The sequence below is a fragment of the Bradyrhizobium sp. WSM2793 genome, assembly GCF_000379585.1.
GTDB lineage: Bacteria > Pseudomonadota > Alphaproteobacteria > Rhizobiales > Xanthobacteraceae > Bradyrhizobium.
Genome location: NZ_KB902777.1, coordinates 1 through 55,192, shown reverse-complemented (window position 1 = coordinate 55,192; position 55,192 = coordinate 1). Strand labels below are relative to the sequence as shown.

General features: G+C 65.1%; 55 protein-coding genes (1 of these 55 cut by a window edge). 21 read left to right on the top strand and 34 right to left on the bottom strand.

The features are described from left to right. From A3AS_RS0112450 to A3AS_RS0112425, 6 genes are all read left to right on the top strand, one after another. On the top strand, window positions 1-83 hold the 3' portion of the coding sequence (locus tag A3AS_RS0112450) for an outer membrane protein (RefSeq protein ID WP_018317912.1). Its footprint begins 667 nt before the window's first position; the window shows 83 of its 750 coding nt (coding positions 668-750); the start codon falls outside the window, past its left edge; the stop codon is at window positions 81-83. 235 nt (window positions 84-318) lie between these two features. Next, entirely contained in the window at window positions 319-993 is a 675-nt protein-coding gene (locus A3AS_RS0112445) for an outer membrane protein (protein WP_018317911.1), read from the top strand. A 222-nt stretch (window positions 994-1,215) separates the two neighbouring features. Next, complete coding sequence (locus A3AS_RS0112440) at window positions 1,216-1,962, top strand: outer membrane protein (RefSeq protein ID WP_026201934.1); 747 nt, start codon at window positions 1,216-1,218, stop codon at window positions 1,960-1,962. Between the two features lie 286 nt (window positions 1,963-2,248). Continuing rightward, a complete protein-coding gene (gene uvrA / locus A3AS_RS0112435) occupies window positions 2,249-5,224 on the top strand; it encodes an excinuclease ABC subunit UvrA (protein ID WP_018317909.1) in 2,976 nt (991 codons plus the stop codon). A gap of 80 nt (window positions 5,225-5,304) precedes the next feature. Then, window positions 5,305-5,868: a DinB family protein gene (locus A3AS_RS0112430; RefSeq protein ID WP_018317908.1), complete on the top strand. Its 564-nt coding sequence runs from the start codon at window positions 5,305-5,307 to the stop codon at window positions 5,866-5,868. Window positions 5,869-5,913: 45 nt separating this feature from the next. After that, window positions 5,914-6,552 carry an HAD family hydrolase gene (locus A3AS_RS0112425; protein WP_049814867.1) on the top strand — a complete coding sequence of 213 codons (639 nt, stop codon included), beginning with the start codon at window positions 5,914-5,916 and terminating at the stop codon, window positions 6,550-6,552. Between the two features lie 72 nt (window positions 6,553-6,624). Here the strand turns inward: A3AS_RS0112425 and A3AS_RS0112420 are convergent, their stop codons facing one another. The 6 genes from A3AS_RS0112420 to A3AS_RS0112395 all read right to left on the bottom strand — a co-directional run bounded on the left by A3AS_RS0112420 (window position 6,625) and on the right by A3AS_RS0112395 (window position 12,866). Continuing rightward, on the bottom strand, window positions 6,625-7,578 hold the full coding sequence (locus A3AS_RS0112420; protein ID WP_018317906.1) for a cytochrome D1 domain-containing protein: 954 nt from the start codon (window positions 7,576-7,578) through the stop codon (window positions 6,625-6,627). 2 nt (window positions 7,579-7,580) lie between these two features. Then, a complete protein-coding gene (locus A3AS_RS0112415) occupies window positions 7,581-8,162 on the bottom strand; it encodes an SRPBCC family protein (protein WP_026201933.1) in 582 nt (193 codons plus the stop codon). 749 nt (window positions 8,163-8,911) lie between these two features. Further along, a complete protein-coding gene (locus A3AS_RS0112410) occupies window positions 8,912-9,679 on the bottom strand; it encodes an AAA family ATPase (protein WP_018317904.1) in 768 nt (255 codons plus the stop codon). A 106-nt stretch (window positions 9,680-9,785) separates the two neighbouring features. Next, window positions 9,786-10,646 carry a PCC domain-containing protein gene (locus A3AS_RS0112405; protein ID WP_018317903.1) on the bottom strand — a complete coding sequence of 287 codons (861 nt, stop codon included), beginning with the start codon at window positions 10,644-10,646 and terminating at the stop codon, window positions 9,786-9,788. A gap of 9 nt (window positions 10,647-10,655) precedes the next feature. Then, on the bottom strand, window positions 10,656-12,263 hold the full coding sequence (locus tag A3AS_RS0112400; protein WP_018317902.1) for an acyl-CoA synthetase: 1,608 nt from the start codon (window positions 12,261-12,263) through the stop codon (window positions 10,656-10,658). Between the two features lie 105 nt (window positions 12,264-12,368). Beyond that, window positions 12,369-12,866 carry a hypothetical protein gene (locus tag A3AS_RS0112395; protein ID WP_026201932.1) on the bottom strand — a complete coding sequence of 166 codons (498 nt, stop codon included), beginning with the start codon at window positions 12,864-12,866 and terminating at the stop codon, window positions 12,369-12,371. Window positions 12,867-12,960: 94 nt separating this feature from the next. Between A3AS_RS0112395 and A3AS_RS0112390 the strand changes: the two genes are divergently transcribed. Further along, window positions 12,961-13,320: a hypothetical protein gene (locus A3AS_RS0112390; protein WP_018317901.1), complete on the top strand. Its 360-nt coding sequence runs from the start codon at window positions 12,961-12,963 to the stop codon at window positions 13,318-13,320. Between the two features lie 85 nt (window positions 13,321-13,405). Next, window positions 13,406-13,681: a GNAT family N-acetyltransferase gene (locus tag A3AS_RS0112385; RefSeq protein ID WP_018317900.1), complete on the top strand. Its 276-nt coding sequence runs from the start codon at window positions 13,406-13,408 to the stop codon at window positions 13,679-13,681. A 49-nt stretch (window positions 13,682-13,730) separates the two neighbouring features. Here A3AS_RS0112385 and A3AS_RS0112380 read toward each other — a convergent pair whose 3' ends face one another. Then, window positions 13,731-14,072, bottom strand: coding sequence for an SPW repeat protein (locus A3AS_RS0112380; protein WP_312013773.1), 342 nt, complete (start codon window positions 14,070-14,072; stop codon window positions 13,731-13,733). Window positions 14,073-14,443: 371 nt separating this feature from the next. Between A3AS_RS0112380 and A3AS_RS0112375 the strand changes: the two genes are divergently transcribed. Further along, complete coding sequence (locus A3AS_RS0112375; protein ID WP_018317899.1) at window positions 14,444-14,719, top strand: GNAT family N-acetyltransferase; 276 nt, start codon at window positions 14,444-14,446, stop codon at window positions 14,717-14,719. A 66-nt stretch (window positions 14,720-14,785) separates the two neighbouring features. On the opposite strand, the gene A3AS_RS0112370 is transcribed toward A3AS_RS0112375, so the two are convergent. Further along, window positions 14,786-15,187, bottom strand: coding sequence for a DUF3597 domain-containing protein (locus tag A3AS_RS0112370; RefSeq protein ID WP_026201930.1), 402 nt, complete (start codon window positions 15,185-15,187; stop codon window positions 14,786-14,788). 335 nt (window positions 15,188-15,522) lie between these two features. On the opposite strand from A3AS_RS0112370, the gene A3AS_RS0112360 reads away from it, so the two are divergent. Beyond that, complete coding sequence (locus tag A3AS_RS0112360; protein ID WP_018317896.1) at window positions 15,523-16,431, top strand: DUF2189 domain-containing protein; 909 nt, start codon at window positions 15,523-15,525, stop codon at window positions 16,429-16,431. Between the two features lie 130 nt (window positions 16,432-16,561). After that, window positions 16,562-17,386, top strand: coding sequence for a lytic murein transglycosylase (locus A3AS_RS0112355; protein ID WP_018317895.1), 825 nt, complete (start codon window positions 16,562-16,564; stop codon window positions 17,384-17,386). Window positions 17,387-17,453: 67 nt separating this feature from the next. On the opposite strand, the gene A3AS_RS49000 is transcribed toward A3AS_RS0112355, so the two are convergent. Further along, the gene (locus tag A3AS_RS49000) at window positions 17,454-17,861 is read right to left on the bottom strand and encodes a hypothetical protein (protein WP_245283194.1); all 408 of its coding nucleotides are present in this window, start codon (window positions 17,859-17,861) and stop codon (window positions 17,454-17,456) included. Between the two features lie 516 nt (window positions 17,862-18,377). Here A3AS_RS49000 and A3AS_RS44980 point away from each other — a divergent pair. The 4 genes from A3AS_RS44980 (at window position 18,378) to A3AS_RS0112330 (ending at window position 21,855) form a co-directional block, all read left to right on the top strand. Then, window positions 18,378-18,530, top strand: a complete 153-nt coding sequence (locus A3AS_RS44980) for a DUF1127 domain-containing protein (protein WP_007590701.1) — start codon at window positions 18,378-18,380, stop codon at window positions 18,528-18,530. A gap of 129 nt (window positions 18,531-18,659) precedes the next feature. Beyond that, a complete protein-coding gene (gene trmFO / locus A3AS_RS0112340) occupies window positions 18,660-20,087 on the top strand; it encodes a methylenetetrahydrofolate--tRNA-(uracil(54)-C(5))-methyltransferase (FADH(2)-oxidizing) TrmFO (protein ID WP_018317894.1) in 1,428 nt (475 codons plus the stop codon). Window positions 20,088-20,094: 7 nt separating this feature from the next. Then, window positions 20,095-21,189, top strand: a complete 1,095-nt coding sequence (locus tag A3AS_RS0112335; RefSeq protein ID WP_026201928.1) for a serine/threonine protein kinase — start codon at window positions 20,095-20,097, stop codon at window positions 21,187-21,189. A 93-nt stretch (window positions 21,190-21,282) separates the two neighbouring features. Then, window positions 21,283-21,855, top strand: a complete 573-nt coding sequence (locus A3AS_RS0112330) for a CAP domain-containing protein (RefSeq protein ID WP_049814866.1) — start codon at window positions 21,283-21,285, stop codon at window positions 21,853-21,855. A 12-nt stretch (window positions 21,856-21,867) separates the two neighbouring features. Here the strand turns inward: A3AS_RS0112330 and A3AS_RS0112325 are convergent, their stop codons facing one another. Next, the gene (locus tag A3AS_RS0112325; protein ID WP_018317891.1) at window positions 21,868-22,341 is read right to left on the bottom strand and encodes a VOC family protein; all 474 of its coding nucleotides are present in this window, start codon (window positions 22,339-22,341) and stop codon (window positions 21,868-21,870) included. Window positions 22,342-22,461: 120 nt separating this feature from the next. Between A3AS_RS0112325 and A3AS_RS0112320 the strand changes: the two genes are divergently transcribed. Then, window positions 22,462-23,658, top strand: coding sequence for an aminotransferase class V-fold PLP-dependent enzyme (locus tag A3AS_RS0112320; protein ID WP_018317890.1), 1,197 nt, complete (start codon window positions 22,462-22,464; stop codon window positions 23,656-23,658). A 49-nt stretch (window positions 23,659-23,707) separates the two neighbouring features. On the opposite strand, the gene A3AS_RS0112315 is transcribed toward A3AS_RS0112320, so the two are convergent. Beyond that, a complete protein-coding gene (locus tag A3AS_RS0112315; protein ID WP_026201926.1) occupies window positions 23,708-24,169 on the bottom strand; it encodes a cupin domain-containing protein in 462 nt (153 codons plus the stop codon). 127 nt (window positions 24,170-24,296) lie between these two features. Here A3AS_RS0112315 and A3AS_RS0112310 point away from each other — a divergent pair, with 127 nt between their 5' ends. Continuing rightward, on the top strand, window positions 24,297-25,850 hold the full coding sequence (locus A3AS_RS0112310) for a winged helix-turn-helix domain-containing protein (protein ID WP_026201925.1): 1,554 nt from the start codon (window positions 24,297-24,299) through the stop codon (window positions 25,848-25,850). A gap of 31 nt (window positions 25,851-25,881) precedes the next feature. Here the strand turns inward: A3AS_RS0112310 and A3AS_RS0112305 are convergent, their stop codons facing one another. Genes A3AS_RS0112305 through yajC form a run of 6 tightly spaced genes read right to left on the bottom strand, consistent with a single transcriptional unit; the run spans window position 25,882 to window position 31,543 of the window. After that, window positions 25,882-27,126 (bottom strand): threonine ammonia-lyase, encoded by a 1,245-nt coding sequence (locus A3AS_RS0112305; protein ID WP_018317887.1) that lies wholly within the window; start codon window positions 27,124-27,126, stop codon window positions 25,882-25,884. A 45-nt stretch (window positions 27,127-27,171) separates the two neighbouring features. Then, window positions 27,172-28,035 carry a phytoene/squalene synthase family protein gene (locus A3AS_RS0112300; protein ID WP_018317886.1) on the bottom strand — a complete coding sequence of 288 codons (864 nt, stop codon included), beginning with the start codon at window positions 28,033-28,035 and terminating at the stop codon, window positions 27,172-27,174. 7 nt (window positions 28,036-28,042) lie between these two features. Further along, window positions 28,043-28,426, bottom strand: coding sequence for an Mth938-like domain-containing protein (locus tag A3AS_RS0112295; RefSeq protein ID WP_018317885.1), 384 nt, complete (start codon window positions 28,424-28,426; stop codon window positions 28,043-28,045). A 60-nt stretch (window positions 28,427-28,486) separates the two neighbouring features. Next, window positions 28,487-29,506, bottom strand: a complete 1,020-nt coding sequence (gene secF, locus A3AS_RS0112290) for a protein translocase subunit SecF (protein WP_018317884.1) — start codon at window positions 29,504-29,506, stop codon at window positions 28,487-28,489. Between the two features lie 10 nt (window positions 29,507-29,516). Further along, window positions 29,517-31,121 (bottom strand): protein translocase subunit SecD, encoded by a 1,605-nt coding sequence (gene secD / locus A3AS_RS0112285; protein WP_018317883.1) that lies wholly within the window; start codon window positions 31,119-31,121, stop codon window positions 29,517-29,519. 47 nt (window positions 31,122-31,168) lie between these two features. Beyond that, the gene (gene yajC, locus A3AS_RS0112280) at window positions 31,169-31,543 is read right to left on the bottom strand and encodes a preprotein translocase subunit YajC (protein ID WP_014495068.1); all 375 of its coding nucleotides are present in this window, start codon (window positions 31,541-31,543) and stop codon (window positions 31,169-31,171) included. A 182-nt stretch (window positions 31,544-31,725) separates the two neighbouring features. On the opposite strand from yajC, the gene A3AS_RS0112275 reads away from it, so the two are divergent. Then, window positions 31,726-32,718, top strand: a complete 993-nt coding sequence (locus A3AS_RS0112275; protein WP_018317882.1) for an ATP-binding protein — start codon at window positions 31,726-31,728, stop codon at window positions 32,716-32,718. Between the two features lie 177 nt (window positions 32,719-32,895). Here the strand turns inward: A3AS_RS0112275 and A3AS_RS0112270 are convergent, their stop codons facing one another. Both A3AS_RS0112270 and A3AS_RS0112265 read right to left on the bottom strand, forming a co-directional pair. Then, window positions 32,896-34,296: a LysM peptidoglycan-binding domain-containing M23 family metallopeptidase gene (locus A3AS_RS0112270; protein ID WP_018317881.1), complete on the bottom strand. Its 1,401-nt coding sequence runs from the start codon at window positions 34,294-34,296 to the stop codon at window positions 32,896-32,898. A gap of 109 nt (window positions 34,297-34,405) precedes the next feature. Then, complete coding sequence (locus tag A3AS_RS0112265) at window positions 34,406-35,056, bottom strand: protein-L-isoaspartate(D-aspartate) O-methyltransferase (protein ID WP_018317880.1); 651 nt, start codon at window positions 35,054-35,056, stop codon at window positions 34,406-34,408. A gap of 228 nt (window positions 35,057-35,284) precedes the next feature. Between A3AS_RS0112265 and A3AS_RS0112260 the strand changes: the two genes are divergently transcribed. Then, complete coding sequence (locus A3AS_RS0112260; protein WP_008547195.1) at window positions 35,285-35,656, top strand: response regulator; 372 nt, start codon at window positions 35,285-35,287, stop codon at window positions 35,654-35,656. A 3-nt stretch (window positions 35,657-35,659) separates the two neighbouring features. Here A3AS_RS0112260 and surE read toward each other — a convergent pair whose 3' ends face one another. From surE to A3AS_RS0112200, 12 genes are all read right to left on the bottom strand, one after another. After that, the gene (surE, locus tag A3AS_RS0112255) at window positions 35,660-36,427 is read right to left on the bottom strand and encodes a 5'/3'-nucleotidase SurE (protein ID WP_018317879.1); all 768 of its coding nucleotides are present in this window, start codon (window positions 36,425-36,427) and stop codon (window positions 35,660-35,662) included. A 94-nt stretch (window positions 36,428-36,521) separates the two neighbouring features. Next, window positions 36,522-36,884, bottom strand: coding sequence for a hypothetical protein (locus tag A3AS_RS0112250; RefSeq protein WP_018317878.1), 363 nt, complete (start codon window positions 36,882-36,884; stop codon window positions 36,522-36,524). 149 nt (window positions 36,885-37,033) lie between these two features. After that, on the bottom strand, window positions 37,034-38,365 hold the full coding sequence (gene serS / locus A3AS_RS0112245) for a serine--tRNA ligase (protein ID WP_018317877.1): 1,332 nt from the start codon (window positions 38,363-38,365) through the stop codon (window positions 37,034-37,036). 213 nt (window positions 38,366-38,578) lie between these two features. Further along, on the bottom strand, window positions 38,579-39,397 hold the full coding sequence (gene tatC / locus A3AS_RS0112240) for a twin-arginine translocase subunit TatC (protein WP_018317876.1): 819 nt from the start codon (window positions 39,395-39,397) through the stop codon (window positions 38,579-38,581). After that, entirely contained in the window at window positions 39,394-39,888 is a 495-nt protein-coding gene (gene tatB / locus A3AS_RS0112235) for a Sec-independent protein translocase protein TatB (RefSeq protein WP_018317875.1), read from the bottom strand. The genes tatC and tatB overlap by 4 nt, the downstream gene beginning before the upstream one ends. Window positions 39,889-39,978: 90 nt before the next feature. After that, entirely contained in the window at window positions 39,979-40,212 is a 234-nt protein-coding gene (locus tag A3AS_RS0112230) for a twin-arginine translocase TatA/TatE family subunit (RefSeq protein ID WP_018317874.1), read from the bottom strand. A 167-nt stretch (window positions 40,213-40,379) separates the two neighbouring features. Further along, window positions 40,380-41,144: an SMC-Scp complex subunit ScpB gene (gene scpB / locus A3AS_RS0112225; RefSeq protein ID WP_026201924.1), complete on the bottom strand. Its 765-nt coding sequence runs from the start codon at window positions 41,142-41,144 to the stop codon at window positions 40,380-40,382. Between the two features lie 21 nt (window positions 41,145-41,165). After that, entirely contained in the window at window positions 41,166-42,005 is an 840-nt protein-coding gene (locus A3AS_RS0112220; protein WP_018317872.1) for a ScpA family protein, read from the bottom strand. Next, window positions 42,002-43,030 carry a beta-N-acetylhexosaminidase gene (nagZ, locus tag A3AS_RS0112215; RefSeq protein WP_018317871.1) on the bottom strand — a complete coding sequence of 343 codons (1,029 nt, stop codon included), beginning with the start codon at window positions 43,028-43,030 and terminating at the stop codon, window positions 42,002-42,004. Before nagZ ends, A3AS_RS0112220 begins: the two co-directional genes overlap by 4 nt. A 46-nt stretch (window positions 43,031-43,076) precedes the next feature. Then, window positions 43,077-44,657 (bottom strand): SPOR domain-containing protein, encoded by a 1,581-nt coding sequence (locus tag A3AS_RS0112210; RefSeq protein WP_026201923.1) that lies wholly within the window; start codon window positions 44,655-44,657, stop codon window positions 43,077-43,079. Window positions 44,658-44,798: 141 nt separating this feature from the next. Continuing rightward, a complete protein-coding gene (gene argS / locus A3AS_RS0112205; protein ID WP_018317869.1) occupies window positions 44,799-46,589 on the bottom strand; it encodes an arginine--tRNA ligase in 1,791 nt (596 codons plus the stop codon). Window positions 46,590-46,598: 9 nt separating this feature from the next. Continuing rightward, a complete protein-coding gene (locus A3AS_RS0112200) occupies window positions 46,599-47,795 on the bottom strand; it encodes a deoxyguanosinetriphosphate triphosphohydrolase (protein WP_049814859.1) in 1,197 nt (398 codons plus the stop codon). Between the two features lie 135 nt (window positions 47,796-47,930). Between A3AS_RS0112200 and erpA the strand changes: the two genes are divergently transcribed. Continuing rightward, a complete protein-coding gene (erpA, locus tag A3AS_RS0112195) occupies window positions 47,931-48,260 on the top strand; it encodes an iron-sulfur cluster insertion protein ErpA (RefSeq protein ID WP_018317867.1) in 330 nt (109 codons plus the stop codon). A gap of 4 nt (window positions 48,261-48,264) precedes the next feature. On the opposite strand, the gene A3AS_RS0112190 is transcribed toward erpA, so the two are convergent. Continuing rightward, window positions 48,265-50,595: an ATP-binding protein gene (locus A3AS_RS0112190; protein ID WP_018317866.1), complete on the bottom strand. Its 2,331-nt coding sequence runs from the start codon at window positions 50,593-50,595 to the stop codon at window positions 48,265-48,267. 134 nt (window positions 50,596-50,729) lie between these two features. On the opposite strand from A3AS_RS0112190, the gene xth reads away from it, so the two are divergent. Beyond that, window positions 50,730-51,527 carry an exodeoxyribonuclease III gene (gene xth, locus A3AS_RS0112185; RefSeq protein ID WP_018317865.1) on the top strand — a complete coding sequence of 266 codons (798 nt, stop codon included), beginning with the start codon at window positions 50,730-50,732 and terminating at the stop codon, window positions 51,525-51,527. 61 nt (window positions 51,528-51,588) lie between these two features. Here the strand turns inward: xth and A3AS_RS0112180 are convergent, their stop codons facing one another. Both A3AS_RS0112180 and ilvD read right to left on the bottom strand, forming a co-directional pair. Then, a complete protein-coding gene (locus A3AS_RS0112180; protein ID WP_026201921.1) occupies window positions 51,589-52,419 on the bottom strand; it encodes a tetratricopeptide repeat protein in 831 nt (276 codons plus the stop codon). Then, on the bottom strand, window positions 52,406-54,127 hold the full coding sequence (gene ilvD / locus A3AS_RS0112175) for a dihydroxy-acid dehydratase (RefSeq protein WP_018317863.1): 1,722 nt from the start codon (window positions 54,125-54,127) through the stop codon (window positions 52,406-52,408). Before ilvD ends, A3AS_RS0112180 begins: the two co-directional genes overlap by 14 nt. Window positions 54,128-55,192 lie beyond the last annotated feature (1,065 nt).

Sequence of the window (55,192 nt, the reverse complement as noted above, 5' to 3'; positions counted from 1 at the left end):
AGTGGACCGATACCGTCCACACGGTCAAGGCAGGCGTGAATTATCACTTCAACTGGGGTGCGCAGGGCGTCGCGCGGTACTGATATTCCTCTGACATCATTGACGTCTAAGGCCGGCCTCGCGCCGGCCTTTTTCGTTTGGCGAGACATGAACGGGGGGCAATAAGTCAGTAACCATCACCTTTTCGACTGCTGTGGCTTTTCGGAGACACAACTTGCGGCTTTAGTGGTGTAAGCACGGCGTTAGTTGGGCCGTTGAGTCCGCTGCCCTTCCGGTCAGGAAGGCAACAACAGAAACTGGGACTGGGATTAGTTGAAAATGAAGAAGGTTTTGTTGGCTTCGGCCTGTTTGTTCGCTCTCGCTGCGCCCGCTTCGGCGGCCGACCTCGCAGCCCGCCCCTACACCAAGGCTCCGATCGCTCCGGCGGCTGCCGTCTACAACTGGACCGGCTTCTATCTCGGTATCGTCGGTGGCGGCGCCTGGGAAAACGCTTCCGGCGACCCGAAGATGAAGGGTGGCTTCGTCGGCGGCACCGCCGGCTACAACTGGCAGGCCGGCAACGTCGTGTTCGGCATCGAGGCCGATGGTTCCTGGGCTGACGTCAGCGCCTCGGCGACTGCTCTCGGCATCACCGTGTCGTCCAAGACCGACGCGCTCGGCACCGTCCGCGGCCGCATCGGCTGGGCCGTCAACAACGTGCTGTTCTACGGCACCGGTGGTTACGCCTGGATCGACAACAAGGTCAGCGTCAGCGCGCTCGGCGTGACTGTCTCCGACAGCAAGTTCCACTCGGGCTGGACCGTCGGCGCCGGCGTCGAGGCGTTCTTCGCTCCGCAGTGGTCGGTCAAGGGCGAGTACCTCTATCGCAGCCTCGGCGGCGAGACCTACTTCTCCGGTCTCGGCGCTCCGGTCACCACCGGCACGCTCAACTTCCACACCGTGCAGGTCGGCGTGAACTATCACTTCGGCGCCCCCGTGGTCGCCAAGTACTAAGCTACACTTCAACGCCTCGCGTTACGAAAGGCCGGCCTCGCGCCGGCCTTTTTGTTTTTTGCGCGCCAACCGGCCCGCTCGCGTTTTCGCAGAGATGTGGCCCCCGGGTGACACAACCTTTGGCTTTAATGGTGTAAAGCAATGACATTAGTCGGGTCATAGGTCCGCTGGCTCTTCCGCTTTTCGGAAGTCCAGAAAGAGAAACGGAACTGGGGAATGGATATGAAGAAGCTTTTGCTGGCTTCGGCCAGCTTGTTCGCACTTAGCGCGTTGGCACCCGCCTCGGCGGCCGATTTGGCGGCCCGCCCCTACACCAAGGCTCCGGTCGCGCCGATCGCGATGTACAATTGGAGCGGTTTCTACATCGGTATCAACGGCGGCGGCGCCTCGAGCCGCAACTGCTGGGACGTCAACAATATCTTCGGCATTGCCGGTCCGGACACGGCTGAAGGCTGTCACAATGCGACCGGCGGCGTCGTCGGCGGCCAGGTCGGTTATCGCTGGCAGTCGGCCAATTGGGTGTTCGGCCTCGAAGCTCAGGGCGACTGGGCCAACCTGAAGGGCTCGAATACGAGCTTGGTGCTTGGCCCGCTGGTCAACCAGACCAAGATCGACGCAATTGGCCTGTTCACCGGCCAGGTCGGCTATGCCTGGAACAACGTGCTCTGGTACGTGAAGGGTGGCGCGGCCGTCACGCACGCCAAATATAACGGTCTGCTGGGTGGCGTCGTCCTCGACAGCGCGAGCGAGACCCGCTGGGGTGGCGCGGTCGGCACCGGCATCGAATTCGGCTTCGCACCGAACTGGTCCGTGGCGATCGAATACGACCATCTGTTCATGGGCAAGCGCAACAACTCGTTCACGATCCTCGGCGTCAACGACCGCATCGACCGGATCAAGCAGGACGTCGACATGGGCACCGTCCGCCTCAACTACACCTTCGGCGGCCCCGTGGTCGCCCGGTATTGATCTGAAGTCCTGATCGCTACCGACGTGCCATCGTCACGAAAGGCCGGCCTTGCGCCGGCCTTTTTGTTTTCGCGGCACCTTGCCGCGCAGTTCCGAAAAGCTCCTGCTGCCAGATGCCGCCAGCGCGCCAACATTCCGTTGACGATTCGCAAGTCCCACTGGAAATCCGTCTCCGTTCTTCCTACGTTCGCTGACAACCCCATCGGCGCCGATCCCGGTTCCGGGCGAGCGCGCCTTTTTTATTGGCGCGGTCGCGCACCCATGGGATTCCTTGAGGGCAACTCGGATGGATGAAGTGATCAAGGCGAAGCGCCAACAACAGAACGCGGGCTCCAGCCTGCGCGCAATTACGATCCGTGGCGCGCGCGAGCACAACCTCAAGAACATCGACGTCGAGATTCCCCGCGACAAGCTGGTGGTGTTCACCGGCCTCTCCGGCTCCGGCAAATCCTCGCTCGCCTTCGACACCATCTACGCCGAGGGCCAGCGCCGCTACGTCGAATCGCTGTCGGCCTATGCGCGCCAGTTCCTCGAGATGATGCAGAAGCCTGATGTCGACCAGATCGACGGCCTGTCGCCGGCGATCTCGATCGAGCAGAAGACGACGTCGAAGAACCCGCGCTCCACCGTCGGCACCGTGACCGAGATCTACGACTACATGCGCCTGCTCTGGGCGCGCGTCGGCGTGCCCTATTCGCCGGCCACCGGCCTGCCGATCGAGAGCCAGACCGTGTCGCAAATGGTCGACCGCGTGCTGGCGCTGCCCGAGGGCACCCGCCTCTATCTGCTCGCGCCGGTCGTGCGCGGCCGCAAGGGCGAGTACCGCAAGGAGCTCGCCGAATGGCTCAAGAAGGGCTTTCAGCGCGTCAAGATCGACGGCACTTTCCATGAGCTCGCCGAAGCGCCTGTTCTCGACAAGAAATTCCCGCACGACATCGACGTCGTGGTCGACCGCATCGTGGTGCGCGCCGACATCGGCCAGCGCCTCGCAGAGAGCTTTGAGACCGCGCTGAAGCTTGCCGAGGGCCTTGCCGTCGTCGAGTTCGCCGACGCACCCGCGGCCGCGCCCGCGGAAGAGAAAAAGAAGACCGCCAAGATCCACGACAAGAGCGGACCCGAGCGCATCCTGTTCTCGGAAAAGTTCGCCTGCCCGGTCTCCGGCTTCACCATTCCCGAGGTCGAGCCGCGCCTGTTCTCGTTCAACAACCCCTACGGCGCCTGTCCAGCCTGCGGCGGCCTCGGCGTCGAGCAGCATGTCGACGAGGATCTCGTCATCCCCGACAAGGAGCTCGCCATCGGCAAGGGCGCGATTGCGCCCTGGGCCAAATCGTCCTCGCCCTATTACGTGCAGACGCTGACCGCGCTCGGCAAGCACTACAAGTTCACGCTGACCACCAAGTGGAAGGACCTGGCCAAGAAGACTCAGAACGCCATCCTCCACGGCTCCGGCGAGGACGAGATCAAGTTCTCCTACGAGGACGGGGTGCGCTCCTACGACACCAAGAAGCCGTTCGAGGGCGTCATCACCAACATCAACCGCCGCTACCGCGAGACCGAGAGCGAGTGGGCGCGTGAGGAGCTGGCGAAGTATTTCCACGACGTGCCCTGCGAGGGCTGCAAGGGCTTTCGGCTCAAGCCCGAGGCGCTCTGCGTCAAGATCGGCGGCAAGCATATCGGCGAGATTTCCGAGCTGTCCGTGAAGGGCGCCGGTGCATGGTTCGAGACCGTGCCTGACGCGCTGAACGCGCAGCAGAACGAGATCGCCGGCCGCATCCTGAAGGAAATCCGCGAGCGCCTCACCTTCCTGCTCGACGTCGGCCTCAACTACCTCACGCTGTCGCGCTCCTCCGGCACGTTGTCCGGCGGCGAGAGCCAGCGCATCCGCCTGGCCTCGCAGATCGGCTCGGGCCTGACGGGCGTGCTCTACGTGCTGGACGAGCCCTCGATCGGCCTGCACCAGCGCGACAACGCCCGCCTGCTCGACACCCTCAAGCGACTGCGCGACCTCGGCAACACCGTGATCGTGGTCGAGCATGACGAGGACGCCATCCTGCTCGCCGACCACGTCCTCGACATCGGCCCCGGCGCCGGCATGCATGGCGGCAACATCATTGCCGAAGGCACGCCCGCCGAGATCATGCGCAACCCGAAATCGCTGACCGGCAAGTACCTGACCGGCGAGCTCGAGGTCGAGGTGCCGGAGCGGCGCCCGCCGAACCACCGCCGCACCATCAAGGTGGTCAACGCGCGCGGCAACAATCTCAAGAACGTCACCGCCGAAATTCCGCTCGGCCTGTTCACCGCCGTCACCGGCGTGTCCGGCGGCGGCAAGTCGACGCTGCTGATCGACACGCTGTACAAGTCCATCGCCCGCAAGCTGAACAATGCCAGCGAGGGCGCCGCCCCGCATGACCGCATCGAGGGCCTCGAGCACATCGACAAGATCATCGATATCGACCAGTCGCCGATCGGCCGCACCCCGCGCTCGAACCCTGCAACCTATACCGGCGCCTTTACGCCGATCCGCGAATGGTTCGCCGGCCTGCCCGAGTCCAAGGCGCGCGGCTACGAGCCCGGCCGCTTCTCCTTCAACGTCAAGGGCGGCCGCTGCGAGGCCTGCCAGGGCGACGGCGTCATCAAGATCGAGATGCACTTCCTGCCCGACGTCTACGTCACCTGCGACGTCTGCAAGGGCAAGCGCTACAACCGCGAGACGCTCGAAGTCCTGTTCAAGGGCAAGTCAATCGCCGACGTGCTCGACATGACCGTCGAGGAAGCCGCCGAGTTCTTCAAGGCGGTGCCGCGCGTGCGCGAGACTTTTCAAACCTTGCACCGCGTCGGTCTCGATTACATTCACGTGGGCCAACAGGCGACAACACTCTCGGGCGGTGAAGCGCAACGCGTCAAATTGGCAAAAGAGCTGTCCAAGCGCGCCACCGGCCGCACGCTCTACATCCTGGACGAGCCCACCACCGGCCTGCACTTCCACGACGTCAAGAAGCTGCTGGAGGTGCTGCACGAGCTGGTCGCGCAGGGCAACACGGTCGTCGTCATCGAGCACAATCTCGAAGTCATCAAGACCGCCGACTGGGTCATCGACCTCGGCCCCGAAGGCGGCGACGGCGGCGGCGAGATCGTCGCCTGGGGCCCGCCGGAAGACATCGCCAAGGCGCCGCGGAGCTACACCGGCAAATTCCTGGAGCCGGTGCTGAAGAAGGCACGGAAGCCGAAGCGAAGGAGCACGAGCGAGGCGGCGGAGTAGCAGCTTTGCATTGAAGCCGCAGCGCTGTAGGGCGGATTAGCGTAGCGTAATCCGCCACTATCCGATCGGGACGAACCAACATGTCCGCTGGACTCGTGCAGACCTATCGCGCCTTCGCCCACAACAATGCCTGGGCCAACCATCGGCTGCTCTCGGCTTGCGCCGCGCTGTCCCAGGTTGAATTCGAAGCCCACCGCACCGGCTTCTTTCCGAGCCTGCAGCGCACCCTGAACCACGTCCATGTCATCGATCTCTTCTATATCGATGCGCTGGAGGGTGGCTGGCTCGGACCGGCGGCCTGGAAAAACGAGGTGCCCTACCCTTCCCTTGCCGCGCTGAAGCCCGCTCAAGCCGCGCTCGACAAGCGCCTGATCGCCATCTGCGATACGCTGACGCCCGCACGACTCGATGATATCGTGAAGATCAATCGCGACACGCAGGTGCAAACCGAGCGCCGCGACCGGCTCCTGATGCATCTCTTCCAGCATCAGATCCATCATCGCGGTCAGGCGCACGCCATGCTGTCCGAGACAGCCGTCACCCCGCCTCAGCTCGACGAGTTCTTCGCCGAGGGCGAAGCCCCGCTCCGGGCCGCCGAGTTCGCTGCGTTGGGCTGGACCGAAGACACCGTGTGGAAATTCTAGTTCAATCGCCGGATGGACGAAGCGACATCCGGAGCCTTTCCTCACATGCCCTACGCCCTCGCCATCTTCGATCTCGACGGCACGCTGGCCGACAGCTTTCCGTGGTTCCTGCGCACCGTCAACGACATCGCCGACCGCTTCGGCTTTTGCCGCGTGCGGGATGAGGAAATCGAGGAGCTGCGGCATGCCTCGACGCGGGAGATCCTCTCCCGGCTCGAGGTGCCGCTTTGGAAGCTACCGGCAATCGCGCGGCATGCGCGGCGGCTGAAGGGAGAGGCAGCTGGCGAGATATCGCTGTTTGCGGGCGTCGAGGCGATGCTGCGGACGCTGGCAGACAACGGCGTGCAGCTCGCGCTGGTGACGTCCGACAGCGAGGACAATGCGCGCGAGAAGCTTGGCGAGACCGCCGCGCTGTTTTCGCATTTCGACTGCTCGGCCTCGCTGTTCGGCAAGCCCGCGAAATTCCGCCGCGTCATCCGCCGCGCCGGCGTGGAGCCGGGCCAGGTCATCGCGATCGGCGACGAGGTGCGCGACATCGAGGCAGCGCGCAGCGTTGGGATTGCCTGCGGCGCGGTGTGCTGGGGTTATGCGGCGCCGGCGGCGCTGCGGGCGCTGGGGCCGGATCACGTGTTTGAGCGGATGGATGAAATTGCGGACGCGGTGTGTAATCGTAGGGCGGATTAGCGCAGCGTAATCCGCCATCTTGCATCGGCGATCGATCGGCGGATTACGCTGCGCTAATCCGCCCTACACACCCTACTCCGTCTTGCGCAGGAACGCTCCGAACGCCCTTGGGCCATCGCCGGTCTTGATCTCGCCGATCACTTTCAGCTCGGCTGCGTCGATGATATGAAGCGTGTTGCTTTCCCAGCACGCCACGATGACGCGCTTGCCGTCGGCGGTGGCGTTGATCCCCTCAGGGTAGTCGCCGACATTGATGCGCTTGATCGGCTTCAGGCTCGCCAGATCGAACACGCTGACGGTGCCGCCATATTGGTCGGTGACGAAGCCGCGGCCTAGCGTCAGCGCCACCGCATAGGGGCGCATGCCGACCGGCACGCGGCCGATCTCGCTCCCTTCTGCAATGTCGATCACGGAGACGTCGTCGGAGCCGACATTGGCGGTGTAGGCGCGCTTGCCGTCGGCATCGATGGTGACGCCGAATGGACGGGTGCCGACCTTGATCGCCGCCTTGCGCTGGCGCGTCGCGGTGTCAACGACGGAGACGCTGTCGTCATCGCGGTCCGCCGAGAGCAGCAGCTTGCCGTCGGGCGTCACCGCAAGCCCCGACGGCGAGGCCCCGACCGCGATGCTGGCGGTGACGCTGCGCGAGGCGGCATCGATCACCCGCACCGCCGCCGCGTACCAATCGGCGACATAGACGGACTTGCCATCGGGCGCCACCGCAATGCCGAGCGGCCCGCCGCCGACCTCGATCCGGCCCGTCACCTGCCGCGTTGCGGCGTCCACCACCGTCACCGCCTTGGCATCCGGGCTCGTGACATAGGCGAAGCGTCCGTCGGCGCTGACGGCGATTCCGGCCGGCTTGCCGCCGATCGGGATGGTCGCGACGCTGCGTGCTGCGGCGAGATCCACGACCATCAGATCGTCGCTGAGCTGGTTGGTGACGAACGCCTCCTCGGCAGCGGCGCTGCCGAGGCTGGCATGACAAAGGCTGGCGGCAAGCGCCGCCAGAACCAGCATCCGCACGATCAGCTACCGCTCTCGATCTTCTTCTTCAGGGCTTCGAGGCCGGTCTTGTAGAGCCCGCTCACGGCCTTCATCGCGGCCTCGTCGCTCAGCTCCGGCGGCGGATCGTTGTTGGGAAAGCCGCGGTAGAACGCCCCGGCCCATTCCAGCTTGGATTTGCCGTCGGAAGCCGGCGACACCGTCAACGTCGAGGAATAATTGGTCACCGGCAGCACCTTCACGTCGACCTTGGTGATCCGGTACGAATAGCTCATCATGTCGGGCTCGTATTTGTAGAGCTCCTCATCGACAGTCGCCCCGCCCGTCAGCGTCAGCTGGCGCGTCGCGCCGACCTCGTTGCCCTTCTCGCCGGTGGTCTTGGTGACGGGCGGAAGCCAGCCCATGTCCTGGAAGTTGCGGATCGCGGCCCAGACCTTGTCCTGCGGCGCGTTGATCTCGATGGATTCCCGCACCTTCTGCCGGGTCGGCCCATGCGCCCAGGCCGCCGGTGAAAAAGCCGGGCCCAAAGTCGCCGTCAAGCCTGCCGCCCCAACCACAGCCAGCGCCGCAGCCATGGCCGTGCGCCGTCCAATCGTCACCCTCATCTCGTTTCCTCATACGTCCAGTTGATCGTGCGCGACTTGGAATGCGCGCTGCGGTCATCCTAGCGCATTTTGGGGCCGAGGGGAGACCGGTTCGTGGCGCCGTTGCGGCGGAGCTCGGCACGACCCACAAGCTGTTGCGCGACCCGGCGGGCAAAACACCCATGGGAGGGTCAACGCCACCGAACCGAAATATTTCTCTTTATCAGAAGTTCGGATTATCGTATAGAAGGGCATCCCAACCCGGCCGAGGGGCGCATCGCGATCGTCACGACACGCGGGATGGGACGTGGTGGACGCGGGCTGCGTCGGCGCGAAGGTGGTTTGCAGGGCGGGTCACACCGTGAGCAAGGACTAACGCGCGCACGACCGGTGCAGCCTGCGTACGGCAAAATCGTGTGGTCCTGGCGCCCGGGGTCTGTGCGCCAAGTGTTGCGGTGATGTTGCGGCCCGACCGGGCGCGCGCATCAGCTATCCGCAAGGCGACGGGGGCAATAGTGCATCGCTCCGCGGGGAGATCACGACATAAGCCGTAAAACCACTGCGCAGGGAAGGCCGGATGTTTGGCTTCACCTGTATGCCGCTGTGCAGCTTTTTGAGCACACGCTTTCGCACAGTGGACCGCGGGTGCCAGCCGGCACCCGGCCTTCCCTGCGCCCTCGGCATTTTTGAGGGCGGCACGTGAAGCAAAAGCTCGGGCACGATGTGCCGCGAGAACGGGAAACCGCGCGAAGGAGCACCGGATGGTACATTCATTCCGCCAGCGTCGCCTCGACGAACCCGTGCGGATCCGAACAAAACTCGCGCATCAGCCGGTAGTGATCCGTCGCCTCGACCGTCACCGGCTCCAGCCCGTATTTCCCGAGCCGCAGCAGCCGCGCATTCGGGTAAGCCATCAGCATCGGCGAATGCGTTGCCATGATGACCTGGCAGATCCGGGAATCCTCCATGCGTCGCAGCAGCTTCAAGAACTCGATCTGGCGCGCCGGCGACAGAGCCGATTCCGGCTCGTCGAAGATGAAGATGCCCTGGCGCTGACAGCGCTCCTCGAAAAAGCGCAGGAAGCCTTCGCCGTGGGAGTGCGACAGGAAATCGGGACCGACCTGGCCGGCATCACGCGCGGCCTTGTCCAGATACCGCGCGACCGAGAAAAAGCTCTCGGCACAAAAAAACCAGCCATTGCTGATCTTCGGCAGCCAGCTCGCGCGCAGCGCCTTGCCGAGCTGGCCGCCCATCTTCTCGCGCGCCTCTGAATGATCGACCGGCATGTAGCCCTTGCCGCCCCCGGCATCGTCGTAGCCGGCGAGCGATGCGATGCCTTCGAGGATCGTCGACTTCCCGGTGCCGTTCTCTCCAACAATGATCGTGATGGCGGCGTCGAAGCTGAGCTCGAAATCATCCGGGAAGATGGGCAGGCAAAACGGATAAGCCTTGCGATCGTGAACTTTCGACGGGTCGAGCCAGACCCGCTTCAGATACGGCGCCGGCAGGTTGATCGTGCGATGACCTCGCCGGCTCATAGCCGTCTCTCCGTCCGTTCCGCGACCGGCATTCCAAGCCGGAACGTAACGGGAACAATGATGCCGCGCAAGTGGCATGGCTCCCGGCGCGAGCCCCGTTCGCAGCCTAGTCCAGCGCCTCCAGCACCAGCTCCATCGTCATCAGCACGGGGTTGTCGCCGCGGACCAGGCGCCCCTCCGCCAAGCCGCCGGTGTAGTCGACCAACGCGGCGTCGAGCGCAGCTTCGAGCGCGCCAGAGGGCCCGATCGCGATCAGCCCGGCCGTTACCGCAAGCTCAGTCGCGAAAGGCTCGGTCACCCTGCCATGGCTGAAGCGAGCGCCGATGGTCGAGCCCACGCCGCCATGGATCTTCGCGCGCGCGATGCCGTGCGCACGGCAGAACTCTTCGAGCGCGCCGGCAAAGTCCTGATTGGGGCGCAGCCGGAGCGCGAAGGCGCGGCTCGTCGTGCGTGCGCCACTGCGCGCAGCCGCCACCGGCCCGAACAGCTTGAAATTGGTCTCGGGATCGGGCTCGGCAGCGAACATCGCGCCGTCAATGCCGAAGGCGTCGACTTCGAACGGTTCGGCGACAACAGTCTCGTCTGGCAGCATGTGGCCGCCGCTGGCCTTGCCATCCGCCTCCGTCCACAGCCCATGGCAGTGAAAGAACGGCGCGCCGTCGCGCGTGCCGAGCGTCATGGAGCCGAGCTTCGTGCGCGTCACGCCGCCGGGCCGGTACGTGTCGCTGTAGAACGCCGCGTTCTCGCCGGTCTTCGACAGCGCCGGCATGACATAGGCGAAAGGCTTGAGCGCGCCCTGCCTGAAGTTCAGCACGCCGCTCGTAAAACCTTCGGCCGCAAAGCCGCGCCGCGCGGCTTCCAGCAGCGGCAGACCTGCCTGAAGCGTGAAGGAGAAGGCGCGCCCCCTCGCCTCCACCCATTGAATGCGTTCCGCGATGGGCGCGCCCGGCTGCTTGATATTCCGCATCACCTGCGCTCAGCCCGCCTTCGTCTTGTCGAGATCGAGCAGCCCGCGCGCCTCGAGCTCATCACGCACCATGCGCTTCGGCACCTTGCCATAGCCGGATTTCGGCAAGGCCTCCCAGAAGAAGAACCGCTTCGGCATCTTGTAGCGCGGCACCTTCGGCGAAAGGAACGCCGCCATTTCGGCCTCGCTCACCGCCTTCGCACCTTCGCGCGCCACGCAGACGGCGACGCCGACCTCGCCCCAGGTCGGATCGGGCACGCCGAGCACGGCGACCTCGCCGACCGCGGGATGCGTCAAGATCTTCTCCTCGATCTCGCGCGGATAGATGTTGGAGCCGCCGGAGATGTACATGTCGGAGGCGCGGCCGGTGATGTAGACGAACCCCTCCTCGTCCATATGGCCGAGGTCGCCGGTGCGGAACCAGCCGTTGCGGAACGCCTTCGCATTGGCTTCGGGATTGTCGTAGTAGCCTGCGAGTACCGCCGGCCCGATCACGCAGATCTCGCCGCTCTGGTTGGCTGCGAGCTCGCGGCCTTCATCATCCTGGATCGAGACCTGCATGCCGGTGCGCTCGAAGCCGCAGGTGCCGATCTTGGCGTGCGGGCCGTCCTCGGGATCGTGCAGCGCCGCCGGCAGCACGGTGATGTTGCCGGTGACCTCGCCGAGGCCAAAATACTGCACGATGACCTTGCCGAGCTTCTTCAGCGCGGTCTTCTGATCCTCGCGATACATCGGCGCGCCCGCATAGATCACGTGACGTAGCGAGGAATGATCGTATTTGTCGACGGCGGGGTGCTCGACCATCATCTTCAAAATTGTCGGCACCGTGAAGAGATTGGCGACCCGATGCGTCTCGATCAGGCGGAACGCCTCGTTGATGTCGAATTTCTCGGTCGGCAGCAAGATGGTGCAGACGCCGCGCGCGGTCTGCACCAACTGATGCACGCCGGCGCCATGCGACAGCGGCGCCACCACCAGCGAGGCGTCATTCTCGGTGACGCCGGGCGTCAGATCGGCGAGATGGTTGGTGATCACAAAGCCCATCTGGCCGTGGGTCAGCACCGCGGCCTTGGAGCGGCCGGTGGTGCCCGAGGTGAAGAAGAACCAGCAGGGATCGTCGTGCTCGACGGCGACATTCGCGACATTGGCGCCGGCATGAGCGGCAATGGCATCAGCAACCGAGCGCTCGCCGAACGCGCCCTTGCCGTCGACGCTCCAGGTGAACTCGAGCGCGCCGCCTTTCACGGCCGCCGCATGCTCGGGAAAATCGACATGGCACAGAAACGCCTTGGCGCCGGAGGCCTCTGCCAGATAGGTGACCTCATCCGGCATCAGGCGGAAATTGGTGGGCACCCAGACCGCGCCGAGCCGGAACGCGGCGAACATCGAGAAGAACATCTCGTCGCCGTTCTTCGAATGGACCAGGATGCGGTCGCCCTTGGCGATGCCACGCGCGGCGAGCGCTGCAGCCAACGCCGAGACCTGCGCATCGATCTGCCGCCAGCTCCAGGATTTGTCACCCCAGACGAAACCGGGACGCGCGCCATGCCGCCGGGCATTCTGGGTCAGCATGTAAGCGAGATTCATGACGCGGCGCGACATGCGCAGGGGCTGCATGGGGATTCCTCTTCGAGGGCGGGCGGCGCGCTGGCCGCCGGCTCATTGCAGCCCATTTATCGCCACCGCCCGCGCCCCTGCAAGGCCGCCGGATGCACGGCTCCCCTACGGCTGCTTGAACGCAAACGGCGTCGCCGTGATCGCCTTCTGCTTGACACAGGTCTGCGGGCCAAAGCCGCCGCAGAAGCTGCCATGAAGATCGAAGCGGACGGTGCGCGCAGCGCCGCGCTTCATCGGCGGGGCCATGATCTTGTGGCGGAGGACATAGCCGTCAAACACCGGGCGAATGTTGCCGTCCGGCAGCGTCACCAGGATGTTGATGACGCAGCCGCCAGTTCCGCAATAGGTCGTCTCGCGATCGCCGCATTTGGTGTCCTGGAAATCGACGATGTAGTCGTCGCGGCCGTCACCGGTCAGGTCGATCTTGCGCACCGTATCGGGCGCGAAGGTCACCTCGCCACCGTCCTGGCTGGTGCATTCCTCATTGGCGTAGCGCAGTGCCTTCTGCACGCCGGGCGGATAGTCGGAGGGATCGAACGGCTTTGCATCCTCGGCGCGCGCGGCGGAGGCGAACAGAGCGAGCAGAAGCATCAAATAGCGCATGCGCGTTTGTCGCCGGCGCGGCCGCAATCGTTCAGAAAATTTTAAACATGATCGGCGCACCCTTCCTCAGTTCTCGCGTACAGAGTGTCGCATCATGGTCAAAGCGCCCGCCTTCCTCCTGTTGTCGCTGGCGCTCGCCGGATGTGCCGTGGCGCCACAGGCGCATCTGGCCTCCGATCCCGCCTTCAAGCCTGCACGTTATGCTTGGGATGGCGCCGGCGAGGATCCCAATCGGCCGCGGGCAGCAGCACAGCCAGCGCGGACCTCGGCCCGATCCGAGCGGAACGGCTCGCAAGCCGGACTTCAGCCCCATTCGAAGGAGTGGTGGCAAGCGCAGGACGGCAGCGAGGCCGAGCAGGATGCCAGGGTCAACCGCTCCCTGGTCATCTGCCAGGGGTGCCTGCGCCCGCCGCAGCAGCCCGAAGATTCCAGGCTCGCCAAAGCGGCCGATTGAACCGAACGACCTCAGCTACTGAAACCAGGCGACCTGACCGCGCGTTACCGCTTCGCGCGAGGATCGCAATTGGAGGTGCGACGACATGAGCGACGTCATCGACAACAAGGACCATCACTGCTTCGAGCTCGAGGTCGAGGGCCATGTTGCGACCGAGCATTACAAGCTCGACGGCGGCGTCATCACGTTCGAGCACACCGACGTACCAAAGGATCTCGGCGGCAAGGGCGTCGGCTCGAAGCTGGTGCAAGGCGCGCTAGACCAGGTCCGCGCCGCCGGATTGAAGCTGATCCCGCAATGCCCGTTCGTGAAGGCATGGATCGAAAAACATCCGGATTATGCGGACCTCGTGGCGAGGTGAGAGCACAGGCCCGCCGCCCGTAGCCAGCGGGCCTGCCGACAGCTACGGCCTATCGTCCGTGCTTGAGCATGTCCTGATCATTCAGATCCCAGTCCTGCCACAGCTGAAGGATGCCCAACAGCACCACCGCCGCGCCGAGGCTCGTGTGGTAGATGCGGAGAAAGCCGTCAGCGGAATAGCCGAGGGCGTAAGGCGAGGCGATGAGCCACAGTCCGACGAGGATCGTCGTCACCTCCTGCCAGCGCTGCAAGGCGACATATTCGAGCTGGCTGATGCCAAATACGACCAGGCCGATTGCGACCGCATTCAGGATCGCCGTCGGGTGCCCGGCAATCGCCGGATCCTGGACGGGAAACCACGGCGAAGCCACGATGAGCGCGCCGAGCAGCATCCCGCACCAGTCTTCCCATGTCCGATGAGTATTCAAGAAACCAAAGTCCGACATCGTAACCTCCTCCAAAGAGGCATACGTCTGCGGCTGGCAATCATGACACTCCGAATGTCTGGCGACCCTGCCGGCCGCATTCGGGCGTATGTCCTTGAGAGGACGTGGGAGCCGCCGTGGAACTTGCAAGAGTGGCGCCGGTAATTATTGGAGCCGGCGTGGTGTTCACCAGGGATGGCTTCTCATACTGCACTGCAGCTACAGGCACGCGCGTTTGCAGATATCTGCCGTGCGGCAAGCTCCCATGGCCGTGCCTTGCCAAGAACGGGGACGGGCTCCTAGATCAACGCCTCAGACGCACGTCGGAAGGATCTTGCATGGTGGCATCGGTACGGGACAACAAGGACAGGAGCCGCTTCGAACTCGATGTCGGCAACGAGGTCGCCTTCGCCAATTACCGGCTGACCTCGACGGCGGTCATCATCACCCACACCGAGACGCCCCGCGCGCTGCGCGGCCGCGGCATCGCCTCCGAGCTGATCAAGGGCGCGCTGGACTTGATCCGGCGCGACGGCCGCAAGGTGATCGCCGGCTGCGGCTTCGTGGTCGACTATCTCGACAGGCATCCGGAGAATGCGGATCTGGTCGGCTGAAAGCAAAAAGGGCCCGCGCGATCGCGAGCCCCTGCGGCACGACCGGCATACGGTCAGTGCTTGCGGTCAGTGCTTGATCTCAGGCGGCAGCTTGCCGCCATTGGCGGCGAGCTTGGACATCACCTGCTTGTGCAGCCAGACGTTCATGCTGGCCGAGTCGTTCATGTCGCCGCTGTAGCCGAGCTCCTTGGCGAGATCCTTGCGCGCAGCGAGGCTGGAATCGATGTCGAGCGCCTTCATCAGGTCGACGATCGAGGTGCGCCATTCCAGCTTCTCGCCCTTGTGCGCGGCCACCGCCTTGTCGACGATCGCCGCCACATCGACCGCGGCCATGGGCGCGGAAGCCGGCGCCGACGCTCCAGGCGCGGCCCCTGCGGGCGCACTACCCGGCGCCGCGCCACCGGCGGGCGCGGCGGAAGCCGGCTGGCCGCCGAAGATCGCGCTCATGATTTTCCCGAAAATGCTCATGTCTGCTCCCCGAAAAGGATCCGTTGGAAGAACCTTGAGTGGCACTTATAGACCAAGTTACTGCGTAGCGCCCGCGAAGTTCTGCGAACCACCACGCAGCATCAGCTTATCTGCGGCGAAATGACGACCGAATGACATCGTCGAGGTTGCGATGCGGCATCGAATTTCACCCAAGCGTGAGGACAGGACTCGGAAATGGGCGTACGCTTCCAGCTCAGCTCGCGATGTCGTCCGGAATTCGCGTCTGGTCGGGATCGCGGGACTTCAGAGAATGGCGGCCGCTTGCGCCGTTTGCCGGCGCCGAATTCGGCCGCTCGGCAAGGGAGCTAGCGACCATGGCTACACTCTACCAGGGCAATGTCCCCACGATGGCCCAGCCCACTGATGCGGCTGGACCGGTGATCCGAACCATCCAGCTGTCTGATCTGCACGATGCGCTCAGGCGCGGCTGGGAAGATTTCAAGGCCGTGCCGAGCCACGCCATCCTCCTCTGCGTGATCTACCCGGTGCTCGGCCTCGTGCTCGCCCGTGTGGTGATGGGCTATTCGGTGCTGCCACTGCTGTTTCCGCTCGCCGCCGGCTTCGCGCTGATCGGCCCCTTCGCAGCGCTCGGTCTCTACGAGCTTTCCAGCCGGCGCGAACGCTACGAGGAAGCAAGCGCCTGGGATGCGATGGAGGTGCTGCGTTCGCCCTCGTTCGGGGCGATGCTCGGCCTCGGTACGTTGCTGCTCGCGCTGTTCGTGACCTGGGTTGCGACCGCGCAGGCGATCTATGTCGCGGCGTTCGGCTATGAGGGCGTCACCGGAATCTCGGACTTCATGACGCGCGTGCTGACGACGCAGCAGGGCTGGTGGCTGATCGTGGTTGGCTGCGGCGTCGGTTTCCTGTTCGCGCTCGCCGCGCTCTGCATCAGCGTCGTGTCGTTCCCCTTGATGCTGGATCGCCACGCCGGCGCGTTCGAGGCGATGAGCACCTCGCTGCGCGTGATCGCGAGGAACCCGGTGCCGATGGCGGCCTGGGGCGTGATCGTAGCGGTTCTGCTCGCGCTCGGCACCATCCCGGCGTTCCTCGGCCTTGCCGTGGTGATCCCCCTGCTCGGCCATGCCACCTGGCATCTCTACCGCAAGGTGATCGTCTCGGAGCCTGGTGCACGTCCGGTGCCGCCCCCTCCACATCGTCCGCGCAAGTCGGCTGCCGACTTCCCGGCCAACCTCTTCCCCTGGCGTAGCAGGACGGACGCCTGACGATATCGTGACATGCGATCCTGCCCTGGTTCGGGCAGGATCGCGGCCTGTCGCACGCCTTGCTTTGGCCGCGGTTCCGATCGAGATTGCGCGCCCCGGTCAGATCGCTTCACGGAATTCATTACCTCGAATGACCTCGACGATTTCTCGTCTCGCTCTCGCAGCCTTCGCCCTCTCCGCGTCAATCCTGTCCGCCCAGCCAGCGTTCGCCGCGGTTGCCTGCGGCTCGGGCAATTTCGATGCCTGGCTTGCGGACTTCAAGACCGACGCTGCGGCCAAGGGGATCTCACAGCAGGCCATCGCATCTGGTCTCGCCGGCGTGACGCTGGATCAAAGCGTGCTCAACCGCGACCGCTCGCAAAAGGTCTTCGCCCAGACCTTCGAGGAATTTTCCGGCCGCATGGTGCCGCCGCGCCTGGAACGCGGCTCCAACAGGATGAAGCAGTACGGCTCGGTGCTGTCGCGCATCGAACAAACCTATGGCGTCCCCGGCGAGGTTCTGGTCGCGATCTGGGGCCTGGAGACCGATTTCGGCGTCAACACCGGCAAGTTCGCCACGATCCGGTCGCTGGCAACACTGGCCTATGACTGCCGGCGCGCCGAGCAGTTTCGCGCCGAACTGCTCGACGCACTGCGCATCGTCCAGCGCGGCGATCTCGTGCCAGCCGAGATGAAGGGCGCCTGGGCCGGCGAACTCGGCCAGACCCAGTTCATGCCGTCGTCCTGGATGAAATACGCCGTCGATTTCGACGGCAACGGCAAGCGCGACCTCCTGCACAACGCGCCCGACGTGCTCGCCTCCACCGCCAATTATCTTGCCGGCTATGGCTGGCAGAAGGGCAAGGATTGGCAGCCGGGCAGTCCGAATTTCGCGGTGCTGCAGCAGTGGAACAAGAGCGAGGTCTATTCCAAGACCGTCGCCTATTTCGCCACCCAGCTGGCGCGCGCCCCTTAAAGACCCATCAACAAACGCGTAGGGCCGATCGTCTGACCGGCCCTCTCTCGTGCGTTTGCCTACCCGTTTACTTGGCCATGGTGGCGTGCATTGCCTTGTTCAGATGCGCACCGCACGCACCCATTTTGCCGTTGAGCAGCGAATCCTGGGCAGCCGCGATCTCCTTCTGCGCGACGAACTTGCTGTCGCCGTCGGCCATGTTCTCGATCGCGGTCTCCGTCTTCTCCAGGTTGGCCGAGCTGCAACCGCCCGCGGCGTGCTTGGCGGCCTGGGCCGGCGTGACGGCGAACGCGACGGCGGCAATTGCGATAACCCCGAGTAACTTCGTCATGATGTTACTTCCTTCTGTTGTTCTTGAGACAGGACCCGCGACATTGCCGGCCTCTGCAACATGACTTTCCCCCGGACGCGGCAACTTGCCGCAATAAATTCCCCGCGAGAATTGCGTGATGTTGCGCATCACGCAGAGCCGCATGCGAAATTTCTGATTTTCATTACATCCCGGTAATCATCGTCACACGCTCGGCGTGTGTGCGCTGCGCTATCGTGGGTGCGAATGGGCCGTTCCGACGTATCCTGCCGCGAAAAAGCCCGTGGGACCCCATTCGCGCCTACAGTTCCATCCCACAAATAATGAATCTATATTCAAAATAACGATTTCGTCTCATGCGAATCGCGCATGCCCGACTTGGGTGTAGAAGCTGACGACCCGACTTGCTGGTGACAGGCACGCAACTTATCTCGGCTATGATCGAGATCAGTCGACAGCCCTTAAACCCGTGATTTCACGGAAGTTTGTCGCCAGATTCGGTCCCTACAGTTCAAGCCTTGGGCGGGACTGGCGAGAGGTTAAGCCTCCCTTACTCGCGGTATGCGTTACTCGCTTAGCTGCATCGCAACATCGGAACTTTCGCACCGCAACACTCTCACCTATATTCATTTCAACGATGCAGCCCGGGCAAGGGTTGAATCGAACTGCAGGAGACTACCAATGCTGCTCTCGCTCATCCGCATGATCCAGGCCTTCCGGGACTATCAGCGCAATGTTGCCGAGCTGTCCCAGCTCAGCGATCGCGAACTGGCCGATATCGGCCTCGATCGCTCGGACATCCCGCGCGTTGCCGCCGGTCAGTATCAGGGCTGATATCGTTTCAGCCCTTCCACCGGAACGGACCGATAGCGCCCGCCTCGTGCGGGCGTTGTCGTATCTAGCGGCAGAAAACTCGATCTCGGCGATTCCACTCCACGCCGAAAAGCGCTACCTGTCCGCCCCATGACAGGACCTCAATCCAACATCGTGCACGTGATCGGCGCCGGCCTTGCCGGCTCTGAAGCCGCCTGGCAGGTGGCCAAGGCCGGCGTGCCCGTGGTGCTGCACGAAATGCGGCCGACCCGCATGACCGAAGCGCACCGCACCGACGGGCTCGCCGAGCTCGTCTGCTCCAATTCGTTCCGCTCGGACGACGCCGCCAACAATGCCGTCGGCCTGCTGCATGCCGAAATGCGCCGGCTCGATTCGCTGATCATGCGCGCAGCCGACGCCAACCAGGTGCCCGCCGGCGGCGCGCTCGCCGTCGACCGCGACGGCTTCTCCGCGGCCGTCACCAAGGCGCTGAACGACCATCCCCTGATCCAGATCGCCCGCGGCGAGGTTGCAGGCCTGCCGCCGGCCGACTGGAGCAACGTCATCGTTGCCACCGGCCCCCTCACCTCCGCACCGCTCGCCCATGCCATCCGCGAGTTGACCGACGAGAACGCGCTCGCTTTCTTCGACGCAATCGCGCCGATCGTGCACCGCGAATCCATCGACATGTCGGTGGCCTGGTTTCAGTCGCGCTACGACAAGGTCGGCCCCGGCGGCACCGGCGCGGACTACATCAACTGCCCGATGACCAAGGAGCAGTATGACGGCTTCGTCGCCGCGCTCATCGCCGGCGAGAAGACCGAGTTCAAGGAGTGGGAGACCAACACGCCCTATTTCGACGGCTGCCTGCCGATCGAAGTGATGGCGGAGCGCGGCCCCGAGACTTTGCGCCACGGCCCGATGAAGCCGGTCGGTCTCACCAATCCGCACGATCCCACGACCAAAGCCTACGCGATCGTGCAGCTGCGTCAGGACAACAAGCTCGGCACGCTCTACAACATCGTCGGCTTCCAGACGAAGCTGAAATACGGCGAGCAGCAGCGCATCTTCCGCACTATTCCCGGGCTGGAGAAGGCGGAGTTCGCCCGCCTCGGCGGCCTGCATCGCAACACCTTTCTGAATTCGCCAAAGCTTCTCGACAGTCAGCTACGCCTGCGCGCGCAGCCGCGGCTGCGCTTTGCCGGCCAGATGACGGGTTGCGAGGGCTACGTGGAATCGGCCAGCGTCGGCCTGATCGCCGGTCTCTATGCAGCCGCGGACGCGCGCGGCGAGACGCTTGTCAGCCCGCCCGGTACGACCGCGCTCGGATCGCTGCTCGGCCACATCACCGGCGGCCATATCGAGACCATCGAACCCGGCACACGCTCGTTCCAGCCGATGAACATCAATTTCGGTCTATTCCCACCGCTTGCGACCGCGCCGACAAAAAAGCCCGACGGCACGCGCCTGCGCGGCAACGAGAAGACGGTGGCCAAGAAGCAGGCGATGAGCGCACTGGCACTCGCCGATCTCGATCGCTGGATCGCCGATCATTTGCGCATTGCCGCAGCCGCGTGAGTTTGCAATGAGCCTCCCCAAAGACGACGCCGCGACGCTCTCGGCGCGCTGGACCGAGGGCGTGCTGCTCAAGCGCGACGTGTTCTCGACCGTCGAACGCGGGCGCTTCCGTACCGACATCGGCGAAGTCGACGCCGTGCTGCGCCGGCTCGACGAGGTGCCGTGGTGGTCATTCCTGCTGGCGCGCCATCTGTTCGCCCGCGAGAAACACGCTCTGGCGCTGGCCAAAGGCCTCAACGTTGGTCCGGAGCTGCTGTGGGCCGGACGCCGCGCGCTGGTGCGCGGCTTCGTCGACGGCGTCGCTTTGCATCTGGCCAAGCCCCATGGCGACCTCGCCTATTTCCGTTCGGCCAAGGTGGCCCTGCGCCGGCTGCGCCGCGCCGGTATCTGCCACAACGATCTTGCCAAGGAACAGAACTGGCTGGTCGGCCGCGACGGCCTCGCCTATGTCACCGACTTCCAGCTCGCCGCCTGCTTTGCGCGGCGCGGCCGGCTCTATCGCATCCTCGCCTATGAAGACCTCCGGCATCTGCTCAAGCACAAGCGCTCCTACGCACCTGAGGCGCTGACGCCGCGCGAGCGAAAGATCCTTGCGAAGAAGTCATTCGCCGCCAGCCTGTGGCTTGTCACCGGCAAGAAAGTCTATCGCGCGATCACGCGCGGCTTGTTTAACTTCACCGACCGCGAGGGCGGCGGCCGCAGGCTCGTGAACGACGCGCCGGTGCTGACCGAGCTGATCCGCAAGAACCCGGCCGTGCGCGACACCGCCATCGTGGCTTTCGCGGACCGCCGCTCCGGCGTCGGGCTCTATGCCTTCGTCGAAGCCGATCAGGCTACGCTCGAGGGCCAGTTGCGGAACGAGCTTGCGGCCGCCAAGGGGCCGAAACCACCTGAGCACATCCAGGTCGTTCACGCACTGCCGCGCGACGCCGGCGGCAAGCCGCGCACCGAGATCCTGCAACTGGTCGCCATGAACCAGCTCGACCTGATCGAGCCGATGATGAAGAACGACCAGGACCGCGCTTTCCTCAAGGACATCCTGGAACAGCGAAAAAACCTGCGCGACCGCTTCAATTTCGAGGCGAACCTGCCAGCGAACTGACGGGCAGTCTCGCCTTGAAGCGTCCACATTGGCGATAGAGAAGCGGTCGGACAAGTCAGGCTCGGCGGGGTCATGGGCACTCGGGGGACGATGATGCATCGCGTGGTTGGCGGCCTGATTGCCGGCCTTCTGCTGCTGGCGGCCGCGCCCGCAATGGCCGAGACCCCGGCCGAGCTGATCTCCAGCTTCCGCCTCAAGCACGGTGAGGTTCGCGTCGTCCGCGATTCCACCCTCGACCGCATCGCCATGGACCAGGCCCGCGCGATGGCGGCGAAGGACGACCTCAGTCACGACGCGCTCGGCCCCTTCAATCGCCGCGTCGCGCCCGCCGGCGCCGGCCGCGCCGCCGAGAACATCGCCTACGGCTACGACAATTTCGAGAAGACCCTGGGACAGTGGATCGACTCGTCCGGGCACCGCAAGAACCTGTTGCTGCACAACGCCTCCCGCGTCGGCATCGCCAGCGCCAGGAATGCCAGCGGCAAGCGCACCTATTGGGCCATGGTGATCGCGGGCGATTACGAGCCGAAGGGCAAGGGCAAGAAGAAAGACAAGGAGCCCCTCGTCGCCGTGAAGCGCGAGGTTGCCGTGAAACGCGAAGCCGCACCCGCGAGCAAGCCCAAGCCCAGCAGCTGTCACATCAAGCTGCTCAGCCTCTGTATCTGAGGCAAGCCAACGTCAGCCGCGTCGTGCCGCCTCGATCGCAGCGACGTCGATTTTCCTCATCCCCATCATCGCATCGAAGGCACGCTTGGCTTCAGCGCCGCCGGCCGCCAGCGCCTCGGTCAGCACGCGCGGGGTGATCTGCCAGGAGACGCCCCATCTGTCCTTGCACCAGCCGCACGCACTCTCCTGTCCGCCATTGCCGACGATGGCGTTCCAATAGCGGTCCGTCTCCTCCTGGTCATCGGTTGCGATCTGGAACGAGAAAGATTCGTTGTGCGTGAAAATCGGACCACCGTTGAGGCCGAGACAGGCAACGCCGGCGACGGTGAATTCGACGGTGAGCACATCCCCCGCCTTTCCGGACGGGTAATCGCTGGGCGCGCGGTGGACGGCGCTCACGGCGCTGTCGGGGAACGTCTCGGCATAGAAGCGGGCAGCCGCCTCGGCATCCCTGTCGTACCAGAGGCAAATCGTGTTCTTCGCCATCGTGCGTCCTTTCAATTCCCCACCAAATTTTGCTTTCAATCAGCATAGGCATCGGGATCCGGATGCTCCAGTTTGCCCGATCTTGCTCGTTGCGTCATTGTGTCTAGCTGAGGGAACCCGATGGCAGAGGCTTCTGACTTGATCGACATCGCCCGAATTCGCGCCGACACACCCGCCGCCTCCCGGCTCGCATATCTCCACAACGCAGGCGCTGGCCTGATGCCGGCGCCGGTCGTAGCGGCGATGAAGGGACACATCGATCTGGAGACCGAGATCGGGGGCTACGCTGCCGCCGATCGCGAGGCCGACCGGCTCAACGCGGTCTACGGCTCGGTGGCGCGTCTCTTGAATGCCGCGCCCGATGAGATCGCGCTGGTGGAGAATGCGACGGTCGCCTGGCAGATGGCGTTCTATTCGCTTCCGTTTCGCAAGGGCGACCGAATCCTGACCGCCGAAGCGGAATACGCCGCCAACTATGTCGCCTTTCTCCAGGTCGCCAAACGAACCGGCGCGGTCATCGACGTGGTGCCCAGCGATGCGAGCGGCGAGCTCGACGTAAACGCGCTCGAACGGATGATCGATGAGCGCGTAAAGCTCATCGCGATCACCTGGGTCCCGACCAATGGCGGGCTGGTCAATCCGGCGGCAGCTGTCGGCAAGATCGCGCGAGCGCACGGCATTCCCTATCTGCTCGACGCCTGCCAGGCGGTCGGCCAGATGACGGTGGATGTCGAGGCCATCGGCTGCGACATGCTGTCGGCCACGGGGCGAAAGTTCCTGCGCGGCCCGCGCGGCACCGGCTTCCTTTACGTCCGCCAGGCGCTGCTGCAACGACTAGAGCCGCCGATGATCGATCACTTCGCGGCGCCCTGGGTCTCGCGCGATGAATATCGGCTTCGCGACGATGCACGCCGCTTCGAGACCTGGGAGAACAATTACGCGGCCCGGCTGGGGTTGGGAGCGGCTGTCGATTACGCCCTGGAGATCGGCATCGCTCCGATCGAACAACGCTGCCGCATGCTTGCCGGCCGTCTTCGCGGCGGCCTTGCCGCCCTTCCCGGCATCACCATTCGCGACCTCGGACGCGCGCCGGGTGCAATCGTCAGCTTCACGCTGGACGGGCATGAGGCGGACGCCGTTGTCGCCAGCGCCGCTACAGCAGGCATCACCATCGGCGCTTCAGATCCGTCGAGCACGCGTATCGATGCCGAACTTCGCGCCTTGCCGCATGTCGTGCGGGCATCGCCGCATTATTACAACACGGAAGCCGAGATCGATCGGCTGATCGCTCACCTGGCGGATCTGGCGGCACGGTAGCGCGGCCGGGCCGACCTTGAAGTCGATCCAGCCTCGCGCCGTCTGGGCTTCAAGCTCTTGTCGTCAGCGCCGAGAGCTGGTCGGTATCGAAGCGGGCGCGTAGCTCGCTGATGGCTTTTGCATCCGGGGGACCACTTGCCGTCAGCTTCGCCAGCTCCTCGAAGTAATGCTCGTGTCCCGGCGGGGATACGGTCATGAGCACGCGCGCGGGCTTCTCGCTCGCGTTAGTGATGTTGTGGGGAACACCGGGAGGAATGAAGAGGAAGGTCCCTGGGGTTGCCCGGACAATCTCATCCCCGACGAACCATTCACACTCGCCGTCGAGCATGTAGAAGGTCTCTTCCTGAACACGATGAACGTGCCGGCCGGTGGCGAATCCTGCCGGAATTGTCCAATCGAACATGCTCGTATGCCCAGTGTCCTCGCCCGTCACCAGGAAGGCCATTGGTTGGCCGCGCAGCGTGACCCCCTCGGTCTCGCCGGGCCTGCGGATGACGTGTTTCGCGGTCATGTACACCTCCATCGCTTGTTGCAGCGTTCCTCACGGCTCGCGCGATGGTGGTCCAGTCCAGCCGGAAAGTCGCAAAGCCGTTCGGAAAACGTTGCAAAAAACCTGCGAAATGTGGCCTTCTTCGATGATGGCCACGATCCTTGAATTTGGTCCCTTTCGCCTCGATGGCGATGCGGGGATCCTGTTCCACGGTGCTGAGCCGACCGCTCTCGGCCAGCGCGCAGTATTGCTCCTGGCGCTCCTCGTCCGGCAGGCTGGTGTGCCGGTTTCAAAGGATGCCTTGATCGAGGCGGCCTGGCCCGCCCAGGCCGTCGAGGACAGCAACCTGACCGTCCAGATCGCGGCGGTGCGGCGCACGCTGGCGGACATCTCCGGCGAGGCGCGTTGGATCGAAACGCTGCCGCGCCGCGGCTATCGCTATGTCGGCCCGACCGTGACGAAGTCCGATCCGGGTCCCGCACGAGCAACACCGCAAGCGCCGTTGCTGTCATTGCCCGACAGGCCGTCGATCGCAGTGTTGCCTTTCACGAACTTGAGCGGCGATGCGGCGCAGGACTATTTTGCCGACGGGATGGTCGACGACATCATCACCGGCCTCTCGCGCATCAACTGGCTGTTCGTGATCGCGCGGAATTCCACATTCGCCTACAAGGGCCGCGCGGTGGACGTGAAGCAGGTCGGCCGCGAACTTGGTGTACGCTACGTGCTGGAAGGCAGTGTCCGCAAGACCGGCACGCTGGTCCGCATCACCGGCCAGTTGATCGATGCGTCGACTGGCATGCACGTCTGGGCCGAGCGATTTGACCGCCGATCCGAAGACGTCTTCGCCCTCCAGGACGACATCGCATCGTTGACCGTCGGTGCGATCGCGCCCAGCCTGCGGCGCGCCGAGATCAATAGGGTCAGGCGCAAGCGGCCGGACAGCCTGGATGCCTATGATCTCGTCCTGCGCGCCCAGCCGGACGTCGATTCCGGCATGCCGGCCCAGGTCACCCAGGCGCTCGTGCTGCTCGAACGTGCGATCGCGCTCGAGCCTGCGTACGCGCTTGCGCACGGCAATGCAGCGATGTGCCATCACTGCCTGTTTCTTCGAGCCGGTTTGCAGGAGGCCAATCGGCAGGCCTCGATCCGCCACGCGCGCTCGGCCATCGCCCACGGCCAGGATGATGCGCTTGCTCTCACGCTCGCGGGCTTTTCGATCGGCATGGACGGGCACGATCGCTCCGCAGCGTTCATCGCGTTCGAGGCCGCGCTCGCCATCAGCCCATCATCGGCGCTGACCTACATCCTCGGCAGCGTCATGCTCGGCTGGGGCGGAGATGCCGACCGCGCTATCGAATGGAGCGAACAAAGCCTGCGGCTCAGTCCGTTCGATTCCTGGGCTTTCGCCGCGTTCGACGCCCAGGCTCTTGGGCACTTCCATCGCGGCCGATATGAGGAAGCGTGTCGCGCCGCTTACCGCTCGGTTCAGGCCAATCCTCGCCACAGCATCACCCATGTGCAATTGGCCGCGGCGCTGGCAAAGCTTGGACGATTGCAGGAGGCGAAGGCGGCGGCCACGCGGGTGCTGGAGCTGCACCCGACGTTCCGCTATGGCCGTCAATTTCAGGGCGTCAACTGCGCGCCAGCGCTCGCTTCCTCTCTCGGCGATGCCCTCCGCATCGCAGGCCTTCCGGAGTAGCGCCGAGTTCGGCCTGGCGTCTCCACGCGCCCTACGTGCAGCGCGCGCTTAGTCCGGATGCACTGAGCTTTGCCATCACCTCGTCGAGATGGGCGCTGTCGCGGGTCTCGATGACGAGTTGCAGCAGCGTGGCCTTGGCCGGCAGGTCGGAAAAGGTCCGCTGGTGCGAGACCTCGATGATGTTGGCGCCGGCCTCGGCCAGGAGGGCCGCGACGGCGGCCAATTGCCCGGGCCTGTCGGGAATGTCGAGCGAGAGCTGGGTCAACCGCCCCTCGCGCGCGAGCTCGCGGGTGAGGACGGATGCGATCAGCCGCGTGTCGATATTGCCGCCGCTCAGGACGAGACCGACCTTCTGGCCGGCAAAGCGGGTCGGATCGGACATCAGCGCGGCAAGGCCGGCGGCGCCGGCGCCCTCGACGACCGTCTTCTCGATCGAGATCAGTGTCGCGACCGCGCGCTCGAGCTCGGCTTCGTTGACGAGCGCGATGTCGTCGACGAGGCGGCGGACGATCTCGGTGGTGATCTTGCCGGGCGATTTTACCGCGATGCCTTCGGCGAGCGTATCGCCCCGCGCCGGCAGATTGCCGGCATGGATGGCGTTGTACATCGAGGGATAGAGCCAGGCCTCGACGCCGAGGATTCGCAGCGACGGCTTGATCGATTTCGCCGCGATGCCGATGCCGCTGATCAGACCGCCGCCGCCGATCGGCACGACCAGCGTGTCGAGCTCCGGCACGGCCCTCATCATCTCCAGCCCGACCGTGCCCTGCCCCGCGATCACCAGCGGATCGTCGTAGGGGTGAACGAAGATCATGCCTCTGGCTTCGCCGTGGCTGCGCGCGAACGCGGCCGCCTCCTCCAGCGTCGCGCCCGTGACGACCACCTCCGCGCCGTGATGCCTGGTGTTCTCGACCTTCACCATGGGCGTGCCGACCGGCATGACGATGGTGGCGGGAATGCCGAGCCGTTTGGCGTGATAGGCCACGCCCTGCGCGTGGTTGCCCGCCGACATCGCGATCACGCCCCGCGCGCGCTCCTCCGGCGTCAGCGCCGTGAGGCGGTTGAGCGCACCTCGCTCCTTGAACGAGGAGGTAAACTGGAGGTTCTCAAATTTGAGCCAGATCTCGCAGCCGCAGATGCTGCTCAGCGTGCGGCTGTAGCTGCAGGGCGTCTCGACGACGGCGCCCCTGATCGTCTCGGCGGCAGCTTGAATGTCGTCAGGAGCGACCGGAAAGCCGCTGAGGTCGGACGATGTGGTTTGGGACAACTCAGCCATGGGACAGCATAGAGCATCCGGCGGTTCGAGGCGATAAGCCAGCCGCTATTTGGTAAATTCCCGGGAACGTGAAGCCCGCCACAATGTCCAGAGCGTACGCAGCCGCGACGTCGGCTGCGGCGCAAACGGATCGCGGCCGGGCTGCGACAGGCGCTTGAGATCGGCCCTGACCTGGCTCAGCGGCAGAAACGCCGGACGCGCCTGCACCGGAACGTCCGCCAGCAGCGACAAGGCCGTGGTCAAATGCTGCTGCGCCTCGCCTGCAAGCTGCTCCAGTACGGCGCGGAGGCTCGCCGTCTCCTTGCCAGCGAACACGTCCTCCATCTGGCAGCCATGGCTCGCCAGCACCTGTTGCGGCAGGAATAGCTGCCGGCGCGACGCATCGCGCGGCAGGTTCGCGATGATTTGCACGATGCCCTGCGCCAATCCCGCATGACGGGCGAGATGTTCGACCGCCCCCGACGGCAGCCCCAGGACCTGCGCCGCCTGACCAAACAACGCCGACGAGGTCGCGGCCAGATAGCCCTCCAGCGCCGCCATGGTCGGCATCGGATCGTTGTAGAGGTCGAACTGGTGCTCGTCGACGAGCAGCGACAGCGGCTCGACCGGCAAGTCGAACTCGCGGATCGCACGCAGCAGCTCCGCCGCCACGGGATTGCCCTCGGCACTGCCGTGCACCAGGCCGGAAAACAGATCGGTCCACCATTGAAATCGGATTTCGCCGGGCAAGGGCTGGCTCACCTGGTCGCGGACGCGGACGATCTCGACATTGAAGGCATAGAGCGCGAGCAGCGCACGGCGCTCGGCGGCGGGCGCGAACAGTGTCGCCGCATAGCGCGGAAAGTCATGGCTGCGCACGAGATCGGCGCAGAAAGTGGCGGAATCGGGCGGCGGCGCGGCGCTGCTCATGTGCTGTTCATGGCACCGCGATCAGCGCAGCGGCAACGCGCCGCCGTTCGCCGATCATGATGTTGTAGGTACGCACAGCGGGACCGGTCTGCATCGTGTCCAGCACCACCCTCACCGCCTTGAGCGCCTGCCGCAGCGCCGGCGGCGGCAGCCAGACCCCGGTTCCGGTACCGATCAGCAGGGTGTCGATGCTGTTGGCGGCCGTGAAGACCCGGTCCAGCGAATAGCGGTCGATCCTCGCGGGATCCGTCACGTCCCAGGCCCAGATCGCGTCGGGCAGGCACAGCAGCGAGCCCCGATGCGACATGCCGGCGAAGGCGAAGCCGCCCTTGCCATAGGCCTCGATCGGCGCCGAGCGCGGGAAATGCGGTGCGTTGGGATCGCCGGCCATGAGCTTCGTCCGAATGGGCTTACTGCCCTCGCAAACGCCTGCGAGGGCATGCGGTTCGGATCATGCCTTGCTTTTCTTCGCCGGCGTAGCCGTATCGGGCGCATCCTCGCGATGCTCGCCGACGCCGAGATAGATCAGGATCGGCGCCGCGATGAAGATCGAGGTATAGGTGCCGACCAGCACCACGCCGAACATCATCACCGCGGTGAAGCTGTGGATGGCGTGACCGCCGAACAGGAGCAGCGCCAACAGCGCCAGCGTCACCGTGAAGTGGGTGATGATCGAGCGCGACAGCGTCGAGTTGATGGACTCGTTGAGCAGCTGCGGCATCGGCATCTTCTTGTAGCGACGCAGCATTTCACGGATGCGGTCGTAGATGACGACGGTGTCGTTGAGCGAATAGCCCAGAATGGTCAACAGCGCGGCGATGCTGGTCAGGTCGAAATCGACCTGGCTGATCGACATGAAGCCGATCGTGAGCACGATGTCGTGCACGTTGGCGATCATGGCGCCAAGCGCGAACTGCCATTCGAACCGGAACCAGAGATAGATCAGGATCGAGATGATCGCGAGCATCAGGCCGAGCATACCGTAGGCCAGCAACTCGCCGGCGACGCGCGGGCCAAGCACCTCTGTACGCTGGATGTCGACGCTGTCGCCGAGCGCGCCACGAAGCTTCTGCAGCGCTGCCTGCTGGGCGGCGTCGCCGCCCGGCTGTTCCGCAACGCGGATCAGGACATTCTCAGGGCCGCCGAACTCCTGCAATTGGACTTCGCCCAGTCCCAGCGCGTCGAGCTTGGTGCGCATCGCCGCGATGTCAGCGGTGCCGGACTTTGCCTTGACCTCGAGCAGCGTGCCGCCCTTGAAGTCGATGCCCAGATTTAGCCCATGGGTGAAGAACAGCGTAATCGCTACGATCGACAGCACTGCCGAAATCGGGAAGCTGATCCGGCGGAAACGCGTGAAGTCGAAATGCGTGTTGTCCGGGACGATCCGCAACGACGGCAACAGGCCGAGGGCTGCGACCACAGTGAGAATGGCGATGAGGACGCCGAGCCCGATGAGAACGGTGTGAGTCACGATCAGGCTCCTAGATCGGCACGCTCTGCGGCCGCTTCCACCGCACCCACCAGGCCACGATCAGCCGGGTCATGGTGAAGGCGGTGAACACCGTGGTGATGATGCCGATACCGAGCGTCACGGCGAAGCCGCGCACCGGGCCGGTGCCGATGTAGAACAGCACCGCGGCGGCAATGAAGGTGGTGATGTTGGAATCGAGGATGGTCGCGAGCGCCCGCTTGAAGCCGGCGTCGATCGCCGAGATCGCGTTGCGGCCGCCGCGCAGCTCCTCACGGATGCGCTCGTAGATCAGCACGTTGGAGTCCACGGCGATACCGACGGTGAGCACGATGCCGGCGATGCCGGGCAGCGTCAGCGTTGCGTTGAGCAGCGACAACAGGCCGAAGATCATGGCGACGTTGATGGCCACGGCGATGTTGGCGAACACCCCGAACAGCCGGTAGGTCAGCAGCATGAAGATGATGACGAGGATCGAGCCGACATAGGCCGCGAGCTCGCCCTTCTCGATCGAGTCCTGGCCGAGGCCCGGACCGACGGTGCGCTCCTCGACCACCGTCAGCGGCGCCGGCAGCGCGCCGGCGCGCAGCAGGATCGCCAGATCGTTGGCCGACTGCACGGTGAAGCTGCCGGAGATCTGGCCCTGGCCGCCGGTGATGGGCTCGCGGATGACGGGCGCCGAGATCACCTTGTTGTCCAGAACGATCGCGAACGGCAGCCCAACGTTCTCCTGCGTGGCCTGCGAGAACTTGCGCGCACCCGAGGTGTTGAACTTGAAGCTGACGACCGGCTCGCCCGTTCGCTGGTCGAAGCTCGCCTGGGCATCGGTCAGATCGCCACCGGCGACCAGCACCTGCTTCTTGACCACATAGGGCGTGGGCGGCGGCGAGGCGCTCATCAGCAGTTCGGATTCCGGCGGCAACCTGCCCGCTTGCGCCTGATCCGGCGGCACGGAGGTATCGACCATCCGGAATTCCATCTTCGCGGTCCTGCCCAGCAGCTCCTTCAGGCGGGTCGGGTCCTGAAGGCCGGGGACCTGCACCAGGATGCGGTCATTGCCCTGGCGCTGGATCACGGGCTCGACGGTGCCGAGTTCGTTGACGCGGCGTTCGACGATCTGGATCGACTGCTCGATGGTCTTGCGCAGGCGATCGAGGATCGCAGCCTGCGGGACGCTCAGGCGGATCACCCCGCCGCCGGCATCGGTCACCTCGAGGTCGCGCTGACCGCTGGATCCCATCAGGCCGCCCAGCGGCTGAGACAGTTCGCGCAGCTTGGCGAGCGCAGCCTGAGCGTCAGTTTCCTTGGTGATGCGAACCTCGACCGCGTCGTTGCGCACGGTCACGCCGCCGGTGAAGCCGATCTTGGCATCGCGCAGCGTGCGGCGAACGTCGTCGCGGATCTGGTCGAGCCGTTCCTTCTTCACGTAGTTGGAATCGACCTCGAGCAGCAGGTAGGAGCCGCCCTGGAGGTCGAGGCCGAGCACGAGCCGGCGCTGCGCCCAGGCCGGCCAGGTTTTGACCTGCGACTCGGGGAAGAAGTTCGGGACCGCGCAGAGGCACACGATCAGCGCCGTCAGGATGATCCCGAGCGCCTTCCACCGCGTGAAATACAACATCGACTGGACCTGTCAGATCAGGAGACTTGAGATGCTCGCGGACACGCTCACTTCGAGGCGGCGTCGTCCTTGGCGGCTTCCTTGCTATCCTTGGATTCCTTCGCCGGCTCGCCCTTGGCGCGCACGCCCGAGATCATCTGGCGCATCTGCCGCACGCGTACGCCGTCGGAAATCTCGAATTCGATCTGGTCGTCGTCCACGACCTTGGTGACCTTGCCGACGAGGCCGCCCGAGGTCACCACGGTGTCGCCGCGGCGGATATTCTTCACGAGGTCGGCGTGGTCACGGACCTTCTTCTGCTGCGGACGCAGAATCAGGAAGTACATGATCACGAAGATCAGGGCGAACGGCAGCAGCGACATCAACATGCTGTTGGTGTCGCCGGCGCCCGCGGCCTGGGCATACGCAGGGGTAATCAGCATTCGGACGATCCTCGTGAGAACGGGGGAAAGCCGGTCAGGCCCTCAAAGGCGACCGGTTCGGTCAAATTCGCGCGGACTATAGCGGCCATTGCCCCAATTGCAACGCTGCCAGACTGCCCTTTTGACCCACCTTGCGGCGCGCCGTCAGGCCCGATAAGGCTGCGTTCTCAGGAACTTCGGACATGCCCAAAAACCTTAGCAAAAGCCCGGCCGGCAAAGGCCCCCGCACCCCTGCCCGCAAGCCCGCCCCCGTCGCGGCAAAACGCCCCAAGGGGGCCGTCAAGGCAGCCCTCGAGGCGGCCCCAAACCTCTCCCAGGAGCGCATGGTCCGCGCGCTGGAGACCATTGCGGCGCACCTGTCCGCCCAGGGCAAGCCGGCCCTCGAACGCGAGTCGTTCAAGCAGGCCGATGCCTATGTCTGGCACCCCGACGGCCGCCTCGCCGCGGTGCCGCGGGTCAGCCGCGTCGAGCTGTTCCTGCTCAAGGGCGTCGACCGCATGCGCGACATCCTGATGGAGAACACCGAGCGCTTCGCCAATGGCCTGCCCGCCAACAACGCGCTGCTCTGGGGCGCGCGCGGCATGGGCAAGTCGTCGCTGGTCAAGGCGGCGCATGCCAGCATCAACGCGGAGCGAAAGCCGGCGGACAGGCTGAAGCTGATCGAGATCCATCGCGAGGACATCGAGACGCTGCCGATGCTGATGGAGAAGCTCCGGGACGCCAGCTTCCACTTCATCGTGTTCATCGATGACCTCTCCTTCGACGGCAACGACGCGTCCTACAAATCGCTGAAGGCCGTGCTCGAAGGCGGCATCGAGGGCCGGCCCGAGAACGTCATCCTCTACGCCACCTCCAACCGCCGCCATCTGCTGGCGCGCGACATGATCGAGAACGAGCGCTCGACCGCGATCAATCCCGGCGAAGCGGTCGAAGAGAAGGTCTCGCTGTCGGATCGCTTCGGCCTGTGGCTCGGCTTCCACCGCTGCAGCCAGGACGAATACCTCGCCATGGTGCGCGGCTATTGCAGCCATTTCGGCATTGAGGTCGACGGTGAGGCACTGGAGCGCGAGGCGCTGGAATGGTCGACCACCCGCGGCTCCCGCTCGGGCCGCGTCGCCTGGCAGTTCGTGCAGGAGCTGGCGGGCCGACTGGGCGTGAAGCTGACGGCGAAGTAAGGCTGGCTTTCACCCCACTCACAACTGTCATTCCCCGCCTTGTGCGCAATTGCGCACTGGAGCGGGGAATCCAGTACGCCGCAGCCTATCGGCTCAACCACAACTATCTCTTGAATACTGGATCGCCCGCTTTCGCGGGCGATGACACCGTTCGTGTGGTGAGGGGCTGGCGGCGCCTCACGCCCCGTTCAGGAACTGAAGCGGGTCAACCGGGCTCGATCCCTTGCGGATCTCGAAGTGGAGCTGCGGCGACGCCACCTCCCCGGATTGACCCGACTTGGCAATGACCTGACCGCGCTTGATGGTATCGCCGCGCTTCACCATCAGCTCACTCGCATGGGCATATGCGGTGACGTAGCCGTTGGAGTGCCGAACCAGGACCAGATTGCCGTAACCCTTCAGCTCGTTGCCGGAATAGGCGACGACGCCGTCTTCGGCCGCCTTGACCGGCGTCCCCTCGGGCACCGCGAGATTGATGCCGTCGTTGGACTTGCCATTGGACTTGGCGCCGTAGCTCGTGACCACCTTGCCGCGCACCGGCCAGCGGAAGGTCGGCAGCGCGCTGGTGGTCTCCGCAGCTTTCGCCGGGGTCTCGGCGGGCTTCTCCTCGACGTTGGTCGTGGCCTGGGCCAGGCGAGCGCTCTGCACCGGCGCGGCGACAGTCGCCATCTTGGTGGCGGGCGCGGGAGCGGCAGCAACCGGCTGGAGCGTGCCGACAACCGGAGCAGCCCCGACAGGAGCCGCTGCAACCGGCGCCGCGAGGGCAGCGGTCTTGGCACCGGGCACGGTCAACCTGGTGCCGAGCTTGAGCTTGGCCGACGGATCGAGGCCGTTGGCACGGGCGAGCTCGGCCGACGTGATATGGTTCTTGCGGGCGATGCTGGCGAGCGTGTCGCCGTGGTTGACGAAGTGGGTGCTCGGCGGCGCCGCAATGGCCGCAACCGGCTTGGCTGCAGGCGCCATCGCAGGAGCCGCAGCGACGGGAGCTAACGCGGGCGCGGGTGCAGCGGCCGTGGCCGGATGCGGGATGATCAGCTGCTGGCCGGGCGAGAGCGAACGCGGCCCCTTGTAGCCGTTGGCGGCAAGGATCGCCTGCGGCGTGACACGATAGCGCTTGGCGAGCACGTCGAGCGTGTCGCTGGTGCCGACGATGATCTTGGTCCCTCCGGCCGGCTGAGCCGCGGCAACGGAGCGCGGCGGCACGGTGGCCGTGGTCTCAAGATGCGGCTGCGTCGGGGGCGCGTAGGAGCTGACGCCGCGCCCGCCTCCGGACACGCCACCACCACCCGCGACGGGATAGGATTGCGGTGCGGACACCGCCGGCGGCGGCAAGGGCTGCGACTGATAATAGCCGGGCTGCGTCTGCGGCCGCGAATATTGCGGCAGCTCGCGCTGCTGCGGCGGCGGGGCCTGCTGCACCGAACCGGTCTGATCAGAGGAGAAGGGGTTGGAGAAGTTCGACTGGGACAGCCGCGACGACATGTCGGCGCTGCATCCTGCGAAACTGAAGGAGATCAGCGCCAGCACCGCGACCTGCGGTACGCGGCGCGAGTAAAGCAACTCGGCGACGACGGACATGGTTACTCACTCGTACGCAACAGAACTGGTGTTTTAAGTAAACACGCGCCGAGTAAATAACGGCTTAACCCTCCCAATAAGATGTTGGCGGCGCAGCCGATCCGGAAATCTACAGCTCCCGCGCCACCCCGGGCAGTGCCGGCACGAAGCGGACCTCGACGAGTTCCTTGCGCTCGATCCCGGCTTCGGTGCGGGTCAGGCGGACCAGCGTCTGCACACCCTGATGCGGGCCGACCGGCGCGATCAGGATGCCGCCGACCTCGAGCCGCTCGACCAAATTGTCCGGAAGCTGCTCGACCGCGGCGGTGACGATGATGCGGTCGAACGGACCGATATTAGGCGGCAGATTGAGCCCGTCGCCGAGCATCACCTCGACATTGTGACAATCGAGCTTTTCGAGCCTGGCGCGTGCCGTGTCGGCAAGCTTGCGGTAGCGCTCGACTGTCAGGACCTGGCCGGCGAGCCGCGACAGCACGGCGGCCTGATAGCCGGAACCTGCCCCGATCTCGAGCACGCGATGCCGCTTCTGGAGCTGGAGCTGCTCGGTCATGTAGGCCACGACGAAGGGCTGGCTGATGGTCTGCCCGCAGGCGATCGGCAGCGCGCTGTCACGATAGGCGCCGTCGCGATCGGCCTCGTCGACGAAAAGCTCGCGTGGCACCTCCTCCATGGTTCGCAGCACCGCCTGATCGCTGATGCCCCGACGCCTCAGCGTGAGCTGAAACATCATCTTTTCCGGCGGATGCTGATGGGAGGTCATTGCCTGCTTGTGCTGTCTTGCCGGGGCCAGTGGACGTTAAACCCGGGCGCAAGAATCGTGTTCCTGCTCAGGAACCCATGATAACCTTCGCCTGGAGCATTTGACCACAAATTGGCTTGCCACGGGCGAGCCGCGATGACCATTTTCAGGTATCCGTTCGTCGAAACGCGCATTGCGTCAATTCGTGTTATCTGCGAACGTTTTTGGCAATGGGCAAGGGACTCAACTATGACCGCGACAGGGCTTTCCGGCCGCTCTGTATTTCTCGTCGAGGACGAGGTGATGATCAGGATGATGGTCGCGGACATGCTCGAAGAGCTCGGCTACAAGGTCGCAGCTGAGGCCGGCGACATCACCGAGGCCATGCGGCTTGCCCAGGCGACCGAGTTCGACATCGCCATTCTCGACGTCAACGTCAACGGCAAGGTGATCTCGCCGGTCGCCGATGTGATCAAGGCGAAGGGCTGCCCATTCATCTTCGCCACCGGTTACGGCTCCTCCGGCCTGCCCGAGCAGTACCGCGACCGGCCGGCGCTTCAAAAGCCGTTCCAGCTCGACGCACTCGGCAAGACCATCGAAGCCGCACTTCGCGGCGGCTAGCCGCTATTTCAGCGTCGCGCTGAGCTCTTCCGAAAACGCTTCGTTGGTACGGTCGAGCCTGAGCGGCGTGACCGAAACATAACGCTCGCGAAGCGCCGCCAGATCGGTGCCGTCCGCCGGGGTGTCCATCATCGCGGCGCGCTCGAAGCCGATCCAGAAATAGGGATTGCCGCGGCCGTCCTGGCGCTCATCGATCCTGAGGAAACCGAGATTGCGCTTGCCCTGGCGCGTGACGCGGATGCCCAGCACATCCTCGGGCGCGCAGGACGGGAAGTTGACGTTGATGACGGTGTCCTTCGGAATGCCCGCGGCAATCACCTTGCGCAGGATGTCGGGCCCGAACTTGCGGGCGGTGTCCCACGGCGGGCGCTCGCGGGTCTCGACGCTGAACTCCTGCGACAGCGCGAATGAGGGCAAGCCCAGGATGGTGCCTTCCAGCGCGCCGGCGATGGTGCCGGAATAGACCACGTCCTCGGCGACGTTGCGGCCCTTGTTGACCCCGGACAGCACGACGTCGGGCAGCTTGGCCCCGAGGATATGGCGCGCGCCCATGATGACGCAGTCGGTCGGCGTGCCGCGCACGGCAAAGTGCCGCGGACCGACTTCGCGCAGGCGCAAGGGATCGTTCAGCGACAGCGAATGCGACACGCCGGACTGGTCGAGTTCGGGCGCCACCACCCAGACGTCGTCGGACAATGCGCGCGCGATCTCCTCCACGACCTTGAGGCCGGGGGCGTGGATGCCGTCGTCATTGGTACAGAGAATGCGCATGCGAAGGGTCGATTCCAAAAAACGGGGTCTGAGCGGTCTTATCCGGCTCCGGCCGATCAGGCAAACCGGCTGATCGGAGGTTCCCGGCCACGTCCTACCGGCGGATGCGCCATTGCGGCAGGAAGCGCGCCAGCCGCCCCTCCGCACGCAGACTCATCGCGGGTACCGCCGGACTGACGATCGGCGCCTCGATCACGCCGAGCGCCTCCAATTGCGCAACGAACGCATCCGGCTCCGGCGTCTGCGGAAAGCGTTCGCGCGCCACCGTCAGCGCGTTGTCGAAGTCGGCGGCGTTCACCCCGGGCTTGGCCCGCCGACTCTGCACGAGATCCTCGTCCCAGAGCCGCGCGCTCTCGATGTCGAGCACGCCCCGCAGGCGCTGATCGACGGCCTGGATGCCCGCCCCCGTCACCGCCCATTGTCGGCCGACCCAGAAGATGTCGCGGTGCAAGGCCATGAACGGTGGGTTCGCGTTGCGGGGCCGGCAGGATAGCCGGCCGCCAGATCTTCGCAACCGATCGTTTCCGCCGTTACAGGCGAGCAATGCGATTCTCGTCTTGACGCGTTTTCTTGACGCGAACCGTACCCACTTCGCCCGAAAACGCTTTAGTTGCGCCCGATCACCTTCACGCCGCCCATATAGGGCTGCAGCACGTCGGGGACTGCGATCGAGCCGTCCTCCTGCTGATAGGTCTCCATCACGGCGATCAGCGCGCGGCCGAGCGCGGTGCCCGAGCCGTTCAGCGTGTGGACGAAACGCGGCTTGCCGTCGGGACCGCGCGAGCGCGCATCCATGCGCCGGGCTTGGAAGTCGCCGCAGACCGAGCAGCTCGAGATCTCGCGGAATGCCCCGCCCTCGCCCTGCCCCGGCATCCAGACCTCGATGTCATAGGTTTTTTGCGACGAGAAACCCATATCTCCTGCGCAAAGCGTCATCACGCGATAATGCAGGCCGAGCCGCTGCAGCACCTGCTCGGCGCAGGACAGCATCCGCTCCAGCTCGTCCTTGCTCTCCTCCGGCGTCGTGATCGAGACCAGCTCGACCTTGGTGAACTGGTGCTGGCGGATCATGCCGCGCGTGTCACGCCCGGCAGCGCCCGCCTCGGCGCGGAAGCACGGCGTCAGCGCAGTGAGCCGCATCGGCAGTTGCTTCTCGTCAAGAATCGATTCGCGCGCGAGGTTGGTGAGCGAGACTTCCGCGGTCGGAATCAGGCCGAGGCGCTCAGTCCTCAGCCGCTCCTGGTCGGGCGAGGCAAGCAGCTCGCCCTTGATCGCCCAGAACTGATCGTCCTCGAACTTCGGCAATTGGCCGGTGCCGAACATGATCTCGTTGCGCACCAGCAGCGGCGGATTGATCTCGGTATAGCCGTGCTCGTCGACGTGCAGATTCAGCATGAATTGTCCGAGCGCGCGCTCGAGCCGCGCCAGCGCCTTCTTCAGCACGACGAACCGCGCGCCGGAGAGTTTTGCCGCCGCCTCGAAATCCATGTAGCCCAGCGCCGTGCCAAGGTCGTCATGCAGCTTCGGCGCAAAGCTGTAGTTGCGCTTGTTGCCGAACACGTGGTGCTGGACGTTGCCGTGCTCGTCGACACCATCGGGCACTTCGTCGAACGGAATGTTCGGGATCGCGGACAGCTCTTTGGTCAGCTCCTCATCGGCGGCTTTGGCGGCGGCCTCGAGCTGCGGCATCGTAGTCTTGAGCTCGGCGACTTCGCCCATCAGCTTGGCCGCGCGCGCCTCGTCCTTGGCCTTCTTGGCATCGCCGATCTCCTTGGACGCCGCATTGCGCCGCGCCTGCGCCTGCTCGGAGGCCAGGATCGCCGCGCGCCGCGTCTCGTCGATCGCGAGCAGCGAGGCCGACAACGGCTTCAGGCCGCGCCGGGCGAGGCCGGCGTCGAAGGCTTGCGGATTGTCGCGGATCGATTTGATGTCGTGCATGGCTGTGGTCCTGGATCGGCGCGTAAACAGACAACGGCAAACGTTGTACGTCAGCGCGTCCCCTAGCACAGCTGCCATCATCCGCGAAGGCGGATGATCCAGTATTCCAGAGATGGTGGTGATTCTCCGAGGGGCCGCGGCGTACTGGATTCCCCGCACCAGTGCGCAATTGCGCACAAGGCGGGGAATGACACCGGAGCGTGGGGCGGCGCCCTACTCCGCCGGATTGGCCGGCGTCGACACGTCGGTGCCGGTGGCGGCCTGCGCCGCGGCGGCGGCCTTCTTCTCCACCATCGCCACCGCGATGATCGAGCCCTCATAGAGCGCCATCAGCGGAATCGCCAGCGAGCACTGGCTGATCACGTCGGGCGGCGTCAGCACCGCCGCGATGACGAAGGCGATGACGATGAAATAGCGCCGCTTCTCGCGCAGCATCTTCGAGGTGATGATGCCGATGCGGCCAAGCAGCGTCAGGATCACCGGAAGCTGGAAGGCAATGCCGAAGGCAAAGATCAGCGACATCATCAGCGACAGATATTCGCCGACCTTCGGCAACAGCTCGATCTTTGCGGTCTCGTCGCTGCCGAGTTGCTGCATGCCAAGCGAGAAGCGCGCCAGCATCGGGAACACAACGAAATAGACCAGCGCCGCACCCAGCACGAAAAAGAACGGCGTCGCGACCAGATACGGCAGGAAGGCCTGCTTCTCGTGCTTGTAGAGCCCGGGCGCCACGAACATGTAGACCTGCCCCGCCACGATCGGGAACGAGATGAAGGCCGCGCCAAACATCGCCAGCTTCAGCTGGGTCAGGAAATATTCAAGGAACGCAGTGTAGATGAGCTTGGCGTTTGCGGGGTCGCCGACGGCCAGGACATATGGCCATACCAACACGTTGAATATCTGCTTGGCGAAGAAGAAGCAGAAGATGAACGCAATGCCAAAGCCGAGCAGCGCCTTGATCAGCCGCGAGCGCAGCTCGATCAGATGGTCCATCAGCGGGGCTTTGCTGGCCTCGATATCGGCGTCGGTCATGACGCTTTGGCGTCCTTGATCGCTTCGGATGGCGCGGTGTCCTGCGCAACCGGTGCCTGCTCGACCTCACGGGTGATCGCGAGCGGCTCGTTGGCGGCCGCATGCGCCTCGGCTTCAATGAAGGTCGCAGGCGTCGGCGCTTCCGGGGTGGTTGGTGTTACCGGCGGTTCGACCGCCGTTGTGGTCGACGTCTCTGCCGGCTTGTCCAGCGCATCGACACGGAGCGCGTCGCTGACGTCCTTCTGCAGCGAGGTCAGCGGATTGAAGCTGGTCGCGGCTTCCTTGACCTCGTCGAAGCTCTTCTTGAGGTCGGCCATTTCGGCCTCGCGCATCGCTTCCTGGAACTGGCCCTGGAATTCGGCGGCCATCTTGCGGGCCTTGCCCATCCACTGGCCGACCATGCGCAGCACGCCCGGCAGCTCTTTCGGGCCGATGGCGATCAGGGCCACGACCCCGATCAGGACCAGTTCACTCCACCCGATGTCGAACATGAGGTCTTCCGTTCACGCGAAGCCGCAGCCGGCCCAATCCCTTGCGCGCAGGATCGGGCCGCACCCCGCGTCTCGCGTGCTTCTTCCGGCTCAGACGGCCTTGCTGCCGACGTCGGACCGCGCCGCGGTCGGCGCACCATTGTGCTCGATGGACTTGGCCGGCTCGGGCTTCTCGGCGGGCTTGTCGTCGTCCTGCATGCCCTTCTTGAACGCCTTGATGCCCTGCGCCACGTCGCCCATCAGATCCGAAATCTTGCCGCGGCCGAACAGCAGCAGGACCACTGCGATCACCAGGATCCAGTGCCAAATGCTGAGTGAACCCATCCTGCAACCCTCCAAACGCGCATGGCCGGGGACCCGGCCGATCTTCACCGAAACCTAGGCTTGGCAGGTCTCAAAAACAAGGACCTAGGGAGCGCCAATTCGCTGTTGGCACTACGTAATCTTGCTAGTGTTAACCGGTCGCAGGGCACCGGTAAAACGCAAAGGCCTCACTCTTCGGTGCCGCCTTCACCGCCCCCCTCATTGCCGCCCTGCGGCGCCTCTTCCAGGGTCTCGGGCTCGACCGCAGGCGCCAGCGCCAGATCGAGGTCCTCGCCCGGTTCCAAGGGATCCTCGTCCTCGCGAAGCTGCGGGTCGTCCGACGGCGTCGGCACGCTGAATCCGGTCGGCAGGCGCGAATCCAGGAGGCCCGTGCCCTTCAGCTCCTCGAGGCCCGGCAGATCGCCGAGCTGTTCCAGGGTGAACTGCGACAGGAAGTCCTCGGTGGTTCCGAAGGTCAGCGGACGGCCGGGCGTCTTGCGGCGGCCGCGCGGCTTGATCCAGCCGGTCTCCAGCAGCACGTCGAGCGTGCCCTTCGAGGTGACGACGCCGCGGATCTCCTCGATCTCGGCGCGCGTCACCGGCTGGTGATAGGCGATGATCGCCAGCACCTCGATTGCCGCGCGCGACAGGCGGCGGGTCTCGGTGCTCTCCCGCGTCATCAGCCAGGCGAGATCGCCCGCCGTGCGGAAGGACCATTTGTTGGCGATGCGAACGAGATTCACCCCGCGCAAGGAATAGTCGGCCTGCAATTGCTCGAGCGCGGCCTTGACGTCGACGCCCTCGGGCATGCGCTTGGCCAGCGTCGCGGTATCCAGCGGTTCACTCGAAGCGAACAGCAGCGCTTCCAGCAGCCGCAATTCCTCGGGACGTGCCTGGGATTCGTTCTCCATCGGCTCGGCCTCTTCTATCCGCACTTCAGCCAGGCTTGCCATGGCAGATTCTCCTTCTTGCACTTAACCGACCGGCGCATCAGGCGCAGGAGCTGCGTCCGGCACCGGTTTGGGGCGCCCCTTCCGGAAATAGATGGGCGCAAACGCCTCTTTCTGGTTCAGCTCGAGCTGACCTTCGCGAACCAGCTCCAGCGCGGCGGCGAAGCTCGAGGCGAACACCGTCGCGCGCTGCGTCGGATCGGCGACGTGCCGGACCAGGAAGTCGTCGAGCACGCCCCAATCGTCCTGCTCGCTGATGCTGCCGACCAGCCGCTCCAGCGTGGCGCGCGCCTCGGCGAGCGACCAGACCGTGCGCTTGGCCAGATGCACGCTCGCCAGCACGCGCGACTGGCGCTGCGAGGCGTAGGCGGTGAGCAAATCGTACAGCGTCGCCGTGTATTTCGGGTGCTTGATCTCGGCGATCTGCTCGGGCTCGCCGCGCGGGAAGATGTCGCGCAGCAATTGCTGCCTGTTCATCAGCCGGTTGGCGGCTTCGCGGATGGCCTCCAGCCGGCGCAGGCGATTGGCGAGCGCGGTCGCCATCTGCTCGGCGCTCGGGCCCTCCGCGCTCGGCGGCTCGGGAAGCAAGAGGCGCGACTTCAGGAAGGCGAGCCATGCCGCCATGACGAGGTAGTCGGCGGCAAGCTCGAGCCGGATCTTTCGCGCGGCTTCGATGAAGTGGAGATACTGGTCGGCCAGCGCCAGGATCGAGATCTTGGCCAGGTCGACCTTTTGCTGTCGCGCCAGCGCGAGCAGTAGATCGAGCGGGCCCTCATAGCCCTCGACGTCCACCACCAACGCCGGCTCACCCTCGGCGAGCTCTGCGGGCCGCCCGGTTTCGAAAGATAGAATTTCTGCGGTCATGCGGAAGCCGTTTTTGCCCGTGCGATCAATGCGTCCAGCTCAGTGCGTGCGGCGACGCGGTCGAGCGGTTGCGGCGCCTTGCGCGCGGCGAGCGCGGCGTTCGCCCGCTCCAGCGCCCGGCCCGACAGCTCAGGTGTCTGGCCGGCGACCTCGCGCATCTCCTCGATATTGCCGTTGCAATGCAGGGCCATGTCGCAGCCGGCCGCGAAGATGGCGCGAGTCCGCTCGGCGATATTCCCCGACAGCGCGTTCATCGACACGTCATCACTCATTAACAAACCCTGGAACCCGATTGCGCCGCGAATCACGTCAGCAATCATTGTCGCAGATGTCGTCGCCGGATGGGCGGGGTCGACCGCGCTAAACACAACATGTGCAGTCATGGCCATCGGCAGGTCCGAAAGCGGCTTGAACGCGGCGAAGTCGGTCCGTTCCAGCTCTCCCCTCGGCGTATCGACCGTCGGCAGCTTGAAATGGGTGTCGGCAGTGGCCCGGCCATGGCCGGGGATATGCTTGAGGACCGGCAACACGCCGCCCTGCTCCAGGCCCTCGGTGACCGCGCGGGCAATCGCTGCGACCTTGCCGGGCTCGGTGCCATAAGCCCTGTTCCCGATGACCGCATCGGCGCCCTCGACCGGCACATCAGCGAGCGGCAGGCAATCCACGGTGATGCCGAGATCGGCAAGATCGGCCGCGATCAGGCGGGCGGACAAGCGCGCCGCGGTGAGCCCGAGTGCCGAATCAGTGTCGTACAAGGTCGAGAAAACGGCGCCCGGCGGGTAGACCGGCCAGTGCGGCGGACCCAGGCGCTGCACCCGTCCGCCCTCCTGATCAATCAGGACAGGCGCGTCGGCGGCACTCGCCGTCGTCCGCAATTCCGCAACCAGTGCAGCGACTTGAGCTGGGGTTGCGACATTGCGCTTGAAGAGGATGAAGCCCCATGGGCGCTGGTCGCGGATAAACTCCCGCTCGACGGCGGTCAGTTCCGTTCCGGATACACCGGTAATGAAGGCCCGCGTGCTCATAACGGCCGATTAACCCTGACCCGCGAGGGGGTCAAGGAAACGGCCGTTAATTCCTCTGGACGAAGCAGGCGGACAAGCCTGCAGACTTCAGGCTGTTGCAGGCGTGCGTCGCCTCCTCGGCCGAACCATAGGGACCAGCGAAGGCGCGGTAGACGACGCCCTTGCCCTTGTCGGTGAGGTCGACGCGCTTGATCACCGGCGAACGGGAGCCGAGCACGCTGCCATATTTGCTCTGAAGCACGCGGTACGACGCGGCCGCGCTATCCTCGCTCTGCTGCGAGGAGACCTGCACGATGTAGCCACCGCCGCTGCTGGCGGGCGCGATTTGCGTCGGGGTGGTCGCAGCCACCCGCTGCGGCGGTTCGGCCGCCGGGACCGATTGCGGCGCCAGCGACATCGGCTGGTTGGCGCTGGCATTGGCCGAAGTCGGCGGATTGCGCGGTGCCGGCGGCACGACGGGCGCGGCAACAGGCTTCGGCGCAGCCGTCGGCTTGGCGGCGGCGGCCGATTGCGGCGTGGCGCTATCGGTCTGATCGCCCTTCACGGCGACAGTCCTGATCGGGCGCGGCGAACTGTTCGACATCGTGCCGTTGCTCGCGCCCGTGCTCGGCGGCGGCACCGCAGACGGCGACACGCTCGCCACCGACGGCGGGTTCGCGTTCTGGTTCAGCGGCGGGAACACCACGCGAGGACCACCCGCCTTGGCGTTGACGTCGACCGGCGCTTCTTCGCGCGGCACGATCTTCTCGGTGCCATCGCCGCTCACCATGCGATCCGGCACCTTGGCCGAGGAATCCGACGGCGCGGGTACGATCTTGGTCGGAGTGTTGTCGGCCTTGATGATCGGCGGCTCACCGCTGCGGGGCGAGCCGACATAGGTCTTGTAGGCGAAGGCGGCGCCGGTGCCGACCACGGCAAGCGCCAGGATCGCTGCGACCGTCATCATGCCGCCGCGCTGCTTCTTGGGCTCTTCGGGCTCCGCCTCCGGATAGTCGCTCTGATACGCGTAGGGATCGTCGGGATAGGCCGGATCGCGCTGATAGTCCTGCTCGCCAGCCTCCAGCCGGCCATAGAGCGCATCGTCATAACGCGCCGGATCGGGCTGCTGATGCGGCTCCTGATAGGCGTGTTGCTGGTAAGCCTGATCCTGCTGGTAGGCCTGATCCTGGTAGGACTGCGCCGGATAGGCGTGATCCTGATAAGCCTGCGGCTGATGAAGTTCAGGCTCGGGCGCGGCGGGCTGGGCTGAATAGCGGTGCAACGGATGGACCGGGTTCACGGACACGGGATAGTCGGGCTCGGGAGCTGGCGCCGGCTGCGGCTGCACGTTGGCGCGCCGCATCCATGAGGGCGGCCCGGGCTGCGCCGGCGGGGCCTGCTCGGCATAGTCCTGCTGATAATCGTCTTGCCGATCCGCTTGCCGATAGTCGTCGTCCTGATAGCTCTGTGCGGGCGCAGGGACTGCCGGCGGATGTGCGCCGGGCCGCCCCTGAGCTGCGAACGGATCGGTCTGCCCGATCAGGCGGGCGAGCTCGGCCAAGGGATCGCTTTCCGCCTTGCCATGCTGGGCGCCACCGCGACCATAGTCATCGGAGGGAAACGGTCTGTCCTGATATCGTTCGGCCATCGTGATGATGCGTCCCTTCGGGAAAGCCGCGCGCCCCTCGACCAAGGCACGGCTTTCGACCCACAAGGCTTTCAACCAAGTCTAAGCGATCCGGCTTCTGCCGGTTACCCCCGATATTCCCCTTAAGTAGTTCGCCCCAAACTACCGCATCTCGTTCGGGGCATGGACGCCGAGGATGGCGAGGCCCGATGCCAGAACCGAGACGACGCCCTGGACCATGGCCAGTCGCGCCTTTGTTAGATCTGCATCATTATTGATAATGAAGCGTAAATAGGGCAAATCGCGCCCCTTCGTCCAAAGTGCATGAAATTCGCTGGCTAAATCATAGAGATAAAAGGCAATTCGGTGCGGCTCGTGGGCCGCGGCGGCAGCTTCCAGCATACGCGGAAATATTGCGAGCCGCTTGAGCAGGTCGAGCTCGACGGGGTCCGACAGCCGTTCCACCGCCGACTCAGCGAGCCAGGCGATCCGCTCGCCGGCATCCTCCGGCAGTTCCGGGAACACCTCCGCTCTCGCGTTGCGGAAGATCGAGTGGCCGCGGGCGTGGCCGTACTGGACGTAGAACACCGGGTTATCGCGCGACTGTTCCATGACCTTGGCGAGGTCGAAGTCGAGCACCGCGTCGTTCTTGCGGTAGAGCATCATGAAGCGGACGGCATCCTGGCCGACCTCATCCACCACCTCACGCAAGGTGACGAAGTCCCCGCTCCGCTTGGACATTTTCACCGGCTCGCCGTTGCGCAGCAGCTTGACGAGCTGGACGATCTTGACGTCGAGCGAACCCTTACCAGAGGTCGTCGCCTTCACCGCCGCCTGCATGCGCTTGATATAGCCGCCATGGTCGGCGCCCCAGACGTCGATCATCTCCGCAAAACCGCGGTCGAACTTGTTCTTGTGGTAGGCGATGTCGGCGGCAAAGTAGGTGTAGGAATTGTCCGACTTGATCAGCGGACGATCGACGTCGTCGCCGTACGCCGTCGCCTTGAACAGCAGCTGCTCGCGGTCTTCCCAATCCTCGACCGGCGCGCCCTTCGGCGGCGGCAGGCGGCCTTCGTAGACATCGCCCTTGGCCTTCAGGAAATCGATGGTCTCGGCAACCCTGTTGTTGCCGGTCTCGATCAGCGAGCGCTCGGAGAAAAACACATCGTGGCGGATGTTGAGGGCGGCGAGATCGTCCTTGATCTCGTCCATCATCATCGCGATCGCCTTGGCGCGCACCGTGGGCAGCCACTCGACCTCGCTCATCGCGAGGAGCTTGTCGCCGTGCTCTTTCGCCAGCGCCGCGCCGACCGGCTTCAGGTAGTCGCCCGGATAGAGCCCCTCCGGGATCGCACCGATGTCCTCGCCGAGCGCCTCGCGGTACCTGAGGAACGCGGAGCGCGCGAGCACGTCGACCTGGGCGCCCGCGTCGTTGATGTAATATTCGCGCGCGACGTCGTGGCCCGCGAACTGGAGCAGGCTCGACAGCGCGTCACCAAACACGGCGCCGCGGCAATGGCCGACATGCATCGGCCCGGTCGGATTGGCCGAGACGTATTCGACATTGACCTTGGACCCACCGCGGACGCGGCCGTAATCGGCGCCCTCGCGCAGCACGGTCCGCAGCGCCTCGGCCCAGGCAGCGGGCTGCAGCGTCAGATTGATGAAGCCGGGACCGGCGACATCGACCTTGGCGATCAGCGCGTCGGCGCGGAGCTTTTCAGCGATCTGCTCGGCGAGGTCGCGGGGCTTTGCCTTTGCCTCTTTGGCAAGCACCATCGCGGCGTTGGTCGCCATGTCGCCATGGGAGGCATCGCGCGGCGGCTCGACCACCACGCGGGAGAAATCGATGCCCTCGGGCCAGTTGGCTTCCGTCGCCAGCGTACGGCAGGCGGCGTGCACGCGTGCAAGCACGTCGGCGAACAAATGCAGTGCTGAGGATGTGTCGGGCATGGCCGCCGCCTAACGCAAATCCGGGGTCGAGTCAAAAAGCCGCTGGTGCTCGGTCAGGGCGAAACGGTCGGTCATTCCGGCAATGAAATTGCCGATCCGGCGGGCCCGGTCGCCCTCATTGTCCGCCTCCGCCCCCAGCAGCCATTCCGGCGGCAGCTCGCTAGGGGCTTTCAGGTATTTCGCGAACAGGTCGAACAGGATCTGCTCCGCCTCCCCCATCACCCGCATCACCCGCTTGTGACGGTACATGTGCTGATAGAGGAAGGTCTTGATGGCGGCCTCCTCCTCGGCGACCTCGGCCGGAAATGCGACCAGCGCCCGGCTCTGCTGGCGTACATCCTGGGCCGATTGGGGCTTCACCGCGGCGAGGTTCTTCTGCGCCTGCGCGAACACCGCACCAATCAGGTGCGAGATCAGCTCGCGCACCAGCTCGGCACCGCGCCTGAGGTCTTCGAGATCGGGATAGTGCGCTGAGGTCTCGGCGATGATCTCAGCCGTGAGCGGCATCACCTTGAGATCGTCGAGATGGAACAGGCCGGCGCGCAGGCCATCGTCGATATCGTGGGCATCATAGGCGATGTCGTCGGCGATGGCGGCGACCTGCGCCTCCAGCGAGGCGAAGCTCCACAATTCGAGGTCGTAGGTCTTGATGTAGTCGGCGATTCCGACGGGAATGCCCTGCTCGCGATAGCGCCCCACCGGCGCGCCGCCGCGGTCGGTCAGCGGACCGTTGTGCTTGACGATGCCCTCCAGCGACTCCCAGGTCAGGTTGAGCCCGTCGAAATCAGGATAGCGATGCTCGAGCGAAGCGACGACGCGGAGCGTCTGGGCGTTGTGGTCGAAGCCGCCAAATTCCTTCAGGCAGGCGTCCAGCGCCCGCTCGCCGGCATGGCCGAACGGGGGATGACCGAGATCATGGGCCAGCGCCAGGGTTTCGGTGAGATCCTCGTCCAGCCCGAGCTGCCGGGCCAGCGCCCGGGCGATCTGCGCCACCTCCAGCGAATGGGTCAGCCGGGTGCGGTAATGGTCGCCCTCGTGGAACACGAACACCTGGGTCTTGTACTTCAGGCGGCGGAACGCGGTGGAATGGATCACCCGGTCGCAATCCCGCCGGAACGGGCTGCGGGTCCGGCTCGGCGGCTCCGCGACCAGCCGGCCGCGGCTGCGGTCGGGATCGCAGGCATAGGGCGCATGGGGGGCAGCCATTCCGACGGACACGACGAATTTAGTCCCTATCCATTTGATTCTGCGTATCCTTGCACTTAACTATGCCGGACGCGGGATACCAAATGAATTGGGCAAGTGAACCTGGTATGACCGCGCGACTATCGGAGACGAGCCATGACGACCGACGTGACCATCAGTGACCGCGCCGCACGCCGGATTGGAGAGATCCTCAAGGGCGAAGGCTCTGGCGCGATGCTGCGCATCTCGGTCGAGGGCGGCGGCTGCTCGGGTTTCCAGTACAAGTTCGACATCGACCGTGCGCGTACGGACGACGATCTCGTGATCGAGCAGGACAATGCGGTGGTGCTGGTCGATCCCGCCTCGCAGCCGTTCCTGGCGGGATCGCAGGTCGATTTCGTCGACGACCTGATCGGCGCCTCGTTCCGCGTCAACAACCCCAACGCCACGGCGTCCTGCGGCTGCGGGACCAGCTTCTCGGTTTGACCGCCTACGCGCCTGTTATCTGCTTCTCCTCGTCCGTCCACTCCATCTCGGCCGGCATCAGCTCCGGCTGCAGCGGCGCGTCCTCTGACATCGTGTAGCCGTCGAGCGCGCGCAGCAAGGCCGCGACCAGCGCCGGCTTACGCAGCGGCTTGGCAAGGAAGTCCGACATGCCCGCCTCGCGGCAGATCCTGACGTCCTCGGGGAAGGCATTGGCGGTCAGCGCGACGATCGGCAAAGCTTCGCAGCGCCCGCCTTGCGCGCGGATCGCGCGGGTGGCGGCGAGCCCGTCCATGTCGGGCATGCGCACGTCCATCAGCACCACATCGTAATTGCCTTCGGATGCTGCCGCGACGGCCTCAGCGCCGTCGGTGACGACGCGCAGCTCGACGTCGAAGGCCCCCAACATCTTGCTCACGACCATGCGGTTGACCGCATCGTCCTCCGCGACCAGCACCTTCAGCGGCCGATCGAGACCGGCGATACGGGTCTTGAGCTCGTCGGCCTTATCGTGGCCGGCCGTCTGCTCGGAGGCCTGGGCCTGGCTCCAGGGCAGCACCAGCGTGAAGCGGAAGGTCGAGCCCTCGCCCGGCGCCGAGGTGACGCCGATGGTGCCGCCCATCTGCTCGATGATGCGCCGGGAGATCGCAAGGCCGAGGCCAGTGCCGCCGAAGCGGCGGCTGATCGAGGCGTCTGCCTGCGCGAAGTCGCTGAAGAGCTGGCCGAGCTTTTCGGGAGCGATTCCGATGCCGCTGTCGGTCACCGTCCATTCGACGGTCGCCAGCAAGTCGCGGCGCGCCTGGCAGGTCGCCGAGATCGTCACCTCGCCTTCATCGGTGAACTTCACCGCATTGGACGCGAGGTTGAGCAGCACCTGGCGGATGCGTGCGACGTCGCCGCGCAGCGTCGGCGGCAGGTTCGGGTCGAGTTCCAGCTTGACCGTCAGCCCCTTGCCCTTGGCGCTCCCGCGCACCACGGTCGCGACCGCCTCCACCAGCGCCTGCGGAGCGAAGTCGATCACCTCGAAGGCGAAGCGCCCGGCCTCGAGCTTGGACAGGTCGAGGATGTCGTTGAGGATGCGCTGGAGATTGTCGCCGGATTCGCGGATCGTGGTGACCGCCTCGCGCTGCTCCGGATCGAGCCTGGTCTCCAGCAGCATGCTGGCAAGCCCGAGCACGCCGTTCATGGGCGTGCGGATCTCGTGGCTCATCACCGCGAGGAAGTCCGACTTGGCGCGGCTCTCGGCCTCGGCCTTTTCCGCGCGCCAGCGTTCGGTCACGTCGCGCCCGAAGCCGCGATAGCCGAGGAACTGGCCCTCGCGATCATAGGCCGGCTTGGCCGTCAGCGACCACAGTCGCGCCTCGCCGCCGGCGACGACCTTGAGGTTCATCTCGTGCAGCGGCTCGTTCTGCTCCATCAGGCCGACGACGTTGTAGGCCGCGCTCTTGTCCTCCGGGCACAGCATGTCGAGCACGTCGGCGAAATGCGATCCCTTCAACAGCGGCAGCGGCAACTGGGCGACATCCGCGAAACGCTCGGGCACGTCGACCAGATGCCCTTCGGCATCGGTCTGCCACAGCCAGTCGCTGGCGTTCTCCTGAAAGTCTTTCAGCAGCAGCGAGATGATCTCGGTCTGGCGTTCGAGCTCGAGCTGGGCCTTGAGATTGCCGAGGAACAGATTGCCCTGCGAGACGATACTGCGCGCCATGAAAAATGCGAACAGCAGCAGGAACACCGCCGTCACCAGATACGGCCCGGCGCCGCAGAGCAGCATCGCACCGGCGCAGGCGGTCGTCATGGTGGCGAGATAGACGAGGCCGGCACGCGGGAACGTCGACAGCGTGAAGGCGCCGCCCGACATCATGCCAACCATCAGGCAGGCCAGGATCAGCTGGCTGGTCGGCTCGATGCGGCTGAACAGAGCGAGCGGCAGCGCGCCCCAGATCGCGGCGAGCAAGACCGCCTGCCGCAGCATCTGCCGCGCGGCGCGAGGCGAGGCCTCCTGCGGCGGGTTCTGGTGCGACCGCCGCCAGGCGCGCACCGCGAGCGAGGCGGTGGCGGCGAGCGTCAGGCCCCAGATCGCGAGGAAGTCGTTCCAGCCCCTGCCCCAGAACAGGATCAGCACGATGGCGACGTTCAGCATCGTCACCGCCATCGTCACGGGAATCAGCCGCGTCACGGCGTCGATCTGCTTGGCGCGGATGCGGCGGATCTCGCGCTCGCTGAGATCGGCGGTCAGGCCGTCCTCGATCTCGAAGCCGCCGAGCCAATACAGGAACGCGCCGATCAGGCCGTCACGCGGCTCAGTTCGCTTCATCGACTTGTCCGGCCATCCCATTCGCGGAACCTTTTGACGATCAATGGCCTGCCGCCTGCTTAAGCCGGGTTAATTTTGTGGGAGATTTTGCGGCGTCCTTGACGGGCGCGTTTGCAGTTTGTTCTAACCATTGCCCCTGCCCGGAGCCCGCCGACATGACCATCAGAGTTGCCACCTGGAACGTGAACTCGGTCCGGCAGCGGATCGACCTCCTGCTGACCTGGCTCAGGGAATGCCAGCCCGACATCGTCTGCCTCCAGGAAATCAAATGCGTCGACGAGGCCTTTCCGCGGCTGGAGATCGAGGCGCTCGGCTACAACGTCGTCACCCACGGCCAGAAGACGTTCAACGGTGTCGCGCTGCTCTCCAAGCTCCGGTTCGACGAGACCAAGTCGGGGCTCGCCGGCGACGACGAGGACGCCCATGCGCGCTTCATCGAGGGCGTGGTGACGCTGAAGTCGGGCGTGATGCGCATCGCCTGTCTCTATCTGCCCAATGGCAATCCGGTCGGGACGGAGAAATATCCTTACAAGCTCAAATGGATGTCCCGGCTTCTTGACTATTCGAAGGAGCGCCTCAAGACCGAGGAGCCGCTGATCCTCGCCGGCGACTTCAACGTCATCCCGCACGCCCGTGACGTCCATAACCCCGCCGCCTGGACCGAGGACGCGCTGTTCAAGCCGGAGACGCGGGAGAGCTTTCAGTCCCTGCTCGGCCTCGGGCTGACCGATGCCTTGCGGGCAGTCACGGATGAGCCCGGGCTTTACACCTTCTGGGACTACCAGGCCGGGGCCTGGCAGAAGAACCAGGGCCTGCGGATCGATCACCTGCTGCTGTCGCCCCAGGCCAGCGACCGGCTCGCCAATGTCGGGATCGACAGCTATGTGCGCGGCTGGGAGAAGCCGTCGGACCACGTGCCGGTGTGGGCGGATCTGGATCTGGAGGCGGCGTAGGCTACGCAGAATTGGTGGGCAAGCTGCGCTTTGCCCACCCTACGAGACCGAGATTGCCGAGCTACTGCCGGCGGCCGCCCTGCACCCACTGTTCCAGCATTTGCAGGCACATGGCGCGGTCGTCGTCGGAGGCCTTGGCGAAGGCGCGGCTGTAGCTTTCCTTGATCCAGGTCTCTTCGGCGCCGGCGCTGTCACGCGCCAGCGTCAGCCACATCAGGCCGCGCGCGGCCTGCCGCGGCAGGCGGTCGCCGTTGAACAGCATCTGGCCGAGCAGCGCCTGCGCCTCGTGCTGGCCCTTCTGCGCGGCGAGGCCGAGCCAGCGCGCGCCATAGCGGAAATCCTCGCGCGAGGCGTCCGGCGTCTTCAGGTAGAGCCGGGCGAGATCGTATTGAGCGTCGGCATTGCCGAAATAGGACGCCGCATAGGAGAACATCTCCCGCGCCCGCTCCGGATCCGACTTGACCTTCGAGTTCGGGATGCCGCTCAGATAGTAGCGGCCGAGCGCGACAAAGGCGTTGGCCACGATCTGCGCCTGAGGTGCCGACGGGCTGTCCTCGGCATGCGCATTGGCGATCCGGCTGAAATATTCGAAGGCGCGCAGATCGTCCTGGGCGACGCCGTCGCCATTGGCGTACATGCGGCCGAGCTTCCACTGCGCGATGGGGTGGCCACCCTCGGCGGCATACTGCAGCGCACTGAGCGAGGTCTCCTGAGGCACAGCCGCCGGCGCGACCTTGCCGCGCGCGGTCACCGCGGTCCCCGGCAAGGTGGTCACGACCGGGATGGTCGCGTCCTTCGGGTTGACCGGAGCCCCGTCGAAGGCAAGCGCCGGGGCGGCCAGCGCACCGGCCCCCAACACAAACGCAACTATGGCACGCCTAGATGTCCGCATAGCACTGTTTCTCGTGCGCGCCGCCCGGATGGGTCACTGCCCCCCCGACCGCTGGTCCAACCTGTTGAGCATACTTCCAGAGCGCACCTGACGTGTGGTTAGTCGCGCGAGCGGTCCATTTGGTCTTGCGCTGGGCCAGCTCGGCGTCGCTCAATTTTACGTTAAGGGTACCGGCGACCGCGTCGATCTCGATGATGTCGCCGTCCTCAAGCAGCCCGATCGGGCCGCCAATGGCCGCTTCCGGCCCGACATGGCCGATGCAGAAGCCGCGGGTGGCGCCGGAGAAGCGGCCATCGGTGATGAGCGCGATCTTGCCGCCCATGCCCTGGCCGGTCAGCGCCGCGGTGGTCTGGAGCATTTCCCGCATGCCGGGGCCGCCCTTCGGCCCCTCGTAGCGGATCACGATGACTTCGCCTTCGTGGTAGGTGCGCTTCTGGACCGCCTCGAAAGCATCCTCCTCACGGTCGAAGCACCTGGCCGGACCGGTAAACCTGAGGTTGGACATTCCCGCGACTTTCACAATCGCACCTTCTGGCGCCAAATTGCCCTTCAGACCGACCACGCCGCCAGTGACGGTGATGGGCTTGTCTGCCGGGTGCACCACGTCCTGGTGCGGATTCCACTTCACGCTCTTGAGGTTTTCGGCGATCGTGCGGCCCGTGACGGTAAGGCAATCACCGTGCAGGAAGCCGTTGTCGAGCAGCGTCTTCATCAGAAGCGGTATGCCACCTACTTCAAACATGTCTTTGGCGACATAACGGCCGCCCGGCTTCAAATCCGCGACATATGGTGTCTTTTTGAAGATTTCGGCAACGTCGAACAAGTCGAACTTGATGCCACACTCATGCGCGATCGCCGGCAGGTGCAGCGCAGCATTGGTCGAGCCGCCCGAGGCGGCGACCACGGCGGCGGCATTCTCCAGCGCCTTGCGGGTGACGATGTCGCGCGGCCGGATGTTTTCGGCGATCAGGTCCATCACCTTCTCGCCCGCGGTCATGCAGAAGGCGTCGCGGATTTCATAGGGTGCCGGAGCACCGGCCGAGTAAGGCAGTGCAAGGCCGATCGCCTCGGACACGGTCGCCATGGTGTTGGCGGTGAACTGCGCGCCGCAGGCACCCGCCGAGGGGCACGCCACGCGCTCGATCTCGTCGAGGTCCTCGTCCGACATGGCGCCGACCGAGTGCTTGCCGACGGCCTCGAACATGTCCTGCACGGTGACCTGCTGCCCGCGGAACGTGCCGGGCAGGATCGAGCCGCCATAGATGAAGATCGAGGGCACGTTGAGACGGACCATCGCCATCATCATGCCCGGCAGCGACTTGTCGCAGCCGGCGAGCCCGACCAGGGCGTCATAGGCATGGCCGCGAACCGTCAGTTCGACGGAGTCGGCGATGCATTCGCGCGACGGCAGCGAGGAGCGCATGCCGTCATGGCCCATGGCGATGCCGTCGGTTACGGTGATGGTGCAGAACTCGCGCGGGGTGCCGCCGGCCGACGCCACGCCCTTCTTCACCGCCTGCGCCTGGCGCATCAGGGCGATGTTGCAGGGAGCCGCCTCATTCCAGCAGGATGCGACACCGACGAAAGGCTGGTGGATCTGCTGGGTGGTCAGACCCATGGCGTAGAAATAGGACCGATGCGGCGCGCGCGCAGGGCCTTCCGTCACGTGACGGCTCGGCAGCCTCTGCTTGTCAATCTTCGCGTTCATCGCAAACCAGTTTCCTCGGTCAACCCTTTCAGACCCGAAAAATCAGAGCCAAGATTTGAATCGACCTTGGGATTTCTCGTCGCCTTCAAAGACCGCCGCTGCCCTAGAACATTAGAGCGATTTTATTCATGTTTGGGTGTGGCCAAAAAGCGGCGGTGATGCGAACCACCAGTGATGACGGTTAAATCGGAACCGAGTGTTGCGCAGACAGCACAATCGTTACCGGGAAGACACGGGGCGGACTACTGCAATACCCTCGCGGTGAGGATAATCCACAACTTCAGATTTTGTATCGGCAACAACACTTCCGCATTTGCTCCACGAGGCGGTGACCGCGCGCGGGTGAGGGGCGCGCCGCTCATCAATGATTCTTCCCTCGTGTCCCGGACAAGCCGCAACGCCTCTTAGCGTTGCGGCGTAGAGCCGGGGCCCAGAAAGCGACAGGGCGCGATGCGGCGAGGTGGGGCCCGGCTCTGCAGCGCACCGCTGAAGGAGCGCTGCGCTGCGTCCGGGGCACCAGCGGAGTTATGACGCACGCATTCTCACGCCGTCATTGCGAGCGAAGCAATCCAGAGTCTTTCCGCGGAGGGATTCTGGATTGCTTCGTCGCAAGCGCTCCTCACAATGACGGAGCAGGAGGCACCATCGCGATGCTCCAGTGCAAATCCCAGCGGCGCTGCCGTAGGGTGGGCAAAGGCGCATAGCGCCGTGCCCACGATCTCCGTCCATAAACAACAAGGCGTGGGCACGCTGCGCTTTGCCCACCCTACGAGATCGAGATTGTGGCACGCAGCTCAAGTCGCGGACATGCCTTCCCGATCTCGCGGCGCATTTCGCCCGAGCTTTGCTTGGTCTCGCGACCCTCTCATCCAAGAGGGCGCAGGGAAGGCCGGGTGCTGGCTCGCACCCGCGGTCTGCTGCGCGAAAAGCACGCGCAGGAAGAACCGCACAGCAGCATACAGGTGGTGCCGATCACTCGGCCTTCCCTGCGCAGTGGCTGGACGGCTTATGCCGTGATCTCCCGGGAGCCGACCATTCCTTCTGGCCTCCCTCGCCCCGCGAATT

Excerpts from the sequence above, each read along its gene's own strand:
- A3AS_RS0112445 (WP_018317911.1), top strand. The coding sequence starts at position 319 with ATGAAGAAGGTTTTGTTGGCTTCGGCCTGTTTGTTCGCTCTCGCTGCG.
- A3AS_RS0112440 (WP_026201934.1), top strand. The coding sequence starts at position 1,216 with ATGAAGAAGCTTTTGCTGGCTTCGGCCAGCTTGTTCGCACTTAGCGCG.
- uvrA (WP_018317909.1), top strand. The coding sequence starts at position 2,249 with ATGGATGAAGTGATCAAGGCGAAGCGCCAACAACAGAACGCGGGCTCC.
- A3AS_RS0112430 (WP_018317908.1), top strand. The coding sequence starts at position 5,305 with ATGTCCGCTGGACTCGTGCAGACCTATCGCGCCTTCGCCCACAACAAT.
- A3AS_RS0112425 (WP_049814867.1), top strand. The coding sequence starts at position 5,914 with ATGCCCTACGCCCTCGCCATCTTCGATCTCGACGGCACGCTGGCCGAC.
- A3AS_RS0112415 (WP_026201933.1), bottom strand. The coding sequence starts at position 8,162 with ATGAGGGTGACGATTGGACGGCGCACGGCCATGGCTGCGGCGCTGGCT.
- A3AS_RS0112410 (WP_018317904.1), bottom strand. The coding sequence starts at position 9,679 with ATGAGCCGGCGAGGTCATCGCACGATCAACCTGCCGGCGCCGTATCTG.
- A3AS_RS0112405 (WP_018317903.1), bottom strand. The coding sequence starts at position 10,646 with ATGCGGAATATCAAGCAGCCGGGCGCGCCCATCGCGGAACGCATTCAA.
- A3AS_RS0112400 (WP_018317902.1), bottom strand. The coding sequence starts at position 12,263 with ATGCAGCCCCTGCGCATGTCGCGCCGCGTCATGAATCTCGCTTACATG.
- A3AS_RS0112395 (WP_026201932.1), bottom strand. The coding sequence starts at position 12,866 with ATGCGCTATTTGATGCTTCTGCTCGCTCTGTTCGCCTCCGCCGCGCGC.
- A3AS_RS0112390 (WP_018317901.1), top strand. The coding sequence starts at position 12,961 with ATGGTCAAAGCGCCCGCCTTCCTCCTGTTGTCGCTGGCGCTCGCCGGA.
- A3AS_RS0112385 (WP_018317900.1), top strand. The coding sequence starts at position 13,406 with ATGAGCGACGTCATCGACAACAAGGACCATCACTGCTTCGAGCTCGAG.
- A3AS_RS0112380 (WP_312013773.1), bottom strand. The coding sequence starts at position 14,072 with ATGCTGCTCGGCGCGCTCATCGTGGCTTCGCCGTGGTTTCCCGTCCAG.
- A3AS_RS0112375 (WP_018317899.1), top strand. The coding sequence starts at position 14,444 with ATGGTGGCATCGGTACGGGACAACAAGGACAGGAGCCGCTTCGAACTC.
- A3AS_RS0112370 (WP_026201930.1), bottom strand. The coding sequence starts at position 15,187 with ATGAGCATTTTCGGGAAAATCATGAGCGCGATCTTCGGCGGCCAGCCG.
- A3AS_RS0112360 (WP_018317896.1), top strand. The coding sequence starts at position 15,523 with ATGGCTACACTCTACCAGGGCAATGTCCCCACGATGGCCCAGCCCACT.
- A3AS_RS0112355 (WP_018317895.1), top strand. The coding sequence starts at position 16,562 with ATGACCTCGACGATTTCTCGTCTCGCTCTCGCAGCCTTCGCCCTCTCC.
- A3AS_RS49000 (WP_245283194.1), bottom strand. The coding sequence starts at position 17,861 with ATGCGGCTCTGCGTGATGCGCAACATCACGCAATTCTCGCGGGGAATT.
- A3AS_RS44980 (WP_007590701.1), top strand. The coding sequence starts at position 18,378 with ATGCTGCTCTCGCTCATCCGCATGATCCAGGCCTTCCGGGACTATCAG.
- trmFO (WP_018317894.1), top strand. The coding sequence starts at position 18,660 with ATGACAGGACCTCAATCCAACATCGTGCACGTGATCGGCGCCGGCCTT.
- A3AS_RS0112335 (WP_026201928.1), top strand. The coding sequence starts at position 20,095 with ATGAGCCTCCCCAAAGACGACGCCGCGACGCTCTCGGCGCGCTGGACC.
- A3AS_RS0112330 (WP_049814866.1), top strand. The coding sequence starts at position 21,283 with ATGCATCGCGTGGTTGGCGGCCTGATTGCCGGCCTTCTGCTGCTGGCG.
- A3AS_RS0112325 (WP_018317891.1), bottom strand. The coding sequence starts at position 22,341 with ATGGCGAAGAACACGATTTGCCTCTGGTACGACAGGGATGCCGAGGCG.
- A3AS_RS0112320 (WP_018317890.1), top strand. The coding sequence starts at position 22,462 with ATGGCAGAGGCTTCTGACTTGATCGACATCGCCCGAATTCGCGCCGAC.
- A3AS_RS0112315 (WP_026201926.1), bottom strand. The coding sequence starts at position 24,169 with ATGACCGCGAAACACGTCATCCGCAGGCCCGGCGAGACCGAGGGGGTC.
- A3AS_RS0112310 (WP_026201925.1), top strand. The coding sequence starts at position 24,297 with ATGGCCACGATCCTTGAATTTGGTCCCTTTCGCCTCGATGGCGATGCG.
- A3AS_RS0112305 (WP_018317887.1), bottom strand. The coding sequence starts at position 27,126 with ATGGCTGAGTTGTCCCAAACCACATCGTCCGACCTCAGCGGCTTTCCG.
- A3AS_RS0112300 (WP_018317886.1), bottom strand. The coding sequence starts at position 28,035 with ATGAGCAGCGCCGCGCCGCCGCCCGATTCCGCCACTTTCTGCGCCGAT.
- A3AS_RS0112295 (WP_018317885.1), bottom strand. The coding sequence starts at position 28,426 with ATGGCCGGCGATCCCAACGCACCGCATTTCCCGCGCTCGGCGCCGATC.
- secD (WP_018317883.1), bottom strand. The coding sequence starts at position 31,121 with ATGTTGTATTTCACGCGGTGGAAGGCGCTCGGGATCATCCTGACGGCG.
- yajC (WP_014495068.1), bottom strand. The coding sequence starts at position 31,543 with ATGCTGATTACCCCTGCGTATGCCCAGGCCGCGGGCGCCGGCGACACC.
- A3AS_RS0112275 (WP_018317882.1), top strand. The coding sequence starts at position 31,726 with ATGCCCAAAAACCTTAGCAAAAGCCCGGCCGGCAAAGGCCCCCGCACC.
- A3AS_RS0112270 (WP_018317881.1), bottom strand. The coding sequence starts at position 34,296 with ATGTCCGTCGTCGCCGAGTTGCTTTACTCGCGCCGCGTACCGCAGGTC.
- A3AS_RS0112265 (WP_018317880.1), bottom strand. The coding sequence starts at position 35,056 with ATGACCTCCCATCAGCATCCGCCGGAAAAGATGATGTTTCAGCTCACG.
- A3AS_RS0112260 (WP_008547195.1), top strand. The coding sequence starts at position 35,285 with ATGACCGCGACAGGGCTTTCCGGCCGCTCTGTATTTCTCGTCGAGGAC.
- surE (WP_018317879.1), bottom strand. The coding sequence starts at position 36,427 with ATGCGCATTCTCTGTACCAATGACGACGGCATCCACGCCCCCGGCCTC.
- A3AS_RS0112250 (WP_018317878.1), bottom strand. The coding sequence starts at position 36,884 with ATGGCCTTGCACCGCGACATCTTCTGGGTCGGCCGACAATGGGCGGTG.
- serS (WP_018317877.1), bottom strand. The coding sequence starts at position 38,365 with ATGCACGACATCAAATCGATCCGCGACAATCCGCAAGCCTTCGACGCC.
- tatC (WP_018317876.1), bottom strand. The coding sequence starts at position 39,397 with ATGACCGACGCCGATATCGAGGCCAGCAAAGCCCCGCTGATGGACCAT.
- tatB (WP_018317875.1), bottom strand. The coding sequence starts at position 39,888 with ATGTTCGACATCGGGTGGAGTGAACTGGTCCTGATCGGGGTCGTGGCC.
- A3AS_RS0112230 (WP_018317874.1), bottom strand. The coding sequence starts at position 40,212 with ATGGGTTCACTCAGCATTTGGCACTGGATCCTGGTGATCGCAGTGGTC.
- scpB (WP_026201924.1), bottom strand. The coding sequence starts at position 41,144 with ATGGCAAGCCTGGCTGAAGTGCGGATAGAAGAGGCCGAGCCGATGGAG.
- A3AS_RS0112220 (WP_018317872.1), bottom strand. The coding sequence starts at position 42,005 with ATGACCGCAGAAATTCTATCTTTCGAAACCGGGCGGCCCGCAGAGCTC.
- nagZ (WP_018317871.1), bottom strand. The coding sequence starts at position 43,030 with ATGAGCACGCGGGCCTTCATTACCGGTGTATCCGGAACGGAACTGACC.
- A3AS_RS0112210 (WP_026201923.1), bottom strand. The coding sequence starts at position 44,657 with ATGGCCGAACGATATCAGGACAGACCGTTTCCCTCCGATGACTATGGT.
- argS (WP_018317869.1), bottom strand. The coding sequence starts at position 46,589 with ATGCCCGACACATCCTCAGCACTGCATTTGTTCGCCGACGTGCTTGCA.
- A3AS_RS0112200 (WP_049814859.1), bottom strand. The coding sequence starts at position 47,795 with ATGGCTGCCCCCCATGCGCCCTATGCCTGCGATCCCGACCGCAGCCGC.
- erpA (WP_018317867.1), top strand. The coding sequence starts at position 47,931 with ATGACGACCGACGTGACCATCAGTGACCGCGCCGCACGCCGGATTGGA.
- A3AS_RS0112190 (WP_018317866.1), bottom strand. The coding sequence starts at position 50,595 with ATGGGATGGCCGGACAAGTCGATGAAGCGAACTGAGCCGCGTGACGGC.
- xth (WP_018317865.1), top strand. The coding sequence starts at position 50,730 with ATGACCATCAGAGTTGCCACCTGGAACGTGAACTCGGTCCGGCAGCGG.
- A3AS_RS0112180 (WP_026201921.1), bottom strand. The coding sequence starts at position 52,419 with ATGCGGACATCTAGGCGTGCCATAGTTGCGTTTGTGTTGGGGGCCGGT.
- ilvD (WP_018317863.1), bottom strand. The coding sequence starts at position 54,127 with ATGAACGCGAAGATTGACAAGCAGAGGCTGCCGAGCCGTCACGTGACG.